This window comes from Aerosakkonema sp. BLCC-F183, from assembly GCF_041929145.1.
In the GTDB taxonomy this organism is placed as follows: Bacteria; Cyanobacteriota; Cyanobacteriia; order Cyanobacteriales; family Aerosakkonemataceae; genus Aerosakkonema.
Genome location: NZ_JBHFNU010000069.1, coordinates 1 through 57,671, shown reverse-complemented (window position 1 = coordinate 57,671; position 57,671 = coordinate 1). Strand labels below are relative to the sequence as shown.

Here is a 57,671-nt window from a genome sequence, read left to right as displayed (position 1 = left end):
CTCATTTGAGTTTAAAGCAGATGTTTCACTCATCTAGCAAATACGCCGAACACGGAGGAGTATATGGGAATCCCAAGTTAGACAAATTGATCGATAATGTTTTGGCAAGTAAAGATGAGAAAGAACGACAAAATCTTTATGTAGAAATCCAGAAAGTTATGGATGAAAATGTCGCTGCTATCCCTATAGTTTACTCAAATCGAGTTTATGCTGTGAGTAACAAGGTAACAGGCTTTAAATTGGCGGGAACTGAGTACGAACTTGACCTGCAAGAGGTGACGACGAAATCGCAGTAAACAATCAACTATGTTTCAATTTTTGGTGAAGCGTTTGGTCGGCACGGCGGCAGTACTGGTGGCAACCAGTGTGCTAGTTTTTTTCTTAACCTACCTAGCACCCGGAGATCCAGCTGCAATGATTGTGCGATCGCGTATCGGGCGGTTGCCAACAGAGCAAGAAGCTGCTGTAGTTCGCTCCGAGTACGGCTTGGATAAATCACCTTGGGAGCAATACATCACTTGGGCGAGTCATGCGATCGGGGGTGATTTCGGTTACTCTTTCCGCACTGGTAAGCCTGCGATCGCAGAAATTGGCTCGCGTCTGGCACCGACGCTTTTGTTAGCAGGAGCGACCACTCTTTTCAGTGCGATCGTTGGCATTCCGATCGGCTTAATTTCCGCTCAAAAACGCAACTCTTGGTGGGATAATTTCAGCCGTATACTATCCCTGCTCAGCGTCTCAATTCCAGACTTCTGGCTAGCTTTTCTGCTCATTTTAGTCTTTTCTATTTATTTGGGATGGTTGCCTACCTACGGAATGCGCGGAGCGGAGTATTTAATCTTACCTGTTTTGTCTTTGGGACTCGCCAATGCCGCACGTCTTGAACGCCTCACCCGTTCCACATTACTACAGGTGCAGCATGAAAATTATCTGCAAACCGCACGGGCAAAAGGACTCTCGGAACGAGCGGTTTGGATACGCCACGCCTTACCTAATATTGCTGTACCCTTGCTGACAGTGGTGGCAAACCAATTCAGCCATATTGTCGCCGGTTCTGTAATTGTGGAAACATTGTTTTCTTGGCCGGGAATAGGCAATTATTACATTATTTCGATAAAATTTCGGGACATTCCCGTTATCCAAGCAATGGTGTTATTATTTGCTTTTGTGATGGTTGTAGTTAATGCGATCGCCGATATCGCCTACGCTTTGATTGACCCCCGGATTCGTTTGGAGTAATGGTAATGATGCCGATCGCTCTCCATCGTTGGCAAAAGTTTCATCTCATATCATCGATTGGTATTGTGCTAGCATTACTCACCGTAATAGCCAGCATTTTTGCTCCCGCGATCGCACCTTACGATCCAGCCGCTCAAGACCTCAACTTGGGTCTGAGTACACCCACTTGGCAACATTTATTGGGTACAGATCACCTGGGAAGAGATATTCTCAGTCGGCTTTTGTGGGCGGGACAAGTATCCATTACCCTCACGGCGATCGTACTGTGTTTGAGCGCTTCGATCGGTGTAGGAATCGGTGTGTGTGCCGGTTACTTTGGCGGCGTCGTCGATGAAATTTTGATGCGCTTTGTGGATTTATTTCTGGCTCTGCCCAAACAAATATTAGCATTAGCTTTGGTCGGCATTTTAGGTTCTGGTTTCCCCAATTTAGTTTTAGCGCTGACCATCGGTTGGTGGCCGACCTACGCACGCTTGGTGCGAAGCCAAGTTCTCTCCGCAAAGTCTACTGCATTCGTGGAAGCCGCTTTTGCTTTGGGCGGAAGTCCTCTCTACATCATCCGAGTACACCTATTGCCCGCGCTTTTAGGCCCAGTTCTAGTGCAACTGAGCTTGGACGTGGGAGCCGGTATACTCGCTATTGCTGGATTGAGCTTTCTAGGATTGGGCATTCAGCCCCCGTCCCCAGAGTGGGGGACAATGCTCGTAGATGCAAGGCCCTTCATGCAGGCGGCTCCCCGTCTGGTAATTGCTCCCGGTGTGGCAATTTTGGTGACGGTGTTCGGTTTTAATGCCTTAGCTGAAAGTTTGGAAAGTTGGCTAGATCCAAGGGGGTGAATTAAGGAGTGGGGGAGTGGGGGAGTGGGGGAGTGGGGGAGTGGGGGAGAAAAATGATTTGTAGGACAAGTTTATGCAAAATATCAAATCGAAAATTGACTGGCAAAGTTGGCTGCAACGTTGGGACGCACAGCAAACCGGCTATATACCGCATCGGGAAGCGCGTTTTCAGGCGATGTTAGATGCGATCGAACTGCAAATGCCTGCTGAATTTGTGGCTCTCGATTTAGCTTGCGGGCCGGGGGCCATCAGTCAGCGTCTTCTGGAACGCTTCCCAAAAGCTAGATGTGTGGCTGTAGATATAGATCCCGTACTTTTAGCGATCGGTCAAGGCGCTTTGGGCGATGCGAACGGTCGTCTGCGTTGGGTAGAAGCGGATCTGATGGCAGATAATTGGATGGAAGCGATCGCACAAGCGCAAGTAGATGCGGTGCTGACGACAACAGCGCTGCACTGGTTACCTCCTCATCGCTTACTGCAAGTTTACAAACAGTTGGCGCAGTTAATCCGTCCGGGTGGCGTCTTTCTCAACGGTGATATTATGCCTTTTGCCTCCCACTTGGGAACTTTTCGGCAGATATCGAAAACTTTGAGTGCGCGTCAGGAGAAGCAAGCTTTTCAGGAACGAGGTGTGGAAGACTGGAGTAGTTGGTGGCAAGCACTAGCTCAAGAGACTGAATTGAAGGAATTGCTTCAGGAGCGCGATCGTCGTTTTGGAGAGCGGTATACTGATTACGAACCAATTCTCGACTTACACGAAGCTGGACTGCGCGATGCCGGTTTTCGGGAAGTTGGTGTAATTTGGCAAATTTTTGACGATCGAGTCCTGCTCGCCGTGCGATAACATCCTGTCCGGTACGCTACCGGACACTATATCAAATAGCATCAAATAGCTTCGCCACGTTCGGCTTCGTCACCTTTCCCATCGCGTTGCGAGGTAACTCTTCCACAACCTGAATTTTGGTAGGAACTTTGTAGGTAGCCAATCGCTCTTTTGCCCAACTTCTCAGAGTTTCTAAAGTTAAATTATTTCCCGATTTCAATACCAAAGCTGCACAAACTCTCTCTCCCCATTCTGCATCTGCAACACCAACAACCGCACAATCTTGAATATCTGGATGAGTTCGCAGCACTTCTTCAATTTCCAAAGCCGAAACTTTATAACCGCCTGTTTTGATAATATCGACGCTAATTCGTCCTAGAATGCGATAGTTATCATTTTCCATTACTGCCAAATCGCCAGTACAAAACCAACCATCGCGAAATGCTTTGGCTGTTGCTGACGGTTTTTGCCAATATTCTCCAAAAACTCCTGCACCTTTGACTTGGATTTCTCCTGGTGTTCCCGGCGGAACTAATTCTCCGTTTTCATCTACTAATCTCACTTCTACTTGCGGCAAAGGTTTGCCTACAAATCCCGCGAATCTTTCACCGTGCAAAGCGTTAGATAAAGCCATGCCAATTTCGGTCATCCCGTAGCGTTCCAGCAGAAAGTGACCGCTAATATTTTGCCATTTTTCTAATACTCGGACGGGTAAAGCTGCGGAGCCTGAAACCATCAAACGCATTTTAGCACAGCCAGCGGAAATTTTTTGTTGCCGATCGCGCTCTGCATTTTCCCAAGCGGCGATTAATTTGACATAAATTGTGGGGACAGCCATAAATAAAGTTAAGTCACCGCGAATTATGCGATCGCCAACTATTTCTGCATCAAACTTGGACAGCATATGGCACTCAGCGCCACTCCACAAGGCACAAGTTAGCACGTTAATAATGCCGTGAATATGATGCAGAGGTAAGACGTGCAAAATGCGATCGTTTGATGTCCATTCCCAAGCAGAAACTAAGCTAGTTACTTGCGCTTGAATATTTTGATGTGTGGTAACGACACCCTTTGGTTTTCCAGTTGTCCCGCTAGTATAAAGGATTAATGCTCGTCTGTTAATATCGATTTCTGGGAGAAAACCAACTTCTGACGGGAGAGTTTCCGAAGTGAGGATAAATCGTAAATTTCTTTCTGACGCAATCGGACGCAATACAGCTTCAAAATCGGGATGTGCGATGATAATTGCAGCGCCTGAGTCTGCAATTACATACTCTAACTCAGGTCGGGGATGCGAAACGCACAAAGGGACAGCTATCCCACCCGCACGCCAAATCCCCCATTGTGTAGCGACGTACTGAAATCCCGAAGGAATCAGAAAAGCAACGCGCTGTTCTTGTAAATCTGGGATATTATCCAGAAGTTTGGTAGCGATTTGAGCAGAAGTTTGTCGCAAATTATGATATGTAAATGCTCCTTCAGCGGCGACAATGGCGATTTTGTTTGGGTTTTGGTGAGTGCGATCGATCAGTGGGAGGTTCATGCTATTTTCAATTAATAATCTGTATTGCGCGAGTAGAGTTTATAGGACTTACACAAAGAAACCGGGTTTCTTAGAAAAATCGTTGCTTTCTCAACTAGATATCGACGAAGAAACCCGGTTTCTGGCTTCGGCGTGCGTAAGTCCTGGTTTAGAAAAAATCCAACTCAACATATAACCATGATGAAAGACAACTGCCATTTCTTGCCTACCTACCGTAGGTAAGTGACCTAACGGAGCATCAAGTGAATAGACGATATCACGGTCAAATGCCCTCTTCCATTCACTATATCAAACGATCGAATTGCAGGTCATTCGGGGACTTAATCTTCAGCATTCTATCTGGACGATCGTGAATGTCAGTTTTTCGCTCAATGCGTGTGGTAGTCTTGGAAACGCTAATGTTACCGATACTGACGAAACGATATTGATAATCATCCAGGAAGTTAGGTTTATGCCAAAATGCTTTGCCAACTTCTTTGCAATAGGCAACAAAACACTGTGCCCCTTTAAATTGTTGGATAATTTTTTTCTCCAAGTCTTTCTTTTTCTTCATCTCAATACAAAGGATGATTTTTTCTGTTTCAGTATTTGTAATGATGACAAAATCTGCTCGCTTGCATTCACCTTTTTCGCCATTAAAAACTTCTCTTGGCACTACGAAGGTATCTACATCGATAATAATAACCTCATCATGTTTGGGCATTCCATCAATTTTTACAGAATAACTATCCTGAGATTCTGTAAGTGTGACTGAATATTTTAAACGCTTTCCCTCCTGGCGCTCTTCTAGTGGTACTGTAACATCTTTTTTGAACATCTCTTTCAGGATAGCAATATCAGACATTACTCCTTACCCCAGACGATCGCTTCCTGAATCCGGTTCATGGTTTCAATTGTTGGATCGAAACTGCGGGCTTCAATACCCAATTCTGGGTCTATGTCTGCTGGTGTCAGGGTTTGGCATTTAGTTTTTCTATTTTTACCTTCTAGTGTTATTAATGCTTCTTCTGCGATATAGACTTTGATTTGTTCAGCAGAGATTAGTTCTTCTGCCCGATAACCTTCTTCTTGAGCAATGCGTTTGAGATGAGGTTTATCATGGTTGAGCATGATTAACGTATTCAATTCTTTAATAATGTAATCACTGTGGGTAGTAATAAAAACTTTAATCCCAAGGTTGATCAATCTAGCGAAAAGTTTGGCAACGCGACGCTGGTTTTCAGGGTGTAGATTTAATTCAGGTTCATCTACCATCAATAAATCACCAAGTTGCGCCTCATGTCTGAGGTAAAAGCCGATATCTAGTAGAGAACGCACAGCACTAGAACTTCCATCCATAGAAAGTTTGACCCGTTTACCCCTTGGAATATAATAAAGTTCATCGTTGCGAGTGACGCTATACTCGCCACCAATGATGTCGGCGAAATCCGCCAATATATCGGGATAATTTTCGGCAATAAAACTACTTTTTTTGAAGATTGTCTCCAGTTCCCGCGTAAAATCCACATTCGTTTTTATTGGTAGGGCATAATCTTGGTAGACCTTGAATAAAAGCTCCATTGGATTGCTATTGTTGCTAGCTTGACCCATTTCTTCAAGCAAGCGATTGCGGGCGAAATTCAACTCTTTGCGGAAAATAGCAGCCCCGGTTCGTTCTGCACTAGCGATGAAAGGACGAGGAATAAGTTGAGCAAATATTATCTCTTTCAGTGCATCGGAAATAGTTCGTTTAAGGATATCTATGGGTATGGTTAATTTATCTTTTTCAAGTAGCAGAGTAACAACTAACTCTCTACTCTCTTCATGTTTTTTTATCGATAATATTTCAACGTTAGCAGTTCCTATATTTAGTTCAAATTTGGGCGTAAAACTAATATTTTGAATATCCAGGCTGACTTGAAATTCTGTTGCTCTAAATAGTTGATTTGGGGCTGCAAAAATATTTGGTAATTGCTGGTTATACGTTTCACAAGCTTTAGAAACAATCTGTTCGGATTGTTGGACATATTCTTGTATATCAATACGAATTACCCCGTCAGCAAGCAGCTGCTCAATTTTGTCATCTTTTATTTCGATCGAAAAAATCCGCCGCCAAGTATACAAAAACCCAAATAGAGCGTAAGTGGCGTAGGTTTTACCAGTATTATTACAGCCACAAACAATCGTCAAGTCACCAAGGGTGAATTCGGCTTGTTTTAAAGCACCAAGATTTTTGACTTTTATTTTCATTGCTCTATTCCTGAGCAGGAACGCTTCATTACCATTATCCATAGATAGCATGAATCGATACGTGCTACCTACAGGTTGGACGATCGCCACAAAAGTTGGAACTATATCAACTTCGACTTAGACCAATTAACCGGGAATATTGCTATTGCCAAAATTCCCATCACTCGATCGCACATTTAGCGATACAATTTTGAAGAACGGCAATAAAGTTCGCTAAAATGTAAGTTTAGCATAATAATCAGGCAATTTGAACCGTACTGGGTTCAGGAATGGATTGATTTCTTCAGCTTAACCTGCGTGATACTCAGCCATTGCTGATTCTAGATGAGCCACTGGAATTTGTTCTGTTCTTTCAGGTGTTTTCGCTCCCGTTGCAATAGCATGAACAGCATGGAGAATATCGGATGAATAATACCGATTGCCGCAATTATCGCAAACACCTATTGTTACATTTTCCAGAATAACAAACCCATCTCTATGTTTAAACGCCTCGCGCTTGACAAGTCGAGGTTGAACTGTTCCTTCGCAATATTCACATTTGTATCCGTACATATAGTTTATCCCTCAAATTCGGTGACTTCGTAAACAGTGACGATTAGATAACGTCCATTGCTGGCAAAACGTCCCACTACTCCAACAGGCGTTTGTCTATCCAATGCAGTTCCCACTACTATATATTTTGTTCCTCTTGGGTCGTCTTTTTCAAGCCGCGTAATTTGACCGCTTAAAATAGCCTCCTCTACATCCAGTATAGTCAGCATATCCTCTGCCATTTCTTCCATCGCATGAGCTGACATATCGTATTCGCCAAGTCTGATTTTCTGTCTAATGCGGTCAAGATCGTTGCGAGACACTTTCTAGTTCAGGTAACATCTAGCTCATAATATTAACTATGCGATCGCACTATCACCATTATCCATAAATACCACCGTGCGATCGCACCGCCAAATTAACCCATTTTAGGCATTCTCTTGTGCTTTCGGTTTATTTTTCGGTGGATTGGGGGGACACCAAAACAAATTTTTACTCGATACACCAAGAGATTCGATAATTCCTCGCATCACATCTGTGCAGTACATCCAATATCCCAAATCATCATACATTTTATCTGGATTGAACTCCAAATTATAATGCAGCACGTTGGGAAGTCCAGCAAATTCATCGTTAGATTGGAGAGAAATTAGCAAAACGCGGAAAGGTTTTCCCTCACATTTTGCTTTCAGCTTATCCAACAAATCTATCACATAACCGCGATTAGTTACACCCGTGCGAATAAACAGCGCCTCATCACAATTTTGGAGCGTATACCAAAAGCGTTCGGCACGTGCGGAATAACGAACGCGCATTCGTTCGTAGACGGGAAACATATTATTTAATGGGTCGTCTGTGTCTTCAACTTCGTGGGCAAAAGATAGACCCGACCATTTGCTGTGGTATATTCTCCTTTCGTCATGATTGTAATGTAGAAATTGGGGGTTCCACATATCTTGAAAACCAGTTTCGATCATATCGGCGACATCCCCAAGATTGGTAGTGCGCGTTAAATCGAAAGGAAAAGCCGGCCCATCGTACTCCATTTTGTATAACAACATTCGAGCCGCACAACGATCGCCCAGAGGAATAATCCCCACCCGGCTAATGTCCGATAATTTACACTTGTATTGAAAAATTACCGAGGATTTTGCTGGCACTTTGACTCGGCTTTCCAGTCCGTCTTTGCCAATCATCATCGTGCGAAACGGCACATCGGGTTCGAGGGGATCTTCATAAACACCGGATGGCATTTGTTTAAGGGCACTGCGTACCTCTTTCCACATTGGGTGGATGTTATATTCGTGGTCGGATTCGTTGATGATGCGGATGATGTTTTCGCTTTCTTTCAAAAGTGCCAAATGCCCATCGTAGTATAAAGTTTGCGATATTTTTGGCAAAAACAGATTGATTGCCGCACTATATTCAATGTCAGCCCCTGGGGGAATATCTACACTTGTTTCGATCGTACCATCCTCTCGCGCCCAAAAGTATGGAAGTGTGCCTTTGGCGACATTATTGGCGATATAAATACCGGGTATCAATCCAGCTTTGCTTTGCATAGCCGCTTGCAATTCTTCCCAATAAGCAGCGATCGTATAAGTATATTTTGATGTATTGATTACCCGCAAACTCTTCTCTTGTTGACAGGCAAAGACATGGAAACCCCAGTTATCGCGATAGATTGGTAATTCCTGTTTCTGATTGGAGAGTTGTTTTTCTTTATTCAATTTGGATTTGTCTATGGCAAACAAGCTCAGATCGATCGCTTCGTACATCAGGCGATGTCCGATCGTGTTAGGATGAGCCGGATCGAAACAAGTGCCAGCTTTCCAACGCCCCGCCCCATCATCGACAGCATCAAGCCAATTCAGCACGGTCACTCCCCAATTTAGCATTCGATTGTGGGTATCTCGCAATAACCAATTATGTTCGGGATAGTAATCGCTATTCGGGTATACTCCACCTAAAATTGGTATAGCTCCCAACTCTTTAATCATTTTTACGAGTTGCTGCAATCCACTTTCAAAACGTCGTTGTACTGCCCTTCGTTGGTGCGGGGGACAATAAGCTAACCCCTCGTTACCTAGAGAAAGAGCAACGATAACAATATCCGGTTTTTCTGGTGCAACTACTAGGGGAAACCTGTCAATAGTCGTGCTGACATTGGCACCTACTTCGGATACATTTACTAATGTGTGTCCGTATTTTTCATGCAATGCTTGTTCTAAATGCCAAGCCCATCCTTTCAACAACCAAGCATTGCATCCCAAGGCAACAGAACTGCCAATAACTGCTATTTTTAAATTCTCTTCTCCTTTGGCGATCGGCTTTGCGATCGGTTCCTTAAAATATCCGTAGGGAGAAGGCGGTACGTAACTTAGCCAGCCATCTTCTACAACTATTGTAGATGGCAGTTTGTCCGGTTCGATCGGTATCCAACGATTCAGCCCCAAAGCTTCCCATTGCACGCTACCATCTGCACGCAGTCGCACGTACTTGTATTCGATATTTTGGCAATTTTCTAATTCTAACGACGAGGGAACTATTTCAATGTCTGTCCACCATAAAGGGTAGCTTTCAGCACTGGTGCATAGAGTTATGCACCTGGTTACATCCCACAATCCTAACTCAGGAGTGGAACCGACGAGTCCGATCGATTCTCCCTTTTGCGTGTAGGCCCTTACCTGAAACCGATACATATTATATGTCTCTTTTGCGTTTGCGAATATTATGGCAGACAGAAAGGTCGAATTATTGCAGCTTTGATGCCCTTGCGGTAACTTCACTTCAGGCACCACAATCCAGAGGTCGCAATGCCTGCCTTCAAGAGCGCTGGACGTAAAGCGATCGATCTCTGGTGTGAATGTATCATGTCTAACTTTTCAAGTCTGTGTTAGAGATTACCATGTAATGCCAATAATAGAAAAATTATTTAAATTGGATAATTTCTTGGATAGTCTCTGCTGTAATATTTCAAATTATCCTTTTACCCAGTCACCTTAAATTAGGCTTTGAAGCTGCTGATACTCCTCTGGGGTATCAATGTCAACTATCCCCTCTGCAAAAGGAACTGAGAGAACTCGATCGCCGCACTTCTGAATCACTTTTTTTGCTCCTTCAGCACCTTTCAAATTCATTAAATTAGGAAAAAAGCTGCGCTCGAATAAAACAGGTACACCCAAAGTACCTGCATATTCTGATGCAATTATTGGCTTACCTGTTTGGAAATAAACTTCAATCAATTGATTGACAACTTGAGTTGATATCAAAGGTTGATCGCACAAACACAATACTACAGCTTGAGGTTTTTCAATAGCAGTATCTAGTGCTTGGATACCTACTCGAATTGATGAACTCATTCCCTCTGACCATTGGCTATTTTCTACGATTCGGATCGTCAATTGATTGATTTGCGATCGAATTTGTGCGGCATAAGCTCCCAGCACAACTATAATGGGATGACAAACGGAAGCAAGAGCAACTTCTATTGTATGAGATAATAAGGTAGATTCCCCGTAGGGTAATAGTTGTTTGGGCGTACCCATACGAGTTGAAGCACCCGCCGCGAGAATGATAATACCAACAGTCATAGGATTTTAGATTTTAGATTTTAGATTTGGGATTGACAGTTATCTAAGCGTAGGGTGGGTTAGGCACGGGCGATAATTTCAAGACTTTCAACCAATAATTTAGTTCCCGTGCCGTCACCCACCATCACACTCAACTGTAACATTAACGAACATTTTTCCCCATAAATCCGAAAGAGCCGATTTTGTTTGGACGATCGTACTGTTTGCCAGATCCATTCGATCGCACGTCATGAATTGGTGCTTTTCGGTTGCGTAAACAGCCACCAGAACGCTTTGCCAAAACAGCTTTAATTTCTGCTATAATTGCCAAGGCAATTTCTGTCGGCGTTTCCGCACCGAGATCGAGACCGATGGGTGCATACAGGCGTTCAAGCTGTTCTGAATTTAGCACCAAATTTGCTTGTTGTAAATCGTGAAATAATTTTTCTATGCGCTTTCTAGAACCGAGAATGCCGATGTAAGGTAAAGGAGAGGAAAGTAAAGTTGGCAAAATATCGCGATCGCACAAATAATTATGGGTCATCACCACAGCAACGGTATAGCAATCTAAAGTAAGATATTCGCCGATATTTTCGCCGCTGCTAATGACAATTGCATCTGCCAAAGGAAAGCGATTTGATGTTGCATAAGCGAGTCGGCGATCGATTACCGTGACATACCAACCTAACTCTTTTGCCAAACGCACAACGGGAATAGCATCGTCACCCGCACCAAAAACTAGCAGCGAGATGGGGGGTTTAATCACTTCAATTAAAACTTCCGCTTTTTGGTTATCCCATTCATAAGATTGCATTGGCGATCGCTCATTTTTAAGTGCTGCTTGTATATCCTCAATTACCCTTTGTTCGAGAAACTTATCTGCGATTTGATTGATGACAATCCCAGTGCGATCGCCACATATGCGCGAACCAATTTTTGTAGCAATATCGTCTGATGTGTGAAACACAGTTGCGATCGCACCCACCGAACGCTGACGCAAACAATTATTGATAAATGTCAAAAATTGGGATTCGATCGGTTCGATTAACACCTGAATAATTCCATTGCATCCCATCCCCAAACCCCAAAAAATATCGTCATCTGAGGTAGTATCATAAGTAACGACAGTGGGTTTACCAGTAGCGATAACTTCCTGTGCTATATCGCAAACATCATCTTCCAAACATCCGCCACTAATCGCGCCAATTTTGTGACCATCTTCGGTAATTAGCATTCTCGCACCCGGACGACGATAAGCGGAACCTTGCACTTTAACTACCGTAGCAAGTGCTGCCATTTTGCCGTTGTTTCGAGTTTCTGTAAATGCCTCGATAATTGCTTGTAGTTCATTCATATTGGATGCGATCGCGTTAATAACCTCCACTTCTTTAGCTTGTCCGAGTTTGATGCAAATACATCACTCATAGCCCATGTTTAGCTCTTGAGCTTGAGCCACCAGTTCATCTAAAACTTGCATTCGTTGACTATCAATTTGCTGTTTGTATTTCATCACATCTTTAAAATAAACGCGGCGATGTCGTCCTACCCGGCGACAGGGTAACTCACCCGATTCAATTAACTTGACAAGAAACGGACGCGAAACATTCAGGATGTTTGCTGCTTCCTGAGTTGTGAGTTCTGCATGGATAGGGATGAGAGTAACTGCATTGCCTTGAGCCATTTGTGACAGAATATCCACCAGTAAATGAAACGCGGTGGCCGGGATCTCAACCGTCTGCTCGCTCCCATCTTCTTCCACCACTTTGAGTTGTTTTTTCTGTTGCGTTAATCCAATCAGAGATGCCAGAATGCGGCTACTTTCTTGAGAGAGCTTGGCATCCGCCTCCGTAGGAATCGCAGGTTTGTTATAAGCAGTAGAGATTACCATAGAAATTCCCTCTATTAGTGGCTAAGCTTCTTGCCCAAGGCTTAGGGTTTAAAGCCGCTCTATTACCTCCTGGGTGTAACTCCAATATAGATAACCAACGAAACAAACGCAACAAATCGAAATAAACGTAATTTAGCATACTATTCTCTGCCGTCTGAAGAAAGCGATCGCCTACTTTCGATCGGCCCTACCCCTGCCCTTACCATCGCCACCAAAACCGGAATCATGTTGGGGAATAGCGGTCGATGGGTATCGGGGATTCGATCGTCACCATCAGCACAACTTATGTCGTGTGTTTGACCGAGTAGGGTGTTTGGCTACTGGTAAGAGTTAAGAGGATGTTACTGCCGAAATTTGGTCATAAATTAGCTGATTAGTGTTAGAAGTCTAAACCATCTGGGAAATATAGAAAATAGAGCTAAAAACGTGGTGTATGGACGAAATTATTAGAACCGTTGCACGGGGGCTTCCCGGCGTGATACTGGTGATTGCAATGGCAGCTACAGGTTTAACGGGTGCTGCTGCCATCACAGCCGCTTTAGCGTTCTTGGGTGGCCCCGCAGGGATGCTTGGTGGGATAGCAGTTCTCGGAGTTGTAGGATTAATTTCTCAAGGCTTGGCTCAGTATGGTATAGACGCTCTTTTGATCGGCATATATCAAGAGCGTCTTAAAACTGAACCGAAGGAGAAGCTTTGCAAAGAAATTGACCAATTGCCTATTTCGTGGGAACAGAAACTTAAACTGAAGGCTATTTTAGGTTGCCCGTAAAAATGGGATCTGTAATCCTGTATATTTAATTGAAATGCACTTTTAAAAAAGTCATGTCTGAAGATTCTCAGCAAAACTCCGCTTTCAATGCCGCATCTACAACCAACATTCACCACGCCAAATTAGACGATTTACCTCTAAATGCGAAACACAGATTATATAAAGGTGGGATTCGACCTGGTGAACCCTACAGAACTGATATTCAAGCCCAAGAAATGTTAGGAAAAATTCCTCCATCTCAACGGGCAGGGATTGACGGCAAATCAGCAGGTAATAATGCCCAAAATTATTTATCCGATAAGCACGCCAGTCACGTTAAACCACATAGTAAAGGTGGCTCGAATCATCCCAACAACATCAAATGGGAGAATGGCAAAGACAACATTGCTCGCGGCGATAAGCCAATGAGTTGGCAGGAGCAAATCAAACTCGATGCCAAGTGGCATTTTGACAACCTAGCTGGTGCTGTTAAAGCAGGAATTAAAGCTGCTCCCTTGGGCGCTGCTATTGGGGCTGCTACTGCTGCACCGTTTTCGATACTTATTAACGGTCTGCGGGTAGTACGGGGTGAAATATCTGCACAAGACGCTGCATTGGAAACCGTGAAAGATACCGTAGTTGGGGGTACGGTTGGAGGTGCAACAGCTTTTGGCACAACAGCGCTAGCAGCAGCTTGTCCGCCGATCGCGATCGCTTTAAGTGCAGCAGCCCCGGCGTTAGCAGTTGTGGGGGTATCTGGTATGGTTTACGAGTTTTTCAAGATTCTTGATGACCATAAGCAAATAGTTAGAGCATATTACCAATCTCTTACTCAACAGCAACTAGAACGCTTGCAAGAAATTGAGAATGAATTAATTTACGAACACAATAAAAATTTAGAGTTTCTGGCTGAGGCGAAAGCAGTCAACGAAGAAATTAAAAATCGACCAGTTGCACCAGGTATAGAAGGAGCTATTCAACGCTATATGGAATCAGTAGCTATTGCTAAATCTTTGGGGCTAACTTCAGCAGATAATAAATTACTCGCTGATTCTCAATTACCTTTTCTTCCGCCGCTCCCATAAGCGATTAATCAAACAAGTTTATGCTTTTCATACTTCCTTTTGTTTTTGGTGCGATCGGTGTAGCTGTTGGGGCTGTGGCTGGGGCTTTTGTTGCCCATGCTGCTGGGGAAGAGGATAGACAAGCCGCCAAACATCATAAAACAGTTGCTAACGAACTAATCGAGAAATATACCGCTTTAGAAAAACGGTATTATGAACTTTCTGATGAAACCAAAAAACAAATTTTTGATTTAACTCGCCAACACGCATTAGACGAGGTAGAGAAAGATTGTTTGCGTTTGGCGGTTAGATTGCAGCAAAATTTAATTTCGCTGATGTGGGACATTGATAGAGAGCCAACGGAATTAGCTTTAAAGGAATTTGTCAAAGCTGTTGACCTAACTAATAATATCCTCCGTCCACTTAACGAACAGCCAATTTTGGTTCCTAGCGATTACTATGTACGTAATTTGATGGTGGCTGAACGTCAAAAGCTCCTAAATCGGGACAATACGCTAGGCGATTGGAGTATAGACGCATTTCCCGAAATAAATTTTTCTACAGACCAAAACTCAATTCAAACTGAACAGGAGAACAATTCAATGTCCAAGCCTCAAGAAAATATATCTTCTGAAAAATTCCAAGAAACTTATAACAAAATTCACGATACAGGAACGCGGCTCTTACAGTACCTCCAAGAACTGCGTGCAGGTCGTCTGCGGGAAGGAGATAATACTAACGGATTGCAGAGTGTTGAAGATGCCATTACTAAAACTCTAGAAGCTCTGAAAGAACAAAAGTATCAAGTAGCTGTAATTGCAGCGATGAAAGCAGGTAAAAGCACTTTTATTAATGCTCTAATTGGTGCGGATGTTTTAGCAAGTGAATCAGAAGCTTGCACAGTTTGTCGCACAATTGTCAAACCGATTGAGTTAGGACAAACACCTCAACTCTGGGAATATCGAGAAGGACAACGAAAACCTGAAAAAGTAGCAGAGGGAGAAGCTGGAGAAATTCGTCAAAAATTTTTAGATCGTACCCATGAGATTAGGACTACTGGAAATCGAGATAATACTACCCACTTTGAACTAGCGCATCCTATTGAAGCGATTAATGGACTATCTTCTTTAGCTGGCTTTACACTGGTAGATACTCCTGGGCCTAATGAGTTTGCTTCTGCTAGTTTTAACACGGCTGCTTTAAAGCAAACTACGTTAGAAGCGTTGCGAACTTGTGATGCCATTTTATTTATTTTAGATTACACCTCATTTAGGGATGATATTAATGCCGAATTGCTTTTGGACTTGATAGAACAGCGTCGTGAGTTTTTGGCTAACAACACGGGCAAAATTTATTTTATTCTGAATAAGGTTGATAGAAAAGCTGAAAGAGATAGGCCAATTGCAGAAGTGGTTGAAAATTTAAGAAAAGTTTTGATTGAATTTGGCATTACAGAGCCAGTTATTTACCCAACCAGTGCATGGCAAGGATTGTTAGCCAAGCTTATACAAAAGAAAGAAGCTACTAAAGAGCATAAGGCAGACTTTAAAAATTTCTTCCTTGCTCGATACATTGAAGAAGATGAGGATGGTTTTCCTCATGTACCGAAGCCAGATCAAGTTGCAACAATGGCATTACAGGATAGTGGTATAAAAACCATAGAAAACTCTGTCATCCAAACGGTTGTTCAAAACTCAGGTTGGAACTTATTAAGCGAAGTTTTGGCTGAATTCAATAAGGCGGCTCAAGCAATCCAAGAAACTTTAATTACAGAAATTAGGGGATGGGAAATGGAACTTGGGGATTTGCAGCAGAAAGTAGAGGAATACAGACAGCATTCGGATTCGGCTAGAAGAAAAGTTGAAAAGGTAAAAAAGTCGGTAGAAAGCCAAAAGGTAATATTAATAAGTGAATTCAGTGAAGGAGTTGATGTATTTGCGAAAAATGCTAAAAAGCAGATAGAAGCAGAAATTGAGAAACTGGTAGCCAATCTGTCTAAAAAAGATTCTTCTATTGATGAAAATGATAATATTTTCCCAATTATACGAATTTTACGAAAAACGGTGGCTTATTTAGTTGGTGAATATTCCAGTAACGATCCTTACAAAATCAGGTGTAAAAATAAAGAAGAAGCTCAGAAAGTTGTTAAAACCATCAATGGATACTGCACTCCCATTATCCATAATTTTTGGTTGGACACTCAAAATAAACTGGTTATAGACGGGGAAAGAATTCGCGCAAATTTGGTTGAAAGAATAAAAGAAGATATTCAAGCTATATCTGACGAGCTTTCTAAATATATTGGAAATGCTTTACAGGTTGAAATCAGTAACAATCCAATTCAATTTCCTAAGTTTGAGTTTGCGGGAATTGATGCCAAAGTCCAAAAGCAGCAAAAAGTTTATCCCCGAACTCGGAAGGAAACTAGAAAAAGAAGTCGGGGATGTTGTAAGCCAGATAAAGTGTATGAAATCGAAGTTAGTATTCCAGAAACTATCTCCTATTATGAGATTGATTTGCGCCTAATTTTACAAGAGATTGGGAGAAAGATAGATGAACAAGTAGTCGAAATTTTAGAGTTGCTACAGCGAGTTATTCAAAAACAAGTATCGGAGGATTTTAGAAAGGGAGAAAAGCAGATTAATAATTACATTGATAGATTTCAATCTGAGTTTGACCAACTTTTAAAAGAACGTGCTACAAGGGAAGTTGAAGCTCCTCAGATTATCGCTACTCTTGAGAGTCAAAAAGCAGAATCGAATGGATATCTGAGTGAATTGCTTTCTATTCAAGGGTCTCTCAATATTTGGAAACCAGCATTGACTGAAAAATAATGAATAATTACCGCTAGGAAATTAACAGGATAAATATTTGCGCCAGAAACCTACACTCACCCGTAGGGGAGTGTAGGTACTTCACCAAAGCGCGACATCAAACCCAAACAGAAAAATCAAAATTGGATCAGGCGCTGTAACGGTATTTCCACATAATCTTGACGATTGTTGAGTTCGTAACCCAAATCGTAGATAATTTTCTCCAGCACATAGCCATCCAGCAAGACTTGCAATTCTTGTTCGGTCTTTGGCAAAAAGCTGTCTTTACTAGCAATTTTCAGATAGCTATTCAAGAAAACAGCGCTCACCCAGTTACACCAGAAATTCGCCCATTGTTGCATTAAGGGAAGATTTTCTGGGCGGATGGTGCCGTTTTCGATCTCGCGGCGGAGTGCAATGCTAGCGGCATGATAGAAAGATTCTAGCATTGCCGCTACATCTCGCAGGGCCGATCGCTTCATGCGCCGTTCGCTTAAAGTGCGCGTCGGGTCTCCTTCAAAATCGATAATTACAAAGTCATTGCCGGTGTAAAGCACTTGTCCGAGATGATAATCGCCGTGATAGCGGGTACGCATAGCAGTAATCTTTTGTTTGAGGACTAACTCGAAGCGTCCCAGAAATTCTTCTTGGCGATACAGAACAGAATGTGCCAATTTTTGGAGATCGGGCGGTAATGACTTGAGTCGTTTTTGCAACAACAAAAATACTTGCCCTGTGAGGTTGCGTGCGTATTGGTAAATAGAACGCTGATAAAAAGATGAAAAAGGTTCTGGGGCAAAATCGGGATTTTCTAGATCGGAAGCTAGGGTAATGTGCAATTCGGCGGTAGACTGACCTAACAGTTCGGCTAAAGCTAGGTAGGAACCGATCGTTTGCCTTGCCAATTCGGGAATTTCTGCTGCCTGCAATTCTAACAGCGATCCGGAAAAAACGGGTACTAAAGTAGTTGTCGCCTGTTGCGACATGACGCGATCGAAGTAGTCGCGCAAGCTATCGAGTGTGTAATCCCAACTATTTCTGGCATCTTGGATATATTGTTGCAATATCCCCACAGTTATGGGTGCGCTTTTGGCACGGCGGTACTCCAGTTTCCCAGCTAGGGGGGCAAAGTGTTTCAAGAGTTTTTTCTCGCCCAAAAAGTGGCGGATTTCCAGATCTGGGTTAATGCCTTCGTCGAGTTTGCGGAAGAGTTTGAGAATGAAACGATCGCCGTAAATTACAGAAGTATTTCTGTGTTCGCCTCTGAGAAGATGGGGTTCCAAATCTGCATTTGCTGTTAGCTGCGAGAACAGATCGGTTGTAGTGCCAACCAGTTCTCCTGCCATTCCTTTGAGGGTACGATCGTGCGCGATCGCATCCAGCAGGGAAGTCAGACAATTTTTATCTGCGATCGCATCAAACAAAACACCATTTTCCTTTTTACCTTGTACTTGAAGACGAGCGATCGCACAGGCGTTATTTTCTGCCAAAAACTGCTTCCCTTCTTCGCCTTCTGCGTAACCTAACAGCAGCAGGTAAGTTTGCGGTTCTCCTTGGGTATATTCTACGCGCAACCAAACTATCCGCGCTTCTTTTTCCTTGCCAAAAATCGGCACTGCTTCCACAATATGCGCTGCGGAAATAGTGCGCTCTTTTTCGCTATACCAAGGACAGGTGTACAGGTAATCGGACAAAATAGATTCCAGAGTTGTTTTCGACTCCGGTTGGACAAAAATATTATCCCACTTACCGTTAGCAACTAAAGCTGTCAGTTGTGTTTGCGGTTTTGGCAGTTGGGTTAAGCTGGGTTGCAGCTTGAGGGTAAACCAATAAAATGCGTAGGGACTGATGCTGATAAAGTACGGCGACTCGCCGATGGGGGGAAATTGAGTGCGACCGAAAATTTCGATCGGCACCATACCTTTGAAGGGCGATAAATCTAATTCCACTGTTTGCACAAAGCGGGATAAATTCGCCACTACCAAGATATGTTCTTCAGCGTAGGTGCGGGTGAAAGCAATTACTTTGCGGTTTTCTGGGTGGAGGAATTCAAAACTGCCTTTTCCTAATGCCTCGAAACGCTTGCGGGTAGCGATCAAACGTTTCATGAAATACCAAAGGGAATTAGAATTTGCCCGTTGCGCTTCTACGTTGATTGCTTCGTAATGATATTCCGATTCGACGATAATCGGTAAATACAATTTTTGGGGATTGGTGCGACTGAAACCGGCATTGCGATCGGCACTCCACTGCATCGGTGTGCGGACGCCGTTGCGATCGCCTACGTAAACGTTATCTCCCATACCAATTTCATCGCCGTAGTAAAGTACGGGCGTACCTGGGAGAGACAGCAGCAAACTATTGAGCAATTCGATCTGACGGCGATCGTTTCCTAGCAGAGGCGCTAAACGGCGACGGATACCCAAGTTTACTCTCATTTCCGGGTCTTGGGCATAGACGCGATACATATAGTCTCGGTCTTCATCTGTCACCATTTCCAGGGTTAGTTCGTCGTGATTGCGAAGGAATAATGCCCACTGACAGTTATCGGGAATCGAGGGAGTTTGCTTGAGAATATCAATAATGGGGAAGCTATCTTCCATCCGCAGCGACATGAACAAACGCGGCATGAGGGGAAAATGGAAGTTCATGTGACACTCATCCCCGTTGCCGTAATATTGTGCTGCATCTTCAGGCCATTGATTTGCCTCTGCTAGCAACATTCGGTTGGGGTATTTGGTGTCGATGTGCGATCGCAATTGCTTGAGGAACTGGTGCGTTTCTTCCAGGTTTTCGCAATTCGTTCCTTCCCGTTCGTACAGATAAGGTACTGCATCCAGGCGCAGTCCGTCTACTCCCATGTCTAACCAAAAATTCAACACCTCCAAGACGGCTTTTCGCACTTCTGGATTGTCATAATTGAGGTCTGGTTGATGGTAGTAAAAGCGATGCCAGTAATAAGCTTTTGCCAGCGGGTCCCAAGTCCAGTTAGAGGTTTCAAAATCTTTGAAGATAATTCTCGCTTCCCGGTATTTTTCGGGAGAATCGCTCCAAACGTAAAAATCTCTTTCCTTGCTGCCTTTCGGTGCCCGTCGCGCCCGCTGAAACCAAGGATGCTGGTCGGATGTATGGTTGACAATTAATTCGATAATTACGCGGATATCTCGTTGATGAGCTGCTGACAAAAATTCTTTAAAATCTGACAGCGTACCGTAAATTGGATTGACGCTGGTGTAATCGGCAATATCGTATCCATCATCTCGTAGCGGCGACGGGAAGAAGGGCAGTACCCAGAGTGCGGTGACTCCTAAATCTTGTAGGTAATCTAGTTTTTCTGTTAGCCCCCGAAAGTCGCCGATGCCATCACCGTTGCTATCGGCAAAGGCACGCACCGGTACTTCGTAAATGATGGCGTTCTTAAACCAGAGGGGGTCGTCATTTGATATTGAGTTTGGCATTTTCTCCACAGTCGATCGATTTTAGATTTTAGATTTTGGGTTTATCCCCAGTTGGTTTCAAACTACAAGCGGTCTTCGACTTATTTTAAGTTTTCACGGCGACCTTCGTCTCTCACTGACGATGTAAATTAGAGTTCTCAGTCTGTTTCGCGGCAATATACCTAAAATAGGATGCTTTTGCCCGATCGGTAACATTTATTTTATATTTACGATAATTTAGATATCTATCTTAAGTATTATTGCAATCTTTCGATACAGGAGTTAATGTTAATGTTTGGACAATATAAAAAATTGCCATGACTTTTCAACGCTGTAGTGGAATTTTATTGCACCCGACCAGTCTGCCGAGTCGATTTGGGATTGGTGATTTGGGAAAATCGGCTTACGAATTCGTGGATTTTTTAGCAAGAAGCGGTCAAAAGTTATGGCAAGTTCTACCGTTGGGGCCAACGGGATACGAACATTCGCCCTATACGATGAACTTTAGTGCCTTCGCAGGCAATCCTCTGCTGATTAGTCTGGATTTATTAGCAGAAGAAGGATTATTAAGCCCAGACGAACTGATAGATTTACCGCCTAGTGCAGATGTGGCTGCGAATAAAGTGGATTTCGATCGCGTTATCCCCCACAAAGCTAAATTGCTCAAAGTAGCCTACGAACGGTTCCAGCAATCTTTGATTAACAAACGCCATACTGTATTTGAACAGTTTTGTCAGGAGCAGTCATATTGGCTTGATGACTACGTGCTGTTTATGGCATTAATGGAAGCCAACCACGGCAAGAGTTGGAATCATTGGGAGAAAGCGATCGCCAGACGGGAACCTGACGCGCTCAAAGTCCAAGCAGAACATTTAAAAGAGCGCATCGCGTTCCACAAGTTCTTACAATTTAAGTTTTTTGAACAATGGCGCAAGCTACGCAATTATACGAATAATAAAAATATTAAAATAATTGGCGATGTTTCTATTTATGTCTGCCATAATAGCGCTGAGGTTTGGGGAAATCCAGAAATCTTTAAACTCGCTCCGCAAACATTAGAACCAGCTTATATTGCTGGCGTTCCTCCAGATTACTTCAGCGCCACCGGACAACTGTGGGGAAATCCAGTTTATAACTGGGATAAACTGCGAGAAACGAACTATGCTTGGTGGCTCAGCCGATTTAAGGCGACGCTGCAATATGTAGATATAGTTCGCATCGATCATTTCCGAGGTTTTGAAGCGTATTGGCAAGTACCGGCAGGGGAAGAAAATGCCATAAATGGTGAGTGGATAAAAGCGCCGGGAGCAGAATTTTTTGAAACTCTGCGGACTACTTTGGGAAGTTTGCCTGTGATGGCAGAAGATTTGGGTATTATCACGCCGGAAGTGGAAGAATTGCGCGATCGCTTCGATTTTCCCGGTATGCGAATCTTGCAGTTTGCGTTCAGCGAAGGTACTGACAATGCTTACTTGCCGCACCACTACGTAAATAATTGTGTAGTCTACACGGGAACGCACGACAACAGTACAACATTGGGGTGGTGGCAGCAAGCCAGTACCAAAGAAAAGCCACTGCTGGCTAAATACTTCGGTTATTCTTCTCCTGAAGACATCAAAGAAGTTAATTGGCTTCTGATTCGAGCGGCTTTAGCTTCGGTGGCTGACTTAGCGATTATCCCACTTCAAGATATTTTAGATTTGGACGATCGCGCCCGCATGAACGACCCCAGTATCATTCCCGGTAACTGGCGCTGGCGCTACGACAAGTCGGAAATTCTGACAAAGGAATTGAGCGATCGTCTTTTAGAGCTAACCCAACTTTACAGTAGATAAGCAATATCTACTGCCGGAATCGAGGGTTATTTTTACCGCAGATGTAGGCAGATAAACGCAGATAAACGCAGATAAGAGAGCGATTTTTTGACTTTTTTCCCTGTGTGAGATTATCGATCGCAAGTTACCTGTTGTTCTTTTCTCCCCCACTCCCCCACTCTCCCACTCTCCCTAATCCGGCTTCAATGCCGCACGAGCTAATTTGGCATAAGTTTTTACTGTTTGATAAGGCATTTCCAAATCTTCGGAAATCGCTTGTAACGATTCGCCTAACTCGCGCCGTGCGAGGATAGTTGCCCAAGTTTCGGCAATTTCTCTGGCTCGATCGCCTCCCGTGCGTTTACGCTGGAGGATAAATATTTCCGTAAGTTGGGCAATCCTTTCGGCTAGCAAATCCTCGACTGAGGGTGCAGCAGGCGCAGGCTCATCTTGACCCATCAGCCATCCCAAGCGCGTTTGTCCCAATCCAAAGGTAGTTTTGTGACCCGTTCCGCAATAGGGTGCAAGTTGTCCCAAAGCAGAGAATAACTGCTGAAACTCAGGTTGTGCTTGACTTGCTTTGCTCAGACCGTATTCGATCGCACCTGTAAATCCGGTCACCGATCCTTTCTTTCCCGCTTGCACCTTAGACGAATCTAGCTTGACGCGATGCACGACAACGCACTCATCCACCCAAGCGAGGAAAGCTTCTTGGTCGAACGACATCCCGGAAAAGTCATTCCAACGACGCAGATAGCTATGAAAAACATTGATTGGCAAGGGTAAGGGAAAATGATGTCCTTTGCGACGAAAACTCGTAGGTGTCAAAAAACTTAACTTCAGGGTCGATGACGATGAACGCTGGGATTTAAATAGTTGGGTGTAGGTGGTAGCAGGATGGGAAATTTGACACGATCGAATCGTTAACGACACATCGCGCAAGTTAACTTCTGCTGGCATCGCTTCCATCCATTTTGCTAACCATCGCACTACCCTAGATGACAAAGCCGTCACGTACCAGCGATAAGTTTGTCCGCCTTGCACTTGTAATTCCCTGCCACTGGGGAGTAATGGCCCATCCAATCCGGAAATTGTAAACGGTTTCTCGGATTGTCCGTCGTGCAGGTAAGCCGATAAATCCGGGTCGATCGATCGCACTCGATCCAGCAACCAAGCATGAAGTCCGATCGCATACTGAGGATATAAAGAACCATCAGCACCCGCTTCTAATTCAAATACTAATCCTACCAGTTCTGTATCGTCTGGCCAAATCAGGGTAGGTGCGGATTGCTTGGTGCGCTGGCGGCGGCGTCCGGTAAGCTGAGGCATTAGTTTGACCTATCTTTGCAAGACTCAAGCTTTGCGTTAATTTTCCAGTTCTTGCTTGGTATTGTACTTCCTTTCCATCCCCTTGTGGGGAAGACTCGCTCGCGATCGCAATTATTATTCCGCAGACGTTTCCATACCCAGAAGTTAAAAAAATTTGCTATAAATAGCATCCAATAAGCCTGTGTCGATCGCGCTGCGCTAGCAGAAAGATTCGCCGTACCTCTGTCGCTTTGGTGATTACCAAAGGTATAGGTATTAGTGTGACTCGACTTAAGGATTAAAAATTTCGAGGTAAAGCCGCCACACAAGTCGCAAATTGTAAATAAAGCAACGACACTTTTTTGAAAAGTTGGCTTTACTTAGAAAAAGACAAGACTGATTTAGGAGTTCTCTATGAAATACACTTTTGATTTGCTCGGAGTGTCTCCAATTTTGTACTTTTTTAATCAGCAGCAAAAGGTTGAAGAACAAACAGCGCCAGCCGGTGTGGAATACGTGGGAGCGTATAAATGCACCCTCGATGCGTTCATTGAATCTGTCGAACCTGTGCCGCCAAAGCGAGGTTGGGATATGGATGAAGTTGTGGATACTGTGATTAACTTCTGGGTACACAACTCAGACACCATCCAGTATTGGAAAGAGCGATTGAAGGACGCCGGCAACGAAAATGTCCTGGTAGCGCGAGTCGGCGATATCCAGTCCTTAAAAGCTGAATTTGAATCCCTACTCGGCAAGAAGGGTTGAAAAATTCTCACCTGCTGAATAAAACTTATTTGCAAATACCAAGATTTGTGATAATCTGCTGTAAGAGCGTTTCTGGTGGCTGCGAGGCATCTACAATAATTGCCGACTTCGGCTCCTCAAGGGTATCAAACTGACTTTGCAGCAGCTCTTTATTCATAAAGTGGTTCTGGCGCGATTCCAATCGCTTCTGAATCAGCTCGAAGCTGCCCTTGAGGTAAACCAGTCGTATTCGATCGGGGTCAATATCGAGCATCTCGCGATAGGTAGATTTTAAGGCGGAACACGCCAGAACGATATCGCGTTCTTCTTGCAGCCATTGTGCGATCGCCCGTTGCATTGCCAATAACCAGGGTATGCGATCGGCATCGCTTAAGGGAATACCTTTACTCATCTTCTCGACATTAGCAGAGGAGTGGAATGAGTCCGCGTCGCTGAAACTCCAATTTAGTGCGGATGCCAGCATCTGACCAATGGTAGATTTACCGGAACCGCTCACACCCATGATTATAATCACCATTTTATTGCGATGAAATGTTGATGATTTATTAATACTTAAGAGCGGGAGATTTGCCGCTCTATCTTAATCTTCCTTCAAATACTCGCCTCTTACTAAAGCAAGAAAAGTGATAGTTACCATAATTGTTAAGATTATGCCTCAAGAATAGGGAAGAGGAATTGAGTACTAGATAAAATTGATTGTAGGTCTAAAACAATACAGGGGGTTAGCCAATGTCCATAGAAAGTGCCGATCGGTTTTTAGAAGCTGCTACTCAAGACACAGTTTTACGAGAAAGACTCAAAGCCGCAACGAGTCCAGAAGAATTCTTAAGAATTGCGGAGGGATTGGGCTACAGCTTTACAACTCAAGAATTAAAAGCTGTAGTTAAAGAAAATAGCGAGGCAGTGACCCTGAGAAGAAAAACAGGCATTTGGCCTTGGCTGCGTGAAGTTAGCTGGGTTTGAAATATTCCTCCCCTGCTTTACAAAGCAGGGGAGATCTGCTAAAATTAAACAGCATTAAGTTTCTAACTGCCAGGAAAAATAAAATCATTCATAGCGATCGCACTAACTTGCACGCTGTTGATAAAGGCTAAAACTTCGCGAGTTTGAGTCACAGCGATCGAAGTGGCATGATTGCCTTGGACAAAACCTTAATTATAACTCAATTGAGTATTTAAGTCTATATTTAAATAGACTTAAATACAAATTAAGTGAAGTTTAACAATACTTCTCAATTTTCCGTATCGTCACCAAAACGAATAATATCATCTTCGCCAAGATATTCTCCGTTTTGCACTTCAATCATTACCAGCGGAATCACACCTGGATTTTCAACCCGGTGAGGCGTGGACATAGGAACGTAAGTAGATTCTTTTTGTTTGAGCAGAGTTTCTTTACCATCGCAGATAACTTTAGCCGTACCGGAAACAACAACCCAATGTTCGCTGCGGTGATAGTGCATTTGGGTACTGATGTGATGACCGGGTTTGACCTCAATGCGATTAATTCTGTAGCGTTCCGCTTCTTCTAAAACTGTCACCGTTCCCCAAGGTCGTATGCGAGTTTTAGCAGGTTCGGAATTCAAGGTCGCCGTCATAGTTTGTTCGTCATTTTGATTTTCTGGCATAGCACTCTCCTCAAATTTACTTGTACCTTGTTTTAAGGGAAATAATTATTAAGTTCAAGACAAAGGTGAGCAGATTGGCGACAATCACCGGGAGATCGTTTTTGGCAATTCCATAGATTAACCACAGAAACACACCCAAACTGAAAGTAATCAGCATTCCAAACGAAAAGTCTTTCGCTGATTTGGATTGCCAAGTTTTAATTACTTGAGGCAAAAATGCGATCGTCGTTAAGGTTCCCGCTAATAAGCCCAAAACAGTCAGCAAATCCATAGTTATTTTTATCGCTTAACCATTACAGCTGCACCAAGCTTTAACTCAGCACTAAAGCGGTTGGTGACAGACCGCTTCGATATTATAGCCATCTGGGTCGAGGACAAAAGCCGCATAATAATTCGCGTGGTATTGCGGTCGCAATCCCGGCTTGCCGTTGTCGGTTGCGCCAGCTGCCATAGCCGCTGTATAAAAGGCATCCACCGCACCTCGCGTAGTAGCTTGGAAAGCAATGTGGAAGCCCGGTGAAGGTGCTACAGCTGTCGTGAGATCCTGTTTGCGACCGATCCAAAAGATGGGCTGACCGTTGGGGCCATAGCTTGCCACTTTTTTACTGCCCATATCAACAGCAAAGCAGCGCTTAACACCGAGTGCTGCCAGTACCTTATCGTAAAACGTCAGACTTCGCTCAAAATCTGAGACGCCGATCGAAATATGGTCAATCATAGTAATGTTTGCTTTGCCTAAAAATTTGCTGGAATTTCCTCAATTGTTGTATGCTGTGGCGAGCAATGCCAACAGTAATTCCCGTAGAAAGCTATGCTTAGCTTACTGAAGCAACGCTTACCCAGGCTGGCATTTTGGACATTAGCTTGAGAGTTTACCTTTACCAATGTCTAAATTTTTACCGGGAGTCTACCATACCCTATTCGCTGTTGCAACGATCGCTGCACTGTGGATGGGCGCAATAAAAAACAGCAACGCTCAGAGCTCGGCCTTTAGCATATCGCAGCCCAGTAACGGCTCGACACCAGATTCTCTAGTTAACCGACGTGCGATAAGTGTCATCGGTCAGGGTCTGGTCACCGCACCGGCAGACACGGCTCGCCTGGAATTTCGCTTCGCCAATCGCGCACCTGTTGAGCCACCACCACCAGCAACAACCTTGACACCCGCACCAGAAAATCCTTCTTTACCTGAAGAGGAACCCCTCAAGCCTGTAGTTGATGCCCTAGTTGGCGTTAAAGTACCACAGGATAACATCACAATTGAAACCAGCTCCCTAGAAAATCCGAAGCTGCTGGTTAAAATCGACAAGCCAACTCGCGAACGGGTGCAAGAAGTTGTCAAAGTGGCAAGTTCCGCACTCAAAGGTAGCGATGCTCTGTTTATTCAAGGTATCGGTGCGGAGTATGCGGTAAATGACTGTCAGCCACTCGAACGCACCGCTCGCCGTATCGCACTCAAGGATGCACAGAGTCAGGTGAGTAGTATTGCTTTGGAAATGGGTGTGCAAGTTGGAGAACTTCTGCTGGTAACAGTTTATCCGATCGTCAGTCCTGCATCTGTTTCCGCTTGCGGTTCTAAGATTGCTGTTTCCACTTCCCCTTTTGCTGGATTCAGCGACAGTACACCCCCTTATAATCCCTCCGCTCCAACTGAGGTGCAAGTGAGGAGTCAAATCGGCGTGACTTACGCGATTAAGTAGGGGATAGGGAAAGTCAAAAGTCAAAAGTCAAAAGTCAAAATCCCGCCTATTCCTGCTTCCCTCTCCCCTCTCCCCTTCCTTTTTCCCTTTCCCCCTTTTCCCTAGCTCCTAGCCCCCAGCCCTAGTCCCGACGCCCTTTTTTGACTTTTGACTTTTGACTTTTGACTTTTCTAGCCCCTAGTTAGATCTAGGCACTGACAAGCTGCTGAAGTTAGAGTTGTAGAGACTTGGCTGAGAGTGCCGATCGCATTCCATCATAGCCAGAAACCGTCAGTTACTCAGGAAATAAACATGAGTTACACAACTGAAAGAGCAAGTTTGATTAGAGATTTGGATCGAGTTGCCAAAGCACGCCACGATGCCGCACGCTGTCTCTCTAAAATCGTTACTACTCTCACTCAAGCCGAGTCGGAAGGAGAATCTACCTCTGGTAAATTAGGTTTGGAAACATATATAGAAGATATCGAGTTAGCGAGAAAGAATTTACAGCACGGTGTATTTCGGCTCCTAGTTTTAGGAGATATGAAACGGGGTAAAAGTACGTTTCTCAATGCCTTAATCGGAGAAAACTTATTACCCAGCGATGTCAATCCCTGCACGGCCTTGTTAACGGTTCTCCGCTATGGCGAGGAAAAGAAAGTTACCGTTTATTTTAAAGATAACAAACCTCCTGAAAAGCTGGATTTTACAACTTTTAAAGAAGAATACACGATCGACCCTGACGAAGCCAAAAAACTAGAAGAAGAAAAAAAGCAAGCTTTTCCCGACGTGAACTATGCTGTAGTAGAATATCCCTTACCGCTGCTGGAAAAAGGTATTGAAATTGTTGATAGTCCGGGGCTAAACGATACAGAAGCGCGAAATGAACTTTCGCTCAGCTACATCAATAATTGCCATGCAATTATGTTCGTGTTCAGGGCAGATCAACCTGTGACGATGGCAGAGCGTCGCTATCTGGAAAATTATATCAAAGATCGAGGATTGAGTGTTTTCTTTTTGATTAACGCTTGGGATGAAATCCGCAAGGCACTCATCGATCCAGATGACGCGGAAGAGTTACAAGAAGCGGAAAATAAAGTGCGTCAAGTTTTTCGTACCAATGTATCGGAATACTGTCAATTAGATGGACAGGATATTTATGACGATCGCGTGTTTGAGATTTGTTCGATTCAAGCTTTGCGGCGGCGGATAAAAAACTCGGAAGAGTCTCTGGAGGGGACGGGATTTCCAGAGTTTATGAATGCGTTGAATACGTTTTTGACTAAAGAACGGGCAACTGCACAATTGCGGCAAGCGATAACTTTAGCACAGCAAAGTTATCACCGCGTTCGGTCAGCGATCGAACGTCGTATCCCTCTGCTAGAGCAGGATGTGGAGGAATTGAAACGGCGGATTGGTTCGGTTGAACCAGAATTTAAGAAACTGACGGAAATACGCGATCGCTTTAAAGATGAAATTGCCAGCACGCGAGATAAAAAAGCGAGAGCGATCGCCGATTCTTTTAAAGAATACATTCTCAATTTAGGCAACACATTTGAATCTGATTTCTTGCGCTATCAGCCAAATATAGGATTTCTCGATTCCCTCAGCAAAGGTAAGCGGGAAGAATTTAATGCTGCATTCAAACAAGCATTTGAGCAATACCTCAACGACAAAATTTCTGCTTGGGAACTGACAGCAGAACGACAATTGCAAGATGCCTTCGGACAACTATCTCAAAGCGCATCCGAGTACGGTTCTGCTTATACTAAAGTAGCAAATGCGATTAATGAGAAATTAATCGGTTCCAAGCTACACGCCGCTCAAGCTTTAGGTTATGAAGATAATTCGCCTGCTTGGGCGAGTTGGGCGATGGGATTTTTCTCATTAGCTTTGGGTAACGTTGCCGGCATAGCGCTTGCAGGCGCGGGATTCGATTGGAAAAATATTCTGGTAAACTCTCTGGCGGTAATCGGAATTTGGAGCTTTTTATCGATTTTTTCCATATCTTTGATTACCGGGCCGATCGGGGTTTTGCTGCTAGGTTTGGGTGTTGGTGCTTTGCAAGCCGAACAAGCTCGGAAAGAATTGATCGCAGCCACAAAGAAAGAATTTGTCAAGTATCTTCCCCAAATAGCACAGGAGCAATGGCAATCGGTTCATCAAGCGGTGAAAGATTGTTTTGATGCTTACGATCGCGAAGTCACCAAACGCATCAATGATGATATCAAATCTCGACAAGCTGAGTTAGATAATCTGCTCGAACAAAAGCTATCCCGCGAAATTAATCGCGATAGCGAATTAAAGCGTCTGAAAAGTATTGATGCTGAGGTGCTATCCGAATATCGCAATCTGGAATCTGTTTACGAGGATTTGTTGTTATTCAACGCCTAATCTGTAGGGTGGGCATTGCCCACCTTACGTCGCTTGGATACGTATTAATACCTTGAAGGTGTAATAAAGATGAGTTATAAAGTTGAAACAGACCGCTTTCTCAATGATTTGGAAAAAGTCGCCCAAGCGCGAGCTAAGGTTGCAATGTCTCTCAGCAAAATGGCTGATACCATAGCACAAGCCGAATCCCAAGGAAAGCAAACTTCTGGCGAACTCGGTTTGGAAAGAGAGATAGAAGACATCAAAGTAGCCAGCAAAAATTTAAGCAAAGGCGTATTTCGGCTATTGGTTTTAGGTGATATGAAACGAGGCAAAAGTACGTTTCTCAATGCTTTAATTGGCGAAAACTTATTGCCGAGCGATGTCAATCCCTGTACGGCATTGCTCACGGTGCTGCGCTATGGGCCAGAAAAGAAAGTAACTGTTTACTTTAAAGATGGGAAAAGTCCCAAACAACTCGATTTTAAGAGTTTTAAGCAGGATTATACCATCGATCCAGCCGAGGCAAAGAAACTAGAACAAGAAAAAAAGCTAGCTTTTCCCGATGTTGACTATGCTGTAGTGGAATATCCCTTACCTTTATTAGAAAAAGGTGTCGAAATAGTTGATAGTCCCGGACTGAACGATACAGAAGCGCGAAACGAATTATCTTTGGGTTATATCAATAATTGTCATGCGATTTTGTTTGTTTTGAGAGCATCGCAACCTTGCACGCTGGGGGAACGGCGCTATCTAGAAAATTACATTAAAGGACGGGGTTTGAGCGTTTTCTTTATGATTAATGCTTGGGATCAGATTCGCGAGAGTTTGATTGACCCGGATGATGAGGAAGAATTGCAAGAAGCTGAGGATAGACTGCGGAAGGTTTTTAAAGCTAACTTGGCTGAATATTGCGTCATAGATGGTTACGATGTTTACGATGAGCGAGTGTTTGAGGTATCGGCAATTAAAGCGCTGCGTAAACGCTTGAAAGATCCTAATGTTTCTCTGGAGGGGACGGGTTTTCCAGAGTTTATGGGCGCACTCAACATATTTTTGACGAAGGAAAGGGCGATTTCTGAAATTCGACAAGCGCGAACTTTATCGCGCCAAGCTTCTCATCGCGTGAGGGAAGCGATCGAACGTCGCATACCATTGCTAGATCGAAGTGTCAAGGAATTGAAAGAAAGGATTAGTTCGGTTGAACCGGAGTTTAACAAACTGACTGAGATTCGCGATCGATTCAAGGATGAAATTCAATCTTTACGAGATAGAAAAGCGAGAGCGATCGCAGATTCCTTCCGCACCTACGTTCTCAACTTGGGTAACACTTTTGAAACCGATTTCTTGCGCTATCAACCAGAAATACAATTTGGAGATTTCCTCGATGGAGCAAGAAGACAAGCCTTTGAAGTCGGACTCAAACAAGCATTCGAGCAGTACGTCAACGACAAATTATCCGCTTGGACTCTCACCGCCGAGCAAGAAATGAATGTAGCCTTTACACAGCTATCCAAAAGTGCGGCGAACTACGGTGCTTCTTACACAAAGGTAACTGACAAGATTACCGAAAAAATCACCGGGCAAAAAATATCCTACTCTAGCAATACATCAATAGAAGATAAATCTCCAGCCTGGGCAAATTGGGCAATGGGTTTAGTATCTTTAGCGTCGGGTAACGTTGCGGGTGCGGCGCTCATGGGAGCCGGTTTCGATTGGAAAAATATCCTGCTCAACTTAATCGCTGTAATTGGAATCAGCGTAGCGGTTTCTACTGTTTTCGGAATTGTTTTAGGCCCAATAACGCTGGCACTTGTTGGGTTAGGAATCGGTGTTTTCCAAGCAGATCGAGCTCGCAAAGAAGTCGTGAAAGCGGCTAAAAAAGAGTTAGTGAAATATCTGCCTCAAGTGGCAGAGCAACAATGGCAACCGATTCACGATGCCGTGAAACAGTGTTTTGATGCTTATGAGAAGGAAGTGAGCGATCGCATCGACGATGATATCAAATCTCGCAAAGCGGAATTAGACAATTTGCTTCAACAAAAAGAATCCCGCGAAATCAATTATAAGACCGAATTGGAACGTCTGAAAAAAATTGAATCGGATGTGGCTTCAGAATCGGGAAGTATTGAGTCAGTTTATCAGGATTTCCTGCAAGCGATCGCTTAAATAGCAATGTTCGTGGTTCATTAGATATCTCCAGAAAAGAATCTCAGAGACAGGCAGGATGCCTATCCCACAAGAATTTTTGGAGATGTCTAATAGACATCTCCAAAAATTCTGGGGTAGGATTTGCTCCGGACTTACGCAAAAATGACCTGAAACCCTTGATTTACCGTAGGGGCAATTCATGAATTGCCCCTACATTTCATACTTGATGCGTAAGTCCTATTGCTGAAATTCTGCGAACTCTTCGATCGAGCGGTTAACTAAACTGGAAGTAACCCTCTTTATCTGCTCAAGGTTCTCTGTAGCATTCTCAAGGGTAGAAGCGCTTGGAATTGATGCCAGGTATGGAGTTAGCAAACAGGCAACCTTAGCAGGCACAATCTATGAGTGACGAGATATTTAGGCAATATTTTCAAGCGATCGAACGGCAAATTGCCACCCTCAAAAGAGAACAAGTTGCGGGAGATTGGGAAGAAATTACGGCGACGCTGGAAAATTTACAACTGATTTACGAACAAATGCAAACAAACTTGGAGGCAGCCGAGGCTGTTGAGGAAAGGTTGCTTCGGCAGAATCAGCGCATCGCCGCAGCCTATCAATACTATCAAGGCTTGTTTCTCTCCTTGCCTCTAGCCTACTTGGTTACTGATGCCAATGGTGTAATCTTGGAAGCGAACCAAGCCAGTGCCCAACTGCTGAAAGTGCCACAAGCTTATCTGGCGGGAAAACCTTTAGCTGTGTACGTTGCACAGGGCGATCGTCCAATCTTTTATACCAAGCTGAACGAGCTTTCTGAGGCCAATGACATCGAGATCTGGCGGATTAACCTCTGTCCGCGAAAAGGTAAGCCATTTCCCGCCGAATTGAATGTAGCGATCGCACGCAATCATGCTGGAGAGATTCAGGGATTGCGGATTGCTGTATACAATATCAGCCGACACCAGCAAACGATCGCTGTGTCCGATCGACAACTCGATCGAGAAGTTACTCAAGCTCAAACAAATACTCCTGTATCGACCTTACCCCAATCCCTTGATGGTTTGCAGGTTCTCGTTGTCGATGACGAAGCCGATGTTCGTGAGTTTATCGCCGCAGTTTTAGAGTCGCACGGCATTCGCACGATCGCAGTAGCGACCGCAGCAGCAGCGTTAGAGGCGCTGGAGACATTCCATCCCAATGTGTTGGTGAGCGACATTCGGATGCCGAATGAAGATGGCTATAGCTTCATTCGCAAGGTACGGGAACTGGAAGCCCAGAAGGGATGGCATATTCCAGCCGCCGCGATTACTGCTTATCTAGACGAAGATCGGGAAAAGGCTCTTCTGGCAGGATTTGAGGCACATTTGCACAAGCTAGCTCAACCCAACGAGTTGATTGAAATGGTAGTTCAATTGGCCGAACGCGGGAGAGAGTTTTGAATTTTGAATTAAACTTTATTAAACTCAAAACTCTTACATTCAAAGCTCGAAACTTTCTGATACATTTATGCGACACAACTCGATATATTATCGGGCAGTGCAACAATAGCTACACCATCATCATTGATAGTGTAGGAGGTATCCCTCAAAGCTTTCAGCAAAATACCGAAAGCACCATTAAAATCCCGTCCAATAGTATGATTACAGACAGGACATTTAAAGACCTTAGCTCCACCTAGCTTTTGATGAATATGACCACAGGACGTGCAGGTTTTACTGGTGAATTCTTCCGTTACGTCGATGACGTTACAGCCATTCAACTCAGCTTTTTGTTTCAAATGTAGCTTAAATCGGTAATGCGCCCAATTCAACATTTGCCTTGCCGTCTTAGCTCTAATCTTACGTCGCTTTTTGTTGGTCATTTCCGATGTTTCAAAAGTAGGCAGCAAGATGTATTGGTAATTATTAACTAACCAATGGCTGACTTGTTTGTGACACTCGTCAACCAAGTTTCTAATTTGGCTCCTCAGTCGTGCCGCTGCCTGCCTCATTTTTTGCCTTTGATGGCGAGAAGAACTTCGCGCAATCCGACTCATTAAAGCATCAAGATATTGGCACAACCTTGCGATTCTACCCATATCACCCTTCCCGAATTCAACAAACTGATTGCCGTCGAATCCAGTCAGGAAGGAGCGTACACCAGGGTCAAGAGCAATAACTTGACCAGATAGTTGCTCATCGCGTACTGTACGCTCCTCCAGAAATACCGCAAACCATCCATCCTTAGTTTTGATTAATTTAGTGGCGTTCTTGCTACTGCTTGGTAATGGCTCGCTTGCGATAAATGTTAGCCCTTTAGTCAAGTTAGGATACCATCTACCTGACTTGTAATTAGAGTGATTAAACTTGATTGTTTGTCTTGGCGCTTTAGCACTCCTAAACTTACAATCCTTTGCATCTGTATATGCTTGATGTGCGTCAAATATGGCATTCTGTCTAATATGGCAGGGGGTTGATTTGACCCACTCTGTCAGAGCGGAATTCATGATAATGTTGCGAAGCTTAAGTTTAGATACCCTCCCATTTTTCTTTTGATAGGCAATTGCTTGATTGAAACAATAGCGACAAGCCGCTAGCCACTTATTCCACTCTTTCTTTAGATTTGAGTCTGGGTAAATCCTGATCTTCTTTGACCTGAGACTTATATTTTCTGAGTCCGTAGAGTCGGCTGCTAAAACAGTGGAGGATGGCGAGGATATCCTCAACCATTTCTGCCTCTGGAGATAAACTTGTTTCATTGAGAACCACGATTTCACATCCGTGTTGTTCGCATATCCATTGATACAATTCAAATCCAAACCTAGCGAGTCGGTCTTTATGGGCGATAATAATGCGTCCGACAGTTCCTTGCATGACTCGTTCCAGTAAGGCAAGAAGCTTTTTTCTTTTAAAGTTGAGTCCCCCGCCGATTTCGCTAACGATTTCTGCGTCTGGGTAAAGGTTTGCAATAGCTGCGATTTGTCGGTTGAGGTCGGACTGTTGGGCGCGACCGGATACTCTTGCGTAGATAACGGTAGAGCGAGATCCAGACTTAGCTGTGTATGATTGGACATCATATCTTCGTTGACCGGAAGGGGTTTTGATCGCTTGGATCTTTCCTTCTTTTTCCCAACGGACGAGGGTGCGGAAGTGTACGCCGAGTTGCTCGGCGGCTTGTTTTGGCGTGACATACTTAACGATATACTTTCTCCTAGTTCTGGGAATTAGTATATCATGATTAGTCACGTTGTATCACAATTAAAGTATTAAATTTCGTCTCTTTCTATTCTTCTTGAGGAGATTTAGGTATGACGCTTCCATCTGAAAGCCCAAATACCTGGTCTGAAAAACTTTTTGCAGGGGGTGGCGAGATGAGAGCGTTGATGCGATCTCACGACTGGTCGCAAAGCACGCTCGGTGGCGTCGAAACCTGGCCAGAGAGCTTAAAAACAGGGATTCGGATTATCTTAGGCTGTCGCTACCCAATGTTCATCTGGTGGGGGCCACACTTTATCAACCTGTACAACGATGCCTATATCCCGCTTTTAGGGCAGCGTCATCCATCGGCGCTAGGGCAATCGGCAACAGAAATTTGGGCAGATATATGGGAGGTGGTTGGGGTACAAGCCGAGTCTGTTTTACAAAAGGGCAATTCATCGTGGAACAAGGAATTGCTGCTGTTGACGGAACGCAATGGATATTTAGAAGAAGCTTACTTTACCTTTTCTTACAGTCCGCTCCCGGAAGATAATGGAGAAAGCAGTGGTGTATTTGGTGTCGTCACTGAGGAAACGGAACGGGTTTTAAGCGATCGCCGCCTGCGGACGTTGCGGGAATTAGGCGCACAGACAGCATACGTCAAGACTGTAGAGGAAGCCTGCCAGATTTCCGCTGATGTTTTAGCCAATAATGCCCAGGATATCCCCTTCGCCCTGATTTATTTGCTCGACGCAGATCGCAAGGAGGCTAGACTCGTCAGTACGACTAATTTAGAGATCGGAACTCCTGTTAGTCCCAGTGCGATCGAGCTTTCACCGAACGATGAAACATCGGATTGCTGGTCGCTCAACTCGGTTTTAGCAACAAGAGAAAGCCGAGTTATCGACAATTTAATCGATCGCTTTGGATTGCTTCCCGGTGGTGCGTGGGATGAATCCCCCAACAATGCGATCGTCTTGCCACTAACTCGACCCGGACAAGAAATACTGGGGGTTTTGATTGCTGGCATTAGCCCGTATAGACCCCTCGATGATGATTATGAAGGCTTTTTTGACCTAGTTGCCGGACAAGTAACGACCGCGATCGCCGATACCCTCACTTACGAAGAAGAACGCCAACGCGCTGAAGCATTGGCAGAATTAGACCGAGCTAAAACCATTTTCTTCAACAATGTCAGCCACGAATTTCGCACGCCGCTCACCTTGATGTTGGCACCTGCCGAAGATGCTTTAGCCGATCGAGATAATCCCCTTTCGCCCAATCAACGGCAGCGCATTGAAGTCATCCAACGCAACGGGTTACGCCTGCTGAAGCTGGTTAACACCTTGCTGGACTTCTCGCGCATCGAAAGCGATCGCTCTCAGGCAGTTTACGAGCCAACTGACTTGGCAAGCTTTACGGCTGAATTAGCCAGTGTATTTCGTTCTGCGATCGAGCAGGCAGATTTGCGTTTGGTGGTGGATTGTTCGCCGCTACCCGAACCAATTTATGTCGATCGCCAGATGTGGGAAAAAATTGTCCTCAACTTGCTTTCCAATGCTTTAAAATTCACGTTTGAAGGTGAAATTACAGTAAGTTTGCGATTAGTAGAAGCAGGCGATCGAGCCAAACCAGAACAGGAAAAAGATATTCATAACATCCTCATTACCCGATTTATTGAACTAACTGTAAAAGACACGGGCATAGGTATTTCAGCCGCAGAAATTCCCCACTTATTGGAGCGATTTCACAGAGTAAAAGGAGCAAAAGGACGCACGTTTGAAGGATCGGGAATTGGCTTATCGCTGGTGCAAGAATTGGTAAAACTGCATGGCGGAACTGTTCGAGTTAGCAGCGTTGAGGGAGAAGGCAGTTGCTTTACCGTATCAATTCCCACCGGATCGGCTCATCTTCCTCAAGAGCAGATTGGTGGAGAGCGAACCTTAACCTCAACAGCAATGGGAGCAGTTCCCTATCTGCAAGAAGCATTACAATGGTTGCCAGAAGAAGGGGAAAGCGAAAATATTAATTCTGCCGCTCCCCTGCGACCCCGCTCCCCTAATGCGCGTATTTTGCTAGTAGATGACAACGCCGATATGCGCGACTACGTGAAACGTTTGTTGAGCGAGCGATGGCAAGTTGATACGGCTGCAAATGGCGCGATCGCTTTAGCAACGATCCAGAAGCATCCACCCGATTTGGTGTTGAGCGATGTAATGATGCCAGAAATGGATGGGTTTCAATTGTTGCAAGCACTGCGATCGCACCCTGACACAAAAAGCATTCCGATCGTTCTGCTATCCGCACGCGCAGGCGAAGAAGCAACAATTGAAGGATTGGAAGCGGGAGCAGACGATTACCTGATTAAGCCTTTCTCCGCTCGCGAATTGATCGCACGCATCAACACGCAATTGCAAATGTCACGGTTGCGCCAAGAGCAATCCGCTAGCCGCTTAAAGAATGAGTTTCTCCTAACCGTAACCCACGAATTGCAAGCCCCCCTAGCGGCGATTCTAGGTTGGGTACGCTTATTGCAAACCCAAAACTTTGATGAAGCTAAGACGGCTCGTGCGCTAGCAACGATCGAGCGCAATGCCACGATTGAAGCAAAATTAGTGAAAGATTTGCTGGATCTTTCCAGCATTATCGCTGGAAAGTTACGCTTAAAATCTCAACTCGTCGATTTGGTGGTTCTGGTACAAAACGTTGTTAATACATTTCGCGAACAAGCTGAGAAAAAGAACATTAAATTAATCGATATAAGAGCGAATTTGGCAATCGGTAATATTTTTGCAGATGGCGATCGCATTCGACAAATTATTAATTATTTACTGGATAATGCGATCAAATTTACTCCCGAAGGAGGAGAAATTGAAATTGAGTTGTCATTAGTCACGGTTGATTTGCCCTTAATAAAAAACCGAACGACAAATGACAAAGAACTGTTGACAAATTACGTTCAGATCGCCGTCACCGATACTGGCATTGGCATCCGTCCTGACTTTCTGCCATTCGTTTTCGATCGCTTCACTCAAGCTGAAGTACCCAGCCGTCACTCGCCGGGAGGTGTAGGCATTGGACTGGCAATTGCTCGTCTCTTGGTTGAATTGCACGGAGGTACGATCGAGGTAGCCAGTGAAGGCGAAGGACGAGGAGCAACGTTTACCGTCAGGCTGCCATTGACGCATATAACTGAACTGAATTGAACCGCCCACCCACAGAAAGTGTAAATTCTATGCAGCGCGAAAGAGACAACCAGCACCCCACTAGCGATCCGTTGCAGGTTTCAGACGCACTCCTGCGGGCAACGATCGAGAATCTGCCAGGTGGGGCGCTGTTTGTTGTCGATCGCGACTTGTGTTATTTGCTGGCGGAAGGCGAAGCCCTGGCAACTGCCGGATTCAAACCCGAAGACTTAGTTGGCCGCACAATTTTCGAGGTGCTGGCACCCGATTTAGCTGCAAGTTACGAACCGATGTACCGTCAAGCACTCGCAGGCGAACCGTTTGAGCACGAACACGATGCCCACGATCGCACCTACATCTCGCGGGGAACGCCGCTTCGGGCCGATAATGGGGAGATCTATGCGGTGCTTGTCGTCTCTTACGACATTACCGATCGTAAAAAGACTGAAGCAGCCCTACGAGAATCGCAAACCCGCTTCAGACAAGTTTTTGACAATAACATGGTAGCGATGGGCATTTGGACTCCTGCGGGTGCCATCACCGATGCTAATGACGCGCTGCTTTCTTCGATCGGCTACACTCGCACAGACCTGGAAGCGGGTGCGATTCGTTGGAGTGAATTAACGCCTCCGGAGTACCACGATCGCGATCGGCAAGCCATAGCCGAAGTCAAGGCGAAGGGCGCTTGCGTACCCTATGAAAAAGAATTCATTCATAAGGATGGACATCGGCTGCCAATTTTGATCGGTAGCGGACGTTTTGACGATCGTACCGGCACAGGAATCTTCTGCGCCTTTGATATCAGCGAACAGCAAGCTGCACTTCGTGAACGCAAACAAGCCGAAACATCCTTACGCGAATCGGAAGCAAAATATCGCACGTTGTTTGAGTCGATCGAGGAAGGGTTTTGCAGCATCGAAGTGTTGTATGACGCAGATGGGCAACCTGTTGACCATCGGATTCTGGAAGCGAATCGGGCGTTTGAAAGACACACTGGCTTAATCGATGTGAAGGGCTCCTTAGCGAGTGAGTTGATGCCGGGAGTCGAACAATTTTGGAGTGACTTTTACGCACGAATTGTTGCCACAGGCAAATCCGAGCGATTTGAGCATTACTCGCCCGCATTTAACCGTTGGTTTGATGCTGAAGTTTCCCGCGTTGGCGACGAATCGCTGCACCGCGTTGCGGTTATTTTCCAAGACATTACCGAACGCAAACAAGCCGAAGCTGCCTTACGCGAATCAGAAGCAAAATATCGATCGCTATTCAATTCGATTGACGAAGGCTTCTGCCTGATCGAAATGATATTTGACGAGAGGGACAACGCCGTTGACTTCTGCTATCTGGAAGTCAATCCGATGTTTAAGCGGCAAACCGGACTCAAAAACGTCGTTGGCAAGTTGGGCAGCGAGGTTGCCCCCAACACAGAATCTCACTGGTTCGAGGCTTATGGCAACGTGGCGCGGACGGGTGAGCCGCTGCGGGTAGAAAACTACAACGCCTTTACGGGACGGTGGTATTCGGCTTACGTCTCGCAAGTCGGCGGGGTGAGCAGTCGTCGGGTGGCGATCGTCTTCGATGATATTACGGAACGCAAACGCTACGAACAGCAGCAAGCCTACTTGCTCCAATTAAGTGATGCTCTGCGATCGCTCTCTGATGCCGTTGAAATTCATACAACGGTGACGCGCATTGCTATGAACTTTTTTGGCGCGGATCGATGTTACTACTGCGAAATGATTGACAGCAACGCCATCATTCGGCGGGATGCCTCACGCGAAGATTTGCCGACCGTTGCGGGTGTGTACCCCCTCAGCAGCTTCCCCATCCTCAAAGCGGTAGTTGATGCAGGTCGTCCTTTTGTTATCGAGGATGCCCATACGACGGACTTACTGGATGAGTCGTTGAAGCAACTCTGTTGTGAGTTGCAGGTTATCTCCTTTATAGATGTGCCTGTCATCAAGGCGGGAAAGCCGATTGGCGTTCTCTGTATCACCCAGACCACACCGAGGAACTGGACAGCGTTTGAGACAGAGCTGGCGCAAGAAACCGCCGAGCGGATATGGGCTGCCGTAGAACGCGCCCGTGCCGAAACATCCTTACGCGAATCGGAAGCCAAATATCGATCGCTGTTTAATTCGATCGATGCAGGCTTTTGCATCTTCGAGATGCTCTACAACGATGCGGGCGAGGCGCTAGATTTCCGCTACATCGAGACAAATCCAGCCTTTGAGCGACAGAGCGGACGCAGACCGCAGCCCGGTCAAACGATGCGGGAACTCTTCCCGGAAGCGGAGGATATGTGGCTGAAGGACTACGCGGAGGTCGCCCGCACCAGACAGCCGAAGCGCTTCATCGACTTCCACGGAGACCTCGATCGCTGGTTTGATGTCTTTGTCTTTCCCACCAGCAACGGTAACAACCAACTCGCGGCACTCTTCAGCGATGTCACAGAACGCCAACGTGCCGAAGCACAATTGCGTCGTGCGGCTGAGATGGACGCTTTCCGGGTGAAGTTGTCGGATGCGCTGCGATCGCTTTGCGATACAGCAGAAATTGAAGGCATTGCTTGCAGGCTGCTTGGTGAAGAACTTAAATCAGACCGGGTATTTTATTCAGAGATTAGTGAAGCGGAAGATTATGTGAAAATAACCCAGGATTACCTCGGTGGTGATTCACCAACGCTTGCTGGAATACATCCGCTATCTGCTTATTCCTGGGTAATACCGCTTTATTACAAAGGCGAACCCATCATTATTTCTGATGTATACAATACTGATTTAATTCCGCCAGCTGATTTGCCTGCGATGGAAGCGGCTCAGGTTATTTCCTATATCCTCATTCCGCTGATTAAGAACAATGTTTTAGTCGGTACGCTTACAGCCAGTGAATCTGTTCCACGCCAATGGAATGAATACGAGGTTGCGCTTCTGACTGAAACCGCTGAACGTATTTGGGCAGCGGTGGAGCGTGCCCGCGCTGAAGCAGCCTTACGCGAGTCGGAACTTGAGCGAGTTCGAGAACAATCTGCCCGCGAACAGGAACGCCAACGCGCTGAAGCTTTGGCAGAACTCGATCGCGCCAAAACCCTCTTCTTCAGCAACATCAGCCACGAATTCCGCACGCCGTTAACGCTGTCATTGGCTCCCCTAGAAGATGCTTTGAGCGATCGCATTCATCCCCTCGCCCCAGTTCATCGAGAGCGGTTAGAACTGGTTCACTGCAACAGCCTCCGCTTATTGAAACTGGTCAATACCCTGCTCGACTTCTCTCGCATTGAAGCCGGACGTATGGAAGCGGTTTATGAGCCGACAGATTTGGCATTGTTCACTACTGAACTCGCCAGTGTATTTCGTTCTGCGATCGAGCGAGCGGGACTGCGGCTAATTGTCGATTGTCCACCGTTACCAGAACTCGTCTGCGTAGACCGGGAAATGTGGGAAAAAATTGTCCTCAACTTGCTCTCTAATGCCTTTAAGTTCACCTTTGAAGGCGAAATCCGAGTCAGTTTGGGTTCTGCTGATGGCGATCGAGCCATCCTCCAAATCCAAGACACTGGCACTGGTATTGCCCCAGAACACCAGCCCCATCTGTTTGAGCGGTTCTATCAAGTCCGAGCTACCCAAGCACGTACCCACGAAGGATCGGGGATTGGGCTTGCGCTCGTGCATGAACTGGTTCGATTGCACGGCGGCACAATTGAAGTCAGTAGCACTTTAGGAGAGGGTACTTGTTTTACAGTATCTCTATTGTTTGGGACAGAACACTTGCCGAGCGATCGCCTTCAAGATGAAGGCGATCGTATCCAACCTACTCGTACCCAGGCATCAACTGCAATGGGTGCTGCCTCTTATGTAGAAGAAGCAGAGCGATGGCTTCCCCAATCTCCTTTAGAAAGGGGGGAGCAACTATTCAATGTCCCCTTTGTTAAAGGGGATTTAGGGGGATCTCCAGAATCAAACTATTCCGTTCCCGCCTCTGCGCGTGTACTTTTAGTTGATGACAATGCCGATATGCGGGAGTATCTCACCCGTATCCTTAGCGAACACGTTCAAGTGGAAGCTGTGGCAGATGGAGCAATGGCTCTGGCAATCGCTCAAGCACGAGTACCAGATCTCATCCTGAGTGATGTGATGATGCCAGGACTTGATGGTTTTGAGTTGCTTGAGGCTTTACGCTCCGATCCACGTACCAGAGAGATTCCGATTATCCTGCTCTCTGCCCGTGCGGGAGAAGAAGCGATCGTCGAAGGACTGGAAGCAGGCGCAGATGACTACCTAATCAAACCCTTCTCAAGACAAGAACTTGTCTCTCGTGTTACTGCTCATCTTCAGACGGCACAACTACGGGGGGAAGCACTCCAGCAAGAACGATCGCTCAGCCGCAGAAAAGATGAGTTACTATCAACAGTCTCTCACGAACTGAACACTCCCTTGGTGGCTATTTTGGGTTGGACGCGCCTGCTGCGTGCAAATCCCCCCAGTCAAGCAATGTTGAGTAAAGCGTTGGATACGATCGAGCGCAATGCTACGCTGCAAGCCAAACTCGTACAAGATTTGCTGGATATATCCCGCATCACCGCAGGCAAACTGCGTTTGAATCTTGAGCCTGTCGAACTAAAATCGGTGATTGAAACGGCGATCGCAACTGTGGCTCAAAGCGCACAAGCTAAAGCGATCGATCTGGTTTGGTGGGAAACTACTGCACAAAGCGATTCTGTTATTGTCATGGGCGATCGCGATCGGCTTCAACAGGTTATCTGCAATCTGCTCACCAATGCCATTAAATTTACCCCAGAAGGTGGGCAAGTAGAGGTTTCATCACTCACCGATCGCAAAAGACAAATGGCTAATGAAGATTATGCTGAAATTCGTGTTACAGATAGTGGCATTGGCATCTCGGCTGAGTTTCTGCCATTTGTGTTCGATCGCTTCCGTCAAGCCAAAGATTCAAATGCAGTGAAGGGGTTGGGATTGGGATTAGCGATCGCTCAACACCTAGTCGAACTCCACAACGGCACGATTCACGCAACAAGTGCTGGCATTGGGCAAGGTGCAACCTTCATCGTTAGACTACCTCTCCTTTCGGAGTAATCAGTTTTTAATGATGATTTTTGACTAACCATGAATAGTTCCAGATCTAGCCGCTCTTGTTGTCTCACTAATGATTTATCTAAAACATTGAACTTGACGATCGCCTTTATACTGAACTTGTGTTATTATTTAAAATATCCGATTTTTTGAGAACAAACAAGCTACCATCTCCACCACGTCCAATTCGGCAATCTCGATCTAAATAAGTAATATCAAGCGTGGCAACTCGACCGACTGGATTATTAGCAGCTACAACTTTGAATGGTTCGAGTTGAGGCGTATTAATGCCGATGATTTTATCAATTGATAGATAGCGTTTGTCAAAGTAGACGTTGATGCGTTTGTCTGGGACAGGTGATGAATCTTCTACAGAAGGCTCAAAGCTAGCTGTCACTTTCACATATCCCGATAATAATCCTAAATAATGTTGGACAAAAGCAATATTGAAAAACTGTTTGTTGCTGACATTAATCACTTGATATACTTTGCCCAGCTTTAATCCCAATGGTAGAGAAACTAAAGACCGGATTTCTCTAGCAGTGGAGTATTGCAGTTGCCAACTTCCCTCTAGTAAAGAAATAGCATTTACCAAAGGTTTCGGATTGGGGTTGCAACTTTCTAGTTGAGCGGTCAACTGTGCGATTTCTGCGGCGGTCGTTTTGTCTAGCTGCACATCGGTAATCGGCGAGCCATCTTTGTTAGTTTGAATAGAATCAAGCGCAGCTTGTAATTTTTCTTTTAAAGGGAGTAGATTATGCAAAGATTGACACCTAGCTGTTGATAGCGACAATATTTATTATTCTGGAAAAATGTCTAGTAATCAACCATCATTCACGAACAATGCAGAAGTAGTCGTAATTGGTAGCGGTATTGGCGGTTTGAGTTGTGCTGCCATATTAGCACGCTATGGTATTGATGTCACCGTAGTAGAAAGCCATTCGATCGCAGGGGGTGCGGCTCATGCTTTTGAACGCAATGGCTATCAGTTTGATTCTGGGCCATCTTTATATTCTGGTTTGTCCTACACCCCTTCCCCCAATCCCTTACCGAAAATTTTGGGTTTAAAGCCTCGGCGTTCTACGCCGACTTTGTGTTATAATTAGTGTGAAAGCTCAAAATCAAAGACTTCGGCGCAAGTTACTTTACAGTTTTTGTAAAGGCGATCGCGTGATACCTCTTTTATCCAACTTTTGCTCCAGTTCTATAATAAAAGCAAAGTCTTCTGGTGGTAAAAGTTGGTTGCTGCTGTGGGCTTCACCTCCAAAAGCTTCGTTTTCTAGAAAAGAGAACGCCTGTCTAAATTGATGCGGATTTGTCTGAATAGGGGCATGAAAATGGCAGGGAATAATCTGCTGGAAATTCCAACTTGCTACCTTGTCAGCCCAGTCAAGGGTTTTCCTCGGTGCGTGGTCGAGAATGAAGGTTTGCAAAATGGGAGCTACAAAAGGTCTTCCACCTCCTCGCAGTCGTGAGAACGATATCTTCCAGTCCTCTTTCCATCGGAACGGAAACAAACCAAAATAAGCTTTTCTCGACCTATCCGGTGCTTTCAAGGCATCGCGAAACGCCTGTTTGAGCGATACTGGCTCCAATGCGCTCGGTGCGAAGTAAAGTGCAAATAAGCAAATGCGCTGCCATCCTTTGCGGCGGTTTTCCTCGCTATCAGTAATTACATTTAAGGCAGTGTCTCTGGCGTGGAACAGCAAGGGATAGGGGTCTAATTGAACGATTGGAGGCGGTTCTTCTGGCACTGCCAGCACTGTATCTGTTAGCAGCAGCGTGCGCGTATTTTTGTGGAACAGTGCCACTTCCACAAACGACCCGCGTCCGAGATTGATATCCAATATGGCGTACTCAAAATCATCAGCAAAGGGTGCCAAGTTGCTGTCTTCCGGTAGTATGTGAGTTCGATTTCGAGGAAAACCCAGCCAACTTAAAGGCAAGTTTATGGGATAACTCCACTGAGAAGGTGTTACAAACACCTGCGCCCAAGGAAATTGTCTGGCAAAGGGGCCAACAAAAACTTTGTGTTCCAAGCCAGAGGCAGTTGGCAGGATGATGTACTTAACATCGCCGTGAATAGCTTCTAATTCCCTAACTAGGCGTATGCACTCTTTTGTGGGCGCAATTGGCGCATAAACTAGCAGACCGCCTTTTGAGAGCTTGACAGCGGTCATGCGAATCGGTACGGCAGTGTACAAGATGCCTTGTATTTGATCGAATGTCCAGACGCTATCTTCGATCGCTTCTGTACGAACTGTACGGCGCTTGCTGTAGGGATAGAGCGGCACCAGAGGCCAAAAATGCCATGACCAGTCTCCAGAATTAATGCTCGAACTAACCTGTTGCTGTTTGATTTTTTGCCCTTTTGGAAGTGATTCGATCGATTCCACGCTTCTCTCTCCCATCTCCTAAATTTTTAGATATGGAACTTGAAAATTATCTGTAAGGTTGTACTTGCAAGGTTAGAATTGGGACATCCAACGATCGCAGATGTGGCAGTTTTCCCTGATGTTGCCCTCCCTCCTGATGGTAAGATTTTCCCAGACAATTATCCTCATGTTTTGGTTTGGTGCGATCGCAACAACTTTAGGGGGCAGGGGGCAGGGAAGGGGGCAGGGGTATTTCTACTTTTCCACAACTCTTTCTAACAGGATATACTTCACAACATCAATGAGGAGAAATTCACAATGGAAACTAGACCGCCTTTACCTCCTTTTACTTTGGAAACTGCAAGAGCGAAAGTACAAGCGGCTGAGGATGCTTGGAATACTCGCGACCCCGAACGAGTTGCGTTGGCTTACACGGAAGATTCAGTTTGGCGAAATCGGGCTGAATTTTTCACTGGAAGGGAGAAGATTCGAGAATTTCTCACCCGTAAATGGAATACAGAACTGGATTATCGACTTAAAAAAGAAATATGGAGTTTCACCGATAATCGCATCTCTGTCAAATTTGAATATGAATATCATACCGATTCCGGTCAGTGGTATCGTGCTTATGGCAACGAACAGTGGGAATTTGCCCCGAATGGATTGATGCAACGGCGAGAAGCTAGTATCAACGATCTGCCGATTCTGGAATCGGAGCGCAAGTTTCGGTGGTCACGTTAGTTGTGACCGAACATAACTATATTCTGCCTTGAGAAACACTAAAAATGTCACAATAATTTTAAATTTTCAATTTTATTAGTATGCAACAGCAGGAATTTCATCACAACCTTGTAAATAGTCTTCAATCTGCTTTGGGTTTGCTGGAACTCGATCGAAACTCCCAGCTTTACCGAGATGTGACATCTGTCTGCAACCATCTCGCCAATCCCGGTTTTCGGATTGCTGTTTTTGGCCCGTTTAATTACGGCAAGTCAACCTTAATCAACGCTATCCTGGGAAACCGCGCTTTGCCGATCGACATTATCCCCACTACCGGTGCTGCTATTTACGTCAAGTACGGAAATGAGCTCAGAACTCGCATTACAATGACGAATGGCAGAGAAATTAATGAAAGCGGTACGGAAATTCTCAAGCAATTTGCTATCCTAGATGGCGATCGCAGAATGCGAGATGATGTCGCCTCGGTGCAAGTTTTTTGTCCTCATCCATTTCTGCAAAATAATGTCGAATTACTCGACTTACCCGGAACGAACGATCGCGAAGAACAAGACAGTTTAGTGCGCGACAAACTCCTCACCGCAGATTTAATCGTGCAAGTGTTAGACGGTCGTCAGTTAATGACATTAGGGGAACGAGAGAAATTGCGCGATTGGCTGTTAGATAGAGGCATTAAAACGATTGTTTTTGTTGTTAACTTCCTCAACTTACTCGAACCGGAAGACCAAAAAGAAGTTTACAAACGTTTGCGTTTTTTAGCCGAAAGTTTTCGCGCCGATTTACCGACAAATATCAGCAACCTTTATCGCGTTGATGCGCTACCTGCTTTGAGAGCGAGATTAAAAGGAGATGTCGCGGCTGCACAAAGTAGCGGACTGGCTGGTTTTGAATCGGCTCTACAAAGTATTTTAGCAGTAAAACAGGAGCAAATGGGCGATGTGCGGCTGCCGCGTGTCGTTGCGATCGGCTCTCAAATCAAGCAAATATTACAAGCCAAAATACAACCTCTTGCCACCGAAGTAGAAACCGCTGAAAATAAGCGCAATACCAAAATTCAGATTCAACAAAAAGCCGAAAATCTAATTAAACAAGGATTTGCAACCAGCGTTAAAGAATTCCGAGACTGGCTGCACGAACAAACAATTTTATATCGCTATCAATCCGAAGCCACCGCCGCACTTCAACAAAATCAATTTATTACCTGGGAACGCGACTTTTTCAAACCAACAGTGGAAAAACATCAACAGGAAATTGTCAAATGGATCGGCCAAGCTTGCGAGTTTTTCAATTACACTCAACCCGCAGAACTATCAATTTCATTTCCATCGCACCCACAAGTAACTTTACCGAATAAACCAACAAGTTCGGATAATCTAAGCGATACTGCTCCCGTAGCTGTAGCGACTGGTTTGGGTTGGGTTGCGGGTGGGCCAATAGGAGCGGCAGTTCTTGGCGGTGCAGCTTATCTTTTGAATAAAAATATCAAACAAGACAAGCAAGGATCGTCAAGCAATGCTTATCAAAATCAAGCTGCACAACTTTATACCGATGCGGCAAAAGATTATCTAACTCGCTTCAGTAGCGAAGCGCTTTCAGCACTGCACCAGTATGAAGAAAAAGCCGCAAAAGTTCTTAATTTTAAAATCCCCGACCTGACGCCAGAACTTACCAACAAGCGCCATCAACTAAACTTGTTAAATACTTGCTTGCAGAACCTCGATCGAGAATTGCAATCTATCAACTGAGAGCGTGTCCCGTAGCATAAAAAACCCCTCTCTTATCTGCGTTCATCTGCGTTTATCTGCCTACATCTGCGGTAAAAATTTCACCCTCGATTCCCACAGATAATTTCCGCATTACTCATCTACTACCGATGCAACCGGACACAATATGACACAAACTTTGTCCAGAGATAGCACAGATATCCCCGATTTCTGGGAGAAGTCGGGGATATCGCCTACCTATCGTTAACTTTCGATCGCTCCCACTCTAATGTACATTAATAGTTAGAGATGAAAAAACTAACAACATTTTATTTATGACCAACATTGATAACTACAACTCGATTCACGTTCGCAACATGGAAATTGATGACCTTGCCCCCGTGTACCACTTGGGCGAAGATGTGTTTACCAGCGATTTGTATCCTTATTTATATCGAACGTGGGATGAATGGGAGGTACTCGGACTTTATAATACCGACCCCGAATACTGTTTGGTTGCAGAAATAGACGATCGACTCGCAGGTTTTATCTTGGGAACGATTATTAACAAGCCATCGTGGACTTATGGATATATTATCTGGCTGGGAGTTAATCCTAACTTTCAGCGTCGGGGTGTGGGCGATAAACTGGTTGATAAGCTAGTGGAACGCATGATCGAAGATGGGGTGCGTTTCATGATGGTAGATACCGATCCGGCGAATATCCCAGCAGTGAAATTTTTTAACCGCAAAGGTTTTGGCAATACCCGTCAGCACGTTTTCTTATCGATGAATTTAAGCAAGCACGATTATTATGGCAGATTGATTTCTTACGAACGAGAAAAAGCGGAAAGGGCAGCCTACAGTCGATCGCGTCGTCGCCCCACCAATAAACCTCAAGAAATTGTCAGCGAAGCCGCTAGCAAAGTAATGGTAACCGAACCCTCATCGCCTGCTGATGACAGTGCCGATCGACCCTCACTTTCATAATACATATCGCTGACTTGCTAATTTACTCAAATATCACACAAACAAATGCCAGAACAGCAACTTCATTGGCAAATTCAGCCAAAAATTGAACCGCCAGAGTGGTTCGTTCAAGCAGTCAGACAGTACGCAGAATTACCGGGAAATTATGCTGCCCAATTGCTATGGCAGCGCGGAATTCGCGACGCCGAACATCTGGCAGGATTTTTGAAACCCGATCTGTACAAACCAGCCAGTCCCTTTGAATTCGGTCAGGAAATGCACTGGGCGATCGAAAGATTGCGGCAAGCTATAAATGCGGTTGAACTTGTGGCAATTTGGGGAGATTTTGATGCCGATGGCATCACTTCAACTGCCGTTTTATGGGATGGATTGGGACAATTTTTTGCCCAAAATATTAACTTATTCTACTACGTTCCCAATCGCCTGACAGAATCCCACGGATTGAACTGTCAGGGAATTGCTGCCCTCGCGCAACGGGGAGTAAAACTGATAGTTACTTGCGACACTGGCAGCACGAATTTGAGCGAAATTGAATACGCTCGTGAATTGGGAATCGATATAATTGTCACAGATCATCACACGCTGCTGCCAGAACGTCCACCAGTAACGGCTATGATCAATCCCCGTAATTTGTCGCCGTCACACCAGCTATTTAATCTTTCCGGAGTTGCTGTTGCTTATAAATTGATAGAAGCGCTTTATCAAACTCTGCCAAATATTCCCAAACAGCCTTTAGAAGATTTGTTGGATTTAGTAGCAATTGGGTTAATTGCCGATTTGGTTAATTTGAAAGGCGATTGTCGCTATTTAGCACAATTGGGAATAGAAAAACTGCAAGAAGATTTACAGAAACCGCCAAAATTGCGGCGGCGTCCTGGCGTCGGAAATTTGCTGGAATTTTGCAAGAAAAGTGGCGATCGCCCAACCGATATTTCGTTCGGAATTGGCCCCCGCATTAATGCTGTCAGTCGCATACAAGGGGATGCTAGCTTCTGCGTGGAATTGCTCACCAGTCGGGAGATCGATCGCGTCGAAAAATTGGCACGGGAAACCGAATTAGCTAACGCCCGCCGCAAGTCATTACAAAAAGATGTCGAACAGCAAGCAGTCCAAAAATTAGCACAATTAGATTTATCGACAACTAGCATTATTGTACTCACAGAAATGGGTTGGCCTGTGGGCGTTTTGGGTTTAGTCGCCGGTCAAGTTGCTCAACAAACCGCTCTTCCCGCCATTCTATTAAGTCTAGAAGAAGCCGAAGCCGAAGAAAACATAGAAAATAATGAGGAGATTCCTCAATCTAAAATCCCAAATCCAAAATCTAAAATTGCTAGGGGTTCTGCGCGATCGGTCAATCAAATCGACCTTTACCAATTGGTGAAAGCTCAAGCGCACCTTTTAGATCGTTTTGGCGGTCATCCCTTGGCGGCTGGTTTGAGTATTCCCGTTGAGAATATTTCCCTATTTACAGAGGCGATAAATCAACAATTGCGACAACAAATTGGCGGAGAAGACGGTAAATTAGGAACCAGAATAATCTCAGCAGATTTGGTCGTAACTGTAGCTGAGTTAGGCATAAATTTGTTTCGCGAACTGAAACTTTTAGAACCCTGCGGTATGGGCAACTCCGTACCGCAGTTGGTAATTCAAGATTGCTGGTTTGAGAATATCAAGAATCGCAATATTCAGGATGCAACGGGAAAAAAGGTTCAATATATTAAAACCGAGTTTCAAATTTGCGATCGCTCTGCTCAAATTGGATTTCCCGGTGTTTGGTGGGGTCACTACAAAGACGAAATTCCGCCAGGACAATGCGATGCAGTTGTAGAACTTGACTTTAACACCTACAATAAGCGCTATGAAGTGCGGTTAATTGCTGTGCGATCGCGCCAATCAAACTTTACCTTATTCAGTCCCGATCTCAGTCAAACAGAGTGGATTTTAGACTGGCGAAATAAAGCAGATGAATTGCAAATAGACCATTTAAAGCTGCCAATTGAAGAAGACATCATTCAATCGGAAATCTCCAATCGGAAATCTCAAATTAATGAGAAAACTTTGATAGTTAGAGAATGTCCGAGCAACTGGGATGATTTGCAATTGTGGTTTCGACGCGCTTTGCAGACAAAACAGAAATTAGCCATTGCTTATCCACCACCGCCTCAAATACCTCCCAGCCAAGTTTGGCAAAATCTCGTAGGAATTGCCAAATATCTCAGCCGTACCGGTAAAACAGCTACACAAGCTCAATTGCAACAGAAACTCGGTATTGGCGATACTACCTTGCTCTTAGGGTTGCAAACATTAACTCAAATAGGTTTTGAGGTCAAAAATGGGGATGGTAACTTTAAGATTACGGGAAATACTCAGTTAGACGTATCGAGTTTGGAGGGGCAAATTTATAGTGCGATCGCACAATTTTTAGCAGCTGTGCGAGAAGAACAATTTCGCCGCCAGTATTTCTATGAAGTTCCTTTAGAGATCGTTCGATCGGTAGTCAACCAAAACACTTTTTTTCAAAATGATTAGGTTAATGACTATCAATTTATTGATAACTCTAACCGCGTTTGAACGGGGATACCAATGAAAGGATGCGATTTCGCATCCGGTGTATTTTTAAATCTATGTATTGGCGCTGCAAAAGAGTTTGCCGACTTAAATTGGATGCGCTGCACCAACGTTCGTAGGCTGGAACTGCTACATCGGTCAGGAAATTTCGCCATCGTTTAACCAGGTTTTCCGGCTGAGTTTCTTCAGCACGAACTCGACCATTTTCGACCATAGCATGACGCAGATTTTTGTCATCTCGAAGGCGCACCAAAGCGGCGATCGCTTCTTGAACCGAGGTTACCTCAATAAAATCCAGTTCGTTTTTGCGTTCGGTTTGGAATGAAGTCTCGCGACCTAGAATTGCCGGTAAACCAGCGTGCCAAGCGTTATACAGCTTTGTCGCGGGTTTTGAGGTGTAATATTGCTCATCGAAGCTACGCACAGCCAGAATAGCATCAATATCGCTGAAGTCGTGCCAGCGATCGCGATTGACTATTTGAAAACGCAAACCCAATTCCTTGAGTTGTTCGTGCCAAGAAGGTTCTTTTAATTCCGGTGCTAAATTTCTTTCATGGCCAAAATAAGCAATATTTTCAAAGCGATCGCCACGTACCGGATCTCGTCTAATTAGCCCCGGCTAGCCATTCATTAGCCCCGGCTGTCGCCAAAGCGGTAGATAATAATTCTGCCACAAGACTTTAGATTGGATGTGCAACTGTCGAGGATTTTGCACCACTTGTAAGTGCGTGTAGGGATGTGGCTCACGTTCTGCCTGCAAACAAACAATTAGTAATTTTTGTCCGGGTTTCTTTAACCTATCTGGAAGAGAGTCTCGATGAGCCAAAACAATCCCTTCCGTCGGCATTGTTCCGACGAGCTCGCAGGGAAAACTATCGGCTTTCAGATAAAGGTAGGTTTGTAGAACCCAGGAATATATACCGCGCCCAAAACCCCGCCAGTACGTATCGGCACTCTTCGGAATTTCGCCTTCAGGCCAGTCAGATTGAGGAATGTAAAAATATATTGGCGGTAATTTATCAATCATAGAGATGACTGCGGTTTTATTTGTTTGATAGTTTCCACTTTGCTGCTTTACCCAACGCTCTCGGCACCCCATATAATTTGCTAAAAAACAAATTCCACAGGTATCCATACTGGGGAAAATATTTAACTAAAAGTACATCTGAAATCACATGAAATCTCGGTGGTTTTAGGGCAGCAGGCTTATCGATGTATCTAATTTGTTCTGGTTTTGGCATCCAGTGACCGATAATGGCATCCTTCTCAAAGAATTTAGCCTGTACAAATAAACCCAACAAGCGATCGAAACCAGTTGAAGGTATCCAGGTGATCGCTCCCAGTACTTTTGTTGCCTGCGATAAATCGGGAAGGGCTTTTTGAACTAGCTCGTTTTTCCAAACAATATTATTGAAATTCTCAAAATGATAGCCAAAATTATCTTTTCTCTCTCCAAAAGGCCATAATATGTATTGAATATCCAAATTTTTGTCTAAAGGAGCGACTGGAATTTCCAGCAATCCCCGATAATTTCCTTGCTGATAAGGATAGGGATTTTCTGGTGTTTTTTGGCAGACTTCCAGTTGAGTAACGTCAGGGATAGCATCCCATTCTTTTTTAATGCGTTCCTCATCTTTAAAATCAATATTCTCCTTTTTCAACCTCAGCACCCAACTTTCAGGAAATTGATGAAAATAGTTCTTTGTTAATTCTTCCACATCTGGATGTACGAAGTCATCATCATCTAAAGCCAGAACATATTCGCCAGTAGCATTTAGCAAACCGACAAACCGTTGCATCATCTCGCCTTTGTAAGGGCTTGTTAAAATTTTGACTCTGGGGTCATCTACCGGTCGAATTGGGATGTTGGGGTAATAAACTAAAACAAATTCAACATTTCCCTTTACCTTCAATAACTGTTCTAACCAATAATCAGAATATTTGCCTGTAGTAGGAGTAACAATAGAAAGAATAGATTTTTGCTTCATTTCCACAACCCCAATTAAATTATTTACAAAATCTCCTGTAGATTTGCTTGGCGTTCGCACTGTCTCTTTACCGTAAAACCTTGCGCCTGCCAAGCTTTGAGGTTTATCTCTGTTAATTTAGTCAATTCCGAACATTTGGGAGAGTAAAATTGACTGATGACAGCCCAGGACAAACTGCGAGTCAATCCCCAGGCAGTTAAGAGAAATGACTCCCGATTGCCAGGAATCCCCTGCTCTTTAACGATATCTGGTTCTACCCAAATTCCATGCGATCCTAAGATAATTTGCGCCAACCACTTCGCCCTTGGCAAATGGGTGAGAGAGGTAATCAATTTCACCTTATGAACCTGCCACTGACTGAGGATTGGCTGACTGAAGTAAAAGTTACCAAAAGTGGTCTTAGCACACTTTTCTAACAAAACATTTTGCATAGGAGCATTTGCACGTCGAAAAATTAGCAAAATGCAGGGGTCTTTTGAGCCTCCAGAAATAATTATTGGGGTTTGGGGATATTGTTTTGCCAATTCAGCTACATAAATCTCTCTGGTGATACTACCTCCCAGTACGAGAAAAGCATCGACAGGCCCTTGCGATGCCTTCTGCAAAATTATACCAATATTTATCAGCCAAATTCCCAGTATGAGGCATAAGCCACTCAGTCCTACCAAAACAAATCGATTGCGAATTAAACCCAACAGATTACGGCGAATCGAGATTTTTGGCTGCATAGGAATTTTGAAGACGACGATCGCGCATACTTTCTATTCTGCCTTAATGTCCTGTCGATGTGCTGCCAAGCTGGGTAACAAGATGAACCAGTTCTGGCAAAATCAGTTTTTCTACAGCCAGTTTTACCGCATTGGTAGAACCGGGAACAGAAAATACCAGTTTGTTTTTATACACCCCGGCTACTGCCCTAGATGCGATCGCCCGCGAACCGATTTCCTGATAACTCAGCCAGCGAAACAACTCCCCAAAACCAGGTAAAGTTTTTTCCAGCTTTCGTTCGATCGCATCGTAGGTCGTATCTCGTGGCGCAATGCCAGTCCCGCCATTAAAAATCAAAGCTTGCAAATCCGGGCGATTACCCAAGCTTAACATTTGTTCTTGAATCTGCGTCGGTTCATCCTTGAGAATTGCATAAGCTGCTACCGCATGACCTGCATCTAACAGTAACTCTTTAATTAAATTGCCACTGCGATCTGTTTCTGAAGTGCGCGTATCGCTGACAGTAATTACCGCGCAATTTACAGTAATATTAGATGAATCGGGATGAGGAGTTTTAGTCATACTTGCTGTTACTTATTACCGCTCGGTCATCGGTCAACTTGACCGATGACCGACGATCAATTATGATTTGGTAAATCCTAAACCATGCTCTTCAGCATAGCGATTCATGAATCGCATAAAACGATCCCATTCTTCAACCGATTTCATCCCATAAAAAGCTTCCAGTGCCTCTGGTTTACCGTTGATGAATTTAGCTTTTACATCCTTTATGACTAATTCGCCTTCCTCATCAATCAGGTACATCCCAGTAATCTCGTCTGTGCTGGTTTGGCTCAGAGCCTTGGGATTTTGGAAATAAAACGTAGCCGTACCGTTGCTGTTATCCCGCGAACGGGTGAGCTTAACTTCGGGCACGACGTCTTCATTGATGCCTCTGGAAAACTGAATTTGAGCCATGATTGCTATTCACATATAAATCGGTTTATTAATTATCTTCTCATTAATGTTACTCTCGCGAGCATATTGACATTGCTCTTGCAAGGGACACTCACCGCAACGAGGCTGCCTAGCTGTGCAAACTGCCGCCCCAAAGTCCAACAGCGTCAAATTCCACATTCCCACATTTGTTGCAGGTGCAACTTGTTCCACCGCCGACTGTAGTTCTTGCGATCGCCATTTTACCCGACCGCCGGACAATCCAAAAAACCGCTCGAAAATCCGCGCTACGTTGGTATCCAGTACCGCCTTGCGCTGTCCGAAAGCATGGGCGCAGATCGATCGCGCTGTATATTTTCCCACACCGGGCAATTTCAGCAGCTGAGCTTCTGTTTTGGGGATCTTTCCCTGATAATTTTTCAAGATCAGCTGGGTAGACTGACGCAGGCGATCGGCCCGAAACCTAAGTCCCAAAGGCTGCAACAGCATTGTAACATCTTCCTCTCGCGCAGCAGCTAAGGCATTAAGCGTAGGATATCGCTCCATAAACCTCTGGTAAACTGGAGCAACTGTATCTGCATTCGTCTTTTGCAACAAGAATTCTGCCACTAAAATTGCATAAGGGTCTTTTGTCCTGCGCCAAGGAAAATTTCGCAAATGCCCACAAGCCCAAGCTTTTAACTGGCGGCGAAACCATCTCAATTTGCTAATTGGTAATTGGTTATCAATCATTTCGATTTTGGATTTTAGATTTTGGATTTTGGATTACTCCCTTCCCACTGGAAGGATTTTTCCTCGTTCCCAGGTTGAACCTGGGAACGATTTCTATGAGGCTCTGCCTCCAGATTATTTAAAATAATGGAAAATATCTTATTACTATTCTCCTGGAAAAAACTCTGAATCTAATACTCGCTCTAAACTATAAGAACATTCAACAGGAAAATCTTCGTAGTCCAAAGACGTTTCGCGCACAGCTAAATCCAGTCCATCCTGATAACCTTCCTCTAATGCTTCAGGTAAAAAAGGCTTTAAACTGGGGCTTTGTTTAAGCAATCTGTGAATACGACGGCGCTGTGACCGAATCGTGGCCAACCAACTTTTAGAGCGTAACTCACACTGGAATTCCCACTTAAGCAGATGTCCCAATAAAACTCCCAAACGATTTATCAATTCCTGTCGTTCTTGCTTACCCAAAGATGCGATCTCCTCAACCAAATTCGGAATATCTAAACAATTCCATATCCCATCGCGAAGAAACTTTGCTTGTTCCTGCGTCCAAGCGTAGAAATCTGTTTCGTACAGTCGAGAATTCACCTTAAATTCTTGGTAGGTTTCATTCATGCGATCGCCTCTTATTTCAATTGTTTAAATTTACTCAATTTGTGCGCCTGGGAAAAACTGTGAATCTAATACTTGCTCTAAACTATAAGAACATTCAACAGGAAAATCTTCGTAGTCCAAAGATGTTTCGCGCACAGCCAAAGCCAACCCATATTGGTAAGCTTTCTCTAATGCTTCCGGTAAATAAGGCTTCAAGCTAGGACTTTCTGCAAGCAAATCAGAAATTTTATAGCGTTGCTCTCGAATCGTAGCAACCCAACTTTTAGAACGATGACTGGACTGAAATTCCCACTTTAGCAAATGCCCTAACAAAACGCCCAAACGATTCCTCAATTCCTGTCGTTCTTGCTTACCCAAAGATTCGATCTCCTCAACCAAATTTGCGATATCCAAAAAATCCCACTTTCTATCTCGGA

General features: G+C 44.7%; 48 protein-coding genes and 1 pseudogene (1 of these 49 running past the window's edge). 21 read left to right on the top strand and 28 right to left on the bottom strand.

Features of this window, described 5'->3' with window-relative positions; translation table 11 throughout:
- From nikA to ACE1CD_RS20860, 4 genes are all read left to right on the top strand, one after another.
- On the top strand, window positions 1–296 hold the 3' end of the coding sequence (nikA, locus tag ACE1CD_RS20875; protein ID WP_374826122.1) for a nickel ABC transporter substrate-binding protein. The gene continues 1,312 nt to the left of window position 1, outside the view; only the last 296 of its 1,608 coding nucleotides appear in the window; its start codon lies off the left edge, out of view; the stop codon is at window positions 294–296.
- A 10-nt stretch (window positions 297–306) separates the two neighbouring features.
- The gene (locus ACE1CD_RS20870; protein ID WP_374826121.1) at window positions 307–1,239 is read left to right on the top strand and encodes an ABC transporter permease; all 933 of its coding nucleotides are present in this window, start codon (window positions 307–309) and stop codon (window positions 1,237–1,239) included.
- A 5-nt stretch (window positions 1,240–1,244) separates the two neighbouring features.
- Entirely contained in the window at window positions 1,245–2,075 is an 831-nt protein-coding gene (locus tag ACE1CD_RS20865) for an ABC transporter permease (RefSeq protein WP_374826120.1), read from the top strand.
- 73 nt (window positions 2,076–2,148) lie between these two features.
- Entirely contained in the window at window positions 2,149–2,919 is a 771-nt protein-coding gene (locus ACE1CD_RS20860; RefSeq protein WP_374826119.1) for a class I SAM-dependent methyltransferase, read from the top strand.
- 31 nt (window positions 2,920–2,950) lie between these two features.
- On the opposite strand, the gene ACE1CD_RS20855 is transcribed toward ACE1CD_RS20860, so the two are convergent.
- The 9 genes from ACE1CD_RS20855 to ACE1CD_RS20815 form a co-directional block, all read right to left on the bottom strand.
- Window positions 2,951–4,441, bottom strand: a complete 1,491-nt coding sequence (locus ACE1CD_RS20855; protein ID WP_374826118.1) for an acyl-CoA synthetase — start codon at window positions 4,439–4,441, stop codon at window positions 2,951–2,953.
- 283 nt (window positions 4,442–4,724) lie between these two features.
- Window positions 4,725–5,285, bottom strand: coding sequence for a hypothetical protein (locus tag ACE1CD_RS20850; protein WP_374826117.1), 561 nt, complete (start codon window positions 5,283–5,285; stop codon window positions 4,725–4,727).
- On the bottom strand, window positions 5,285–6,670 hold the full coding sequence (locus ACE1CD_RS20845) for an AAA family ATPase (RefSeq protein ID WP_374826116.1): 1,386 nt from the start codon (window positions 6,668–6,670) through the stop codon (window positions 5,285–5,287). The genes ACE1CD_RS20850 and ACE1CD_RS20845 overlap by 1 nt, the downstream gene beginning before the upstream one ends.
- A gap of 288 nt (window positions 6,671–6,958) precedes the next feature.
- Window positions 6,959–7,222: a YgiT-type zinc finger protein gene (locus ACE1CD_RS20840; protein ID WP_374826115.1), complete on the bottom strand. Its 264-nt coding sequence runs from the start codon at window positions 7,220–7,222 to the stop codon at window positions 6,959–6,961.
- 5 nt (window positions 7,223–7,227) lie between these two features.
- On the bottom strand, window positions 7,228–7,524 hold the full coding sequence (locus ACE1CD_RS20835; protein ID WP_374826114.1) for a DUF4258 domain-containing protein: 297 nt from the start codon (window positions 7,522–7,524) through the stop codon (window positions 7,228–7,230).
- A 105-nt stretch (window positions 7,525–7,629) separates the two neighbouring features.
- On the bottom strand, window positions 7,630–9,903 hold the full coding sequence (locus ACE1CD_RS20830) for a DUF1796 family putative cysteine peptidase (RefSeq protein WP_374826113.1): 2,274 nt from the start codon (window positions 9,901–9,903) through the stop codon (window positions 7,630–7,632).
- 300 nt (window positions 9,904–10,203) lie between these two features.
- Complete coding sequence (locus tag ACE1CD_RS20825) at window positions 10,204–10,794, bottom strand: NTP transferase domain-containing protein (protein WP_374826112.1); 591 nt, start codon at window positions 10,792–10,794, stop codon at window positions 10,204–10,206.
- A gap of 142 nt (window positions 10,795–10,936) precedes the next feature.
- The gene (locus ACE1CD_RS20820; protein WP_374826111.1) at window positions 10,937–12,127 is read right to left on the bottom strand and encodes an XdhC family protein; all 1,191 of its coding nucleotides are present in this window, start codon (window positions 12,125–12,127) and stop codon (window positions 10,937–10,939) included.
- A gap of 63 nt (window positions 12,128–12,190) precedes the next feature.
- On the bottom strand, window positions 12,191–12,661 hold the full coding sequence (locus ACE1CD_RS20815) for a helix-turn-helix domain-containing protein (protein ID WP_374826110.1): 471 nt from the start codon (window positions 12,659–12,661) through the stop codon (window positions 12,191–12,193).
- A 433-nt stretch (window positions 12,662–13,094) separates the two neighbouring features.
- On the opposite strand from ACE1CD_RS20815, the gene ACE1CD_RS20810 reads away from it, so the two are divergent.
- From ACE1CD_RS20810 to ACE1CD_RS20800, 3 genes are all read left to right on the top strand, one after another.
- Window positions 13,095–13,430 (top strand): hypothetical protein, encoded by a 336-nt coding sequence (locus ACE1CD_RS20810; protein ID WP_374826109.1) that lies wholly within the window; start codon window positions 13,095–13,097, stop codon window positions 13,428–13,430.
- A gap of 53 nt (window positions 13,431–13,483) precedes the next feature.
- Complete coding sequence (locus ACE1CD_RS20805) at window positions 13,484–14,494, top strand: hypothetical protein (protein WP_374826108.1); 1,011 nt, start codon at window positions 13,484–13,486, stop codon at window positions 14,492–14,494.
- Between the two features lie 290 nt (window positions 14,495–14,784).
- A complete protein-coding gene (locus ACE1CD_RS20800; protein WP_374826107.1) occupies window positions 14,785–17,307 on the top strand; it encodes a dynamin family protein in 2,523 nt (840 codons plus the stop codon).
- A gap of 116 nt (window positions 17,308–17,423) precedes the next feature.
- On the opposite strand, the gene treS is transcribed toward ACE1CD_RS20800, so the two are convergent.
- Window positions 17,424–20,744: a maltose alpha-D-glucosyltransferase gene (gene treS / locus ACE1CD_RS20795; protein WP_374826106.1), complete on the bottom strand. Its 3,321-nt coding sequence runs from the start codon at window positions 20,742–20,744 to the stop codon at window positions 17,424–17,426.
- A gap of 296 nt (window positions 20,745–21,040) precedes the next feature.
- Here treS and malQ point away from each other — a divergent pair, with 296 nt between their 5' ends.
- The gene (gene malQ, locus ACE1CD_RS20790) at window positions 21,041–22,558 is read left to right on the top strand and encodes a 4-alpha-glucanotransferase (protein WP_374826105.1); all 1,518 of its coding nucleotides are present in this window, start codon (window positions 21,041–21,043) and stop codon (window positions 22,556–22,558) included.
- A 171-nt stretch (window positions 22,559–22,729) separates the two neighbouring features.
- Here malQ and cas6 read toward each other — a convergent pair whose 3' ends face one another.
- The gene (gene cas6 / locus ACE1CD_RS20785) at window positions 22,730–23,866 is read right to left on the bottom strand and encodes a CRISPR-associated endoribonuclease Cas6 (RefSeq protein ID WP_374826104.1); all 1,137 of its coding nucleotides are present in this window, start codon (window positions 23,864–23,866) and stop codon (window positions 22,730–22,732) included.
- Between the two features lie 393 nt (window positions 23,867–24,259).
- Here cas6 and ACE1CD_RS20780 point away from each other — a divergent pair, with 393 nt between their 5' ends.
- Window positions 24,260–24,610, top strand: coding sequence for a hypothetical protein (locus ACE1CD_RS20780; protein ID WP_190465274.1), 351 nt, complete (start codon window positions 24,260–24,262; stop codon window positions 24,608–24,610).
- 25 nt (window positions 24,611–24,635) lie between these two features.
- Here ACE1CD_RS20780 and ACE1CD_RS20775 read toward each other — a convergent pair whose 3' ends face one another.
- The gene (locus ACE1CD_RS20775) at window positions 24,636–25,127 is read right to left on the bottom strand and encodes a gluconokinase (protein ID WP_374826103.1); all 492 of its coding nucleotides are present in this window, start codon (window positions 25,125–25,127) and stop codon (window positions 24,636–24,638) included.
- Window positions 25,128–25,339: 212 nt separating this feature from the next.
- Between ACE1CD_RS20775 and ACE1CD_RS20770 the strand changes: the two genes are divergently transcribed.
- Window positions 25,340–25,573 carry a Nif11-like leader peptide family natural product precursor gene (locus ACE1CD_RS20770; protein ID WP_374791304.1) on the top strand — a complete coding sequence of 78 codons (234 nt, stop codon included), beginning with the start codon at window positions 25,340–25,342 and terminating at the stop codon, window positions 25,571–25,573.
- A 268-nt stretch (window positions 25,574–25,841) separates the two neighbouring features.
- Here the strand turns inward: ACE1CD_RS20770 and ACE1CD_RS20765 are convergent, their stop codons facing one another.
- Genes ACE1CD_RS20765 through ACE1CD_RS20755 form a run of 3 tightly spaced genes read right to left on the bottom strand, consistent with a single transcriptional unit; the run spans window position 25,842 to window position 26,955 of the window.
- A complete protein-coding gene (locus ACE1CD_RS20765) occupies window positions 25,842–26,237 on the bottom strand; it encodes a phosphomannose isomerase type II C-terminal cupin domain (protein ID WP_374791302.1) in 396 nt (131 codons plus the stop codon).
- A 16-nt stretch (window positions 26,238–26,253) separates the two neighbouring features.
- Window positions 26,254–26,508 carry a SemiSWEET transporter gene (locus ACE1CD_RS20760; RefSeq protein ID WP_374791300.1) on the bottom strand — a complete coding sequence of 85 codons (255 nt, stop codon included), beginning with the start codon at window positions 26,506–26,508 and terminating at the stop codon, window positions 26,254–26,256.
- A gap of 51 nt (window positions 26,509–26,559) precedes the next feature.
- Window positions 26,560–26,955 (bottom strand): VOC family protein, encoded by a 396-nt coding sequence (locus ACE1CD_RS20755; RefSeq protein ID WP_374791298.1) that lies wholly within the window; start codon window positions 26,953–26,955, stop codon window positions 26,560–26,562.
- Between the two features lie 166 nt (window positions 26,956–27,121).
- Between ACE1CD_RS20755 and ACE1CD_RS20750 the strand changes: the two genes are divergently transcribed.
- From ACE1CD_RS20750 to ACE1CD_RS20735, 4 genes are all read left to right on the top strand, one after another.
- Window positions 27,122–27,937 (top strand): SIMPL domain-containing protein, encoded by an 816-nt coding sequence (locus ACE1CD_RS20750; protein WP_374791296.1) that lies wholly within the window; start codon window positions 27,122–27,124, stop codon window positions 27,935–27,937.
- 291 nt (window positions 27,938–28,228) lie between these two features.
- Window positions 28,229–30,310: a dynamin family protein gene (locus ACE1CD_RS20745; RefSeq protein ID WP_374826102.1), complete on the top strand. Its 2,082-nt coding sequence runs from the start codon at window positions 28,229–28,231 to the stop codon at window positions 30,308–30,310.
- Between the two features lie 69 nt (window positions 30,311–30,379).
- Window positions 30,380–32,458 (top strand): dynamin family protein, encoded by a 2,079-nt coding sequence (locus tag ACE1CD_RS20740; protein ID WP_374826101.1) that lies wholly within the window; start codon window positions 30,380–30,382, stop codon window positions 32,456–32,458.
- Between the two features lie 383 nt (window positions 32,459–32,841).
- Entirely contained in the window at window positions 32,842–33,876 is a 1,035-nt protein-coding gene (locus ACE1CD_RS20735) for a response regulator (protein WP_374791290.1), read from the top strand.
- A 65-nt stretch (window positions 33,877–33,941) separates the two neighbouring features.
- Here ACE1CD_RS20735 and ACE1CD_RS20730 read toward each other — a convergent pair whose 3' ends face one another.
- Window positions 33,942–35,054, bottom strand: a complete 1,113-nt coding sequence (locus ACE1CD_RS20730; RefSeq protein WP_374826139.1) for an RNA-guided endonuclease InsQ/TnpB family protein — start codon at window positions 35,052–35,054, stop codon at window positions 33,942–33,944.
- On the bottom strand, window positions 35,017–35,616 hold the full coding sequence (locus tag ACE1CD_RS20725; RefSeq protein WP_374826138.1) for an IS607 family transposase: 600 nt from the start codon (window positions 35,614–35,616) through the stop codon (window positions 35,017–35,019). The genes ACE1CD_RS20730 and ACE1CD_RS20725 overlap by 38 nt, the downstream gene beginning before the upstream one ends.
- Window positions 35,617–35,723: 107 nt before the next feature.
- Here ACE1CD_RS20725 and ACE1CD_RS20720 point away from each other — a divergent pair, with 107 nt between their 5' ends.
- A complete protein-coding gene (locus tag ACE1CD_RS20720; protein ID WP_374826100.1) occupies window positions 35,724–38,819 on the top strand; it encodes an ATP-binding protein in 3,096 nt (1,031 codons plus the stop codon).
- Window positions 38,820–38,848: 29 nt separating this feature from the next.
- A complete protein-coding gene (locus tag ACE1CD_RS20715) occupies window positions 38,849–43,891 on the top strand; it encodes an ATP-binding protein (RefSeq protein WP_374826099.1) in 5,043 nt (1,680 codons plus the stop codon).
- Window positions 43,892–43,997: 106 nt separating this feature from the next.
- Here the strand turns inward: ACE1CD_RS20715 and ACE1CD_RS20710 are convergent, their stop codons facing one another.
- On the bottom strand, window positions 43,998–44,651 hold the full coding sequence (locus ACE1CD_RS20710) for a PAP/fibrillin family protein (protein WP_374793939.1): 654 nt from the start codon (window positions 44,649–44,651) through the stop codon (window positions 43,998–44,000).
- Between the two features lie 49 nt (window positions 44,652–44,700).
- Between ACE1CD_RS20710 and ACE1CD_RS20705 the strand changes: the two are divergent.
- A pseudogene (locus ACE1CD_RS20705) lies at window positions 44,701–44,991 on the top strand (phytoene desaturase family protein); the annotation flags it as partial.
- A 42-nt stretch (window positions 44,992–45,033) separates the two neighbouring features.
- Here ACE1CD_RS20705 and ACE1CD_RS20700 read toward each other — a convergent pair.
- Window positions 45,034–46,284: a DUF4336 domain-containing protein gene (locus tag ACE1CD_RS20700; protein WP_374826098.1), complete on the bottom strand. Its 1,251-nt coding sequence runs from the start codon at window positions 46,282–46,284 to the stop codon at window positions 45,034–45,036.
- A gap of 297 nt (window positions 46,285–46,581) precedes the next feature.
- Between ACE1CD_RS20700 and ACE1CD_RS20695 the strand changes: the two genes are divergently transcribed.
- From ACE1CD_RS20695 to recJ, 4 genes are all read left to right on the top strand, one after another.
- Complete coding sequence (locus ACE1CD_RS20695) at window positions 46,582–47,004, top strand: DUF1348 family protein (RefSeq protein ID WP_374793941.1); 423 nt, start codon at window positions 46,582–46,584, stop codon at window positions 47,002–47,004.
- A gap of 80 nt (window positions 47,005–47,084) precedes the next feature.
- Window positions 47,085–48,746, top strand: coding sequence for a dynamin family protein (locus tag ACE1CD_RS20690; RefSeq protein WP_374826097.1), 1,662 nt, complete (start codon window positions 47,085–47,087; stop codon window positions 48,744–48,746).
- A 293-nt stretch (window positions 48,747–49,039) separates the two neighbouring features.
- Window positions 49,040–49,693 carry a GNAT family N-acetyltransferase gene (locus ACE1CD_RS20685; RefSeq protein ID WP_374793943.1) on the top strand — a complete coding sequence of 218 codons (654 nt, stop codon included), beginning with the start codon at window positions 49,040–49,042 and terminating at the stop codon, window positions 49,691–49,693.
- Window positions 49,694–49,738: 45 nt separating this feature from the next.
- Complete coding sequence (gene recJ, locus ACE1CD_RS20680) at window positions 49,739–52,222, top strand: single-stranded-DNA-specific exonuclease RecJ (protein WP_374793944.1); 2,484 nt, start codon at window positions 49,739–49,741, stop codon at window positions 52,220–52,222.
- Between the two features lie 28 nt (window positions 52,223–52,250).
- Here recJ and ACE1CD_RS20675 read toward each other — a convergent pair whose 3' ends face one another.
- The 9 genes from ACE1CD_RS20675 to ACE1CD_RS20635 form a co-directional block, all read right to left on the bottom strand.
- Complete coding sequence (locus tag ACE1CD_RS20675) at window positions 52,251–52,751, bottom strand: glycosyltransferase (protein WP_374793945.1); 501 nt, start codon at window positions 52,749–52,751, stop codon at window positions 52,251–52,253.
- Between the two features lie 129 nt (window positions 52,752–52,880).
- Window positions 52,881–53,288 (bottom strand): hypothetical protein, encoded by a 408-nt coding sequence (locus tag ACE1CD_RS20670; protein WP_374793946.1) that lies wholly within the window; start codon window positions 53,286–53,288, stop codon window positions 52,881–52,883.
- Between the two features lie 16 nt (window positions 53,289–53,304).
- Window positions 53,305–54,249: a glycosyltransferase family A protein gene (locus tag ACE1CD_RS20665; RefSeq protein ID WP_374793947.1), complete on the bottom strand. Its 945-nt coding sequence runs from the start codon at window positions 54,247–54,249 to the stop codon at window positions 53,305–53,307.
- A gap of 23 nt (window positions 54,250–54,272) precedes the next feature.
- Window positions 54,273–54,977, bottom strand: coding sequence for a YdcF family protein (locus ACE1CD_RS20660; protein WP_374826096.1), 705 nt, complete (start codon window positions 54,975–54,977; stop codon window positions 54,273–54,275).
- A gap of 43 nt (window positions 54,978–55,020) precedes the next feature.
- Window positions 55,021–55,539, bottom strand: coding sequence for a molybdenum cofactor biosynthesis protein B (locus tag ACE1CD_RS20655; RefSeq protein WP_374826095.1), 519 nt, complete (start codon window positions 55,537–55,539; stop codon window positions 55,021–55,023).
- A gap of 60 nt (window positions 55,540–55,599) precedes the next feature.
- Entirely contained in the window at window positions 55,600–55,935 is a 336-nt protein-coding gene (gene psb28 / locus ACE1CD_RS20650; protein WP_374826094.1) for a photosystem II reaction center protein Psb28, read from the bottom strand.
- A 9-nt stretch (window positions 55,936–55,944) separates the two neighbouring features.
- Window positions 55,945–56,646 (bottom strand): A/G-specific adenine glycosylase, encoded by a 702-nt coding sequence (locus ACE1CD_RS20645; protein ID WP_374826093.1) that lies wholly within the window; start codon window positions 56,644–56,646, stop codon window positions 55,945–55,947.
- Between the two features lie 144 nt (window positions 56,647–56,790).
- Window positions 56,791–57,255, bottom strand: a complete 465-nt coding sequence (locus tag ACE1CD_RS20640) for a DUF29 domain-containing protein (protein ID WP_374826092.1) — start codon at window positions 57,253–57,255, stop codon at window positions 56,791–56,793.
- A 30-nt stretch (window positions 57,256–57,285) separates the two neighbouring features.
- The coding region (locus ACE1CD_RS20635) for a DUF29 domain-containing protein (protein WP_374826091.1) at window positions 57,286–57,671 on the bottom strand (386 nt) is incomplete at its 5' end.

What these genes read in the sequence shown, in the direction of transcription:
- ACE1CD_RS20685 (WP_374793943.1), top strand. Translation starts at nt 49,040, where the DNA reads ATGACCAACATTGATAACTACAACTCGATTCACGTTCGCAACATGGAA.
- ACE1CD_RS20715 (WP_374826099.1), top strand. Translation starts at nt 38,849, where the DNA reads ATGCAGCGCGAAAGAGACAACCAGCACCCCACTAGCGATCCGTTGCAG.
- treS (WP_374826106.1), bottom strand. Translation starts at nt 20,744, where the DNA reads ATGCCAAACTCAATATCAAATGACGACCCCCTCTGGTTTAAGAACGCC.
- ACE1CD_RS20840 (WP_374826115.1), bottom strand. Translation starts at nt 7,222, where the DNA reads ATGTACGGATACAAATGTGAATATTGCGAAGGAACAGTTCAACCTCGA.
- ACE1CD_RS20815 (WP_374826110.1), bottom strand. Translation starts at nt 12,661, where the DNA reads ATGGTAATCTCTACTGCTTATAACAAACCTGCGATTCCTACGGAGGCG.
- ACE1CD_RS20740 (WP_374826101.1), top strand. Translation starts at nt 30,380, where the DNA reads ATGAGTTATAAAGTTGAAACAGACCGCTTTCTCAATGATTTGGAAAAA.
- ACE1CD_RS20820 (WP_374826111.1), bottom strand. Translation starts at nt 12,127, where the DNA reads ATGAATGAACTACAAGCAATTATCGAGGCATTTACAGAAACTCGAAAC.
- ACE1CD_RS20640 (WP_374826092.1), bottom strand. Translation starts at nt 57,255, where the DNA reads ATGAATGAAACCTACCAAGAATTTAAGGTGAATTCTCGACTGTACGAA.
- ACE1CD_RS20775 (WP_374826103.1), bottom strand. Translation starts at nt 25,127, where the DNA reads ATGGTGATTATAATCATGGGTGTGAGCGGTTCCGGTAAATCTACCATT.
- ACE1CD_RS20660 (WP_374826096.1), bottom strand. Translation starts at nt 54,977, where the DNA reads ATGCAGCCAAAAATCTCGATTCGCCGTAATCTGTTGGGTTTAATTCGC.
- ACE1CD_RS20745 (WP_374826102.1), top strand. Translation starts at nt 28,229, where the DNA reads ATGAGTTACACAACTGAAAGAGCAAGTTTGATTAGAGATTTGGATCGA.
- ACE1CD_RS20865 (WP_374826120.1), top strand. Translation starts at nt 1,245, where the DNA reads ATGATGCCGATCGCTCTCCATCGTTGGCAAAAGTTTCATCTCATATCA.
- ACE1CD_RS20810 (WP_374826109.1), top strand. Translation starts at nt 13,095, where the DNA reads ATGGACGAAATTATTAGAACCGTTGCACGGGGGCTTCCCGGCGTGATA.
- ACE1CD_RS20645 (WP_374826093.1), bottom strand. Translation starts at nt 56,646, where the DNA reads ATGATTGATAACCAATTACCAATTAGCAAATTGAGATGGTTTCGCCGC.
- ACE1CD_RS20845 (WP_374826116.1), bottom strand. Translation starts at nt 6,670, where the DNA reads ATGAAAATAAAAGTCAAAAATCTTGGTGCTTTAAAACAAGCCGAATTC.
- ACE1CD_RS20780 (WP_190465274.1), top strand. Translation starts at nt 24,260, where the DNA reads ATGAAATACACTTTTGATTTGCTCGGAGTGTCTCCAATTTTGTACTTT.
- cas6 (WP_374826104.1), bottom strand. Translation starts at nt 23,866, where the DNA reads ATGCCTCAGCTTACCGGACGCCGCCGCCAGCGCACCAAGCAATCCGCA.
- ACE1CD_RS20830 (WP_374826113.1), bottom strand. Translation starts at nt 9,903, where the DNA reads ATGTATCGGTTTCAGGTAAGGGCCTACACGCAAAAGGGAGAATCGATC.
- ACE1CD_RS20665 (WP_374793947.1), bottom strand. Translation starts at nt 54,249, where the DNA reads ATGAAGCAAAAATCTATTCTTTCTATTGTTACTCCTACTACAGGCAAA.
- recJ (WP_374793944.1), top strand. Translation starts at nt 49,739, where the DNA reads ATGCCAGAACAGCAACTTCATTGGCAAATTCAGCCAAAAATTGAACCG.
- psb28 (WP_374826094.1), bottom strand. Translation starts at nt 55,935, where the DNA reads ATGGCTCAAATTCAGTTTTCCAGAGGCATCAATGAAGACGTCGTGCCC.
- ACE1CD_RS20860 (WP_374826119.1), top strand. Translation starts at nt 2,149, where the DNA reads ATGCAAAATATCAAATCGAAAATTGACTGGCAAAGTTGGCTGCAACGT.
- ACE1CD_RS20670 (WP_374793946.1), bottom strand. Translation starts at nt 53,288, where the DNA reads ATGATTGATAAATTACCGCCAATATATTTTTACATTCCTCAATCTGAC.
- ACE1CD_RS20855 (WP_374826118.1), bottom strand. Translation starts at nt 4,441, where the DNA reads ATGAACCTCCCACTGATCGATCGCACTCACCAAAACCCAAACAAAATC.
- ACE1CD_RS20760 (WP_374791300.1), bottom strand. Translation starts at nt 26,508, where the DNA reads ATGGATTTGCTGACTGTTTTGGGCTTATTAGCGGGAACCTTAACGACG.
- ACE1CD_RS20655 (WP_374826095.1), bottom strand. Translation starts at nt 55,539, where the DNA reads ATGACTAAAACTCCTCATCCCGATTCATCTAATATTACTGTAAATTGC.
- ACE1CD_RS20765 (WP_374791302.1), bottom strand. Translation starts at nt 26,237, where the DNA reads ATGCCAGAAAATCAAAATGACGAACAAACTATGACGGCGACCTTGAAT.
- ACE1CD_RS20720 (WP_374826100.1), top strand. Translation starts at nt 35,724, where the DNA reads ATGACGCTTCCATCTGAAAGCCCAAATACCTGGTCTGAAAAACTTTTT.
- ACE1CD_RS20750 (WP_374791296.1), top strand. Translation starts at nt 27,122, where the DNA reads ATGTCTAAATTTTTACCGGGAGTCTACCATACCCTATTCGCTGTTGCA.
- ACE1CD_RS20825 (WP_374826112.1), bottom strand. Translation starts at nt 10,794, where the DNA reads ATGACTGTTGGTATTATCATTCTCGCGGCGGGTGCTTCAACTCGTATG.
- ACE1CD_RS20690 (WP_374826097.1), top strand. Translation starts at nt 47,085, where the DNA reads ATGCAACAGCAGGAATTTCATCACAACCTTGTAAATAGTCTTCAATCT.
- ACE1CD_RS20735 (WP_374791290.1), top strand. Translation starts at nt 32,842, where the DNA reads ATGAGTGACGAGATATTTAGGCAATATTTTCAAGCGATCGAACGGCAA.
- ACE1CD_RS20770 (WP_374791304.1), top strand. Translation starts at nt 25,340, where the DNA reads ATGTCCATAGAAAGTGCCGATCGGTTTTTAGAAGCTGCTACTCAAGAC.
- ACE1CD_RS20805 (WP_374826108.1), top strand. Translation starts at nt 13,484, where the DNA reads ATGTCTGAAGATTCTCAGCAAAACTCCGCTTTCAATGCCGCATCTACA.
- ACE1CD_RS20850 (WP_374826117.1), bottom strand. Translation starts at nt 5,285, where the DNA reads ATGTCTGATATTGCTATCCTGAAAGAGATGTTCAAAAAAGATGTTACA.
- ACE1CD_RS20695 (WP_374793941.1), top strand. Translation starts at nt 46,582, where the DNA reads ATGGAAACTAGACCGCCTTTACCTCCTTTTACTTTGGAAACTGCAAGA.
- ACE1CD_RS20755 (WP_374791298.1), bottom strand. Translation starts at nt 26,955, where the DNA reads ATGATTGACCATATTTCGATCGGCGTCTCAGATTTTGAGCGAAGTCTG.
- ACE1CD_RS20870 (WP_374826121.1), top strand. Translation starts at nt 307, where the DNA reads ATGTTTCAATTTTTGGTGAAGCGTTTGGTCGGCACGGCGGCAGTACTG.
- malQ (WP_374826105.1), top strand. Translation starts at nt 21,041, where the DNA reads ATGACTTTTCAACGCTGTAGTGGAATTTTATTGCACCCGACCAGTCTG.